Origin of the sequence: Variovorax sp. GrIS 2.14 (genome assembly GCF_046115955.1) — a bacterium.
Taxonomy (GTDB): domain Bacteria; phylum Pseudomonadota; class Gammaproteobacteria; order Burkholderiales; family Burkholderiaceae_C; genus Variovorax.
This window is the reverse complement of sequence record NZ_JBJXIA010000023.1, coordinates 1-48,382: the sequence shown is the minus strand read 5'-3', so window position 1 is coordinate 48,382 and position 48,382 is coordinate 1. Positions and strand designations below refer to the sequence as shown.

Here is a 48,382-nt window from a genome sequence, read left to right as displayed (position 1 = left end):
GCGACTCTGAATGGCAGGCCTCGAAAGACTCTGGGCTGGAGAACGCCAGCCGAGGCGCTGAGTGAACTAATATCCACCGCTCAACAGACCGGTGTTGCGACGACTCCTTGAACCCAAGCTGGCTGCCCCTGTCGCTGTGGAAGAGCAGCCCGGCCTGCTTGCCCGGATGACGCTTGAACCACGCCATGCGCAATGCATCGATCACGATGTCTCGCGTCATGTCGCTTCGCAGCGACCAACCGATCACCTGGCGGCTGAACAGATCGATCACCACCGCCAGGAACAGCCATCCCTCGTCGGTGGCGATGTAGGTGATGTCGCCCGCCCAGACCCGGTCGGGCCCGCTCACGGCGAACTCGCGGTTCAGCACGTTGGGCGAGATCGGCAGATCGTGGCGACTGTCGGTGGTGACCTTGAAGCGGCGCTTGCCCCTGGCGCGAATGCCGTGACGCTGCATGAGCTTTTGCACCCGCTGCTTGCCTACGCGGATGCCGCGCGCGAGCAACTCCTTCCAGATGCGCGGCCAGCCGTAGCCACCGCGTGTCTCGGCATGAACGGCCTTGATGTGCACCAGCAGTGCGTCATCGCTCAGATGACGGCGCTGCCCGTCCCTGTGGCTCTGGCTGGCTTTGCGCACGAAGTGCTCGTGGTATCCCGCCAAACTGATTCGCAGCACCCGGCATTGCACCGAGATCGGCCACACGCGTCGGTGGCGTTGGACAAAGGCGTACTTCACCGCTGCGCTTTCGCGAAGTACGCCGTCGCTTTTTCCAGGATGTCGCGCTCCATCTTCACGCGCGCCAGCTCGGCACGCAACCGGCTGATCTCCATTTGCTCGGCGCTCACGGCCTTGCTGTCAGCTCCGCTGAGCTTGCCTTCCCGCTTGGCCTTGACCCAGTTGAACAGGGTCTGCTCGACCAGGCCCAAAGTGCGCGCCGCCGCCGCGATGCTCTGGCCACCATCGACCAGCCGCACCGCCTCCTGCTTGAATTCGAGCGTGTAGCGCGCTCTCGTCGTCTTCGTCATCTGCGTTCTCCTTGTCTGAATTGAAACACTCAGCAAGGGGTACGTTTTTCGGGGGCAAGGTCACATCTCAAGTCGGCGGGCAAAGGTGAGTCGGGCATGCTTATGGGTGTTCATCCGGTTGAGCCTCCTGAGTGGATTGGGTGTTCGGCGACTTCCAGTCTCTCAAACCCGATCCGGATGAACACCGGATACAACCTATTGGAGCTTTACCACTAGTCTGCGCCGTCAGCAAGGTCTGGGCGATGCCGACAAGATCGAATCGGCCCTGTCAGCTAGGCTCCTTTAACTGTCTCCTCGCTAACCGGGTAGGTGCAGGCCAGCGATCCCTGATTCCCCGCCGCAGTACAAGGAATTGCCTTGCCACGAGCGAGGTTGCAATTCAAACGCAATCGGCGCTGAATGGCCATGGCGGGTGCACAAGCGGCCGCGTCCTAGCGGAACACTTTTGCTTTCGCGACAAATGCAGAACGGCCGTGCTGCGCACGTCGCCAAGTCAGTCTCCTTGCGCTGCAGCGCCTGCGTTTGCCGGATCACAGCGGACAAGACCGTCGTGACATAACAGTTGTGTCCAGCGACATCACCACACCAAAGCATTCAGAAAGATCAAAACCATGAGCATCGTGAAAGACATTGCTATCGAGCAACTCCAAGTCGGCGACCGGGTGTACACGGGTACCACCCGTCACCAGATCGAAGAGTGGCAAAGGGTTCGCTCAGTGAAGGAACCCTCTGCCGGATCGGCAAACTATGGCGTCGCCTTTGGCGGGCTGACGATTGAGCGACAAATGGGCACCAAAATGCGCGTTCAGATCGAAGAAGACCGTTGAGGCTGTAACGATGCGATCTGCTTGTCGCGATTATTTGAAGGAATACGTTGCACGTATTTCCGGCGCTGAATCGCCCAATTGATTGACGCCAGAACAGCCTTCTTACATGCGATGGCCAGCCCTCCTTGTCGAATATGGCATACGCGTCAATGCGATCGGCCCCGGCACGATCCTCACCGAACTTGCAAAGAACGCCGCAATGGGAGATGAAGCCGCCCGACGGCGTGTCCTCTCCCGCACACCAACCCGATGCACCGGTGAGCCCGAAGAGGTAGCAGGAATCGCGGTGTTTCTTGCCTCTGATGATGCTTCACACATCACTGGCCAGACCATCTATTGCGACGTAGGCCGGATAGGGCTAAATTGCACCGTACCGGTTGCAGATTGATGGTGACCGCCAGTCATCTGGGTCGCTCCGACCGCTTCCGAACGCTGCCGCTTGTCGGGCGTGCTGCCCACGTGTAAATCGCGGGACGCACTGGTGGCCGCGTCGCTGCAAGCTGGTGCAGACGCTATGCCATGACGCGACCAATATTGCCGCTCGTCACGCTAAGGAGACGCTGATTTATTTATCGATCCCGGTACGCCTCATGCATGCACAAGAAGACCAGATTCCAAAGGGCGCCCGACATGAACCAACGCAGCTTTGCCAGCGCCGAGTACGCATTGAAGAAGAAGCGAACGCGCCGCGAGAAGTTTCTGGCCGAGATGGAACGCGTCGTGCCCTGGGCCCGCCTGATCGCCGTGATCGAGCCGCTGTACCCCACCCGTGGGCATGTGGGCGTGTGGGCCGTCAGCCGATCGGAGTTGCCCGGATGCTGCGCATGTACTGCCTGCAGTAGTGGTATGGCCTGGCAGACGAGGCGCTGGGGGCAAAGAGCAGCTACGGCGGTACTTGCAGCCAAATGGCGCATTCAGCAGCTGTCCGTTTAGCCTAAAGGGTGGCATCGGCGAGTGCGATGCCTTCGTAGGGACCGATGCAATCGGTCGCACAACTGCGACATCACGATGTGACCTGGTAGTCCGTTCGTGTGAGCGGATTTGTTGGATTTATTTCTTACGGCTCCGCACACCCTAACAAAACGGGAGGCGCAGTTGAAGGGCAACTCGACAACAATCGATGTTCAGATCGTCCGCGCCGGATCCAAGTTACTGCTCAAAGGCCAAGCACATGTTTGGCGATGATGTTTCGCTGGATCTCGTTGCTGCCGCCGTAGATCGACATCGCCCGGCGCCAAAAGTAATTGGCCGGCGCGCCGCGCACGCTGGCGTTAATACCTGTAAGGTCACCGTCCCCCTGCATGAGCGCTGGGTCCAGCTGCTGACCCTCAGGCCCCGCCGCCTCGAGAAGCAGTTCTGTGATGCGTTGTCCGATTTCGGTTCCCCGTATCTTGAGCGACGACGCGATGCCCGCGCCCGGCGAGCTGCCGCCGCTGCCCATGCTGGACAGCGCTCGCAGCGTGTTCATCTCGAGCGCCTTGAGTTGCGCCTTGACTGTCGACACCTTCGCGCTGAACAGTGGGTCTTCGATGAGCGGCTTGCCGTGGCACATCACTTCGGACGCGATGCGGTGCAGCCTGCGCATCGCGAAGGTCGAGAAGCCGATGTTCGAGTTCTCGACCCGCTCGTGTTCGAGCAGGAACTTGGCGTAGTTCCAGCCGCGGCCTTCTTCGCCGACGAGGTTCGACTTGGGCACCTGCACGTCGGTCAGAAACACCGCGTTGAAGGAATGCGTTCCTTCCAGCATCGGGATTGGCTGCACCACGATGCCGGGCGACTTCATGTCGATGAGCAGAAAGGAAATGCCGCTTTGCGGGCGAGCTTCGCGGCCGGTGCGCACGAGGCAGAACATCCAGTCGGCGAAGTGCGCATACGAGGTCCAGATCTTCTGGCCGGTCACGACGTAGTGGTCGCCATGGTCCTCCGCACGCGTGGCGAGCGAGGCGAGATCGGAACCCGACTGCGGCTCCGAGTAGCCTTGGCACCACCATACGGTCGAGTCGCGGATGCCGGGCAGGTGCTGCGCTTTCTGGGCCTCGGTGCCGAAGTTGTAGATCACCGGGCCGACCATGCGCGGACCGAAGGGCTGGATGGTCGGGCAGTTCATCTCGCCGCTCACCACCTCGAAGATAAAGCGCTGCGTGGCGCTCCAGCCCGGGCCGCCTTGCGATACGGGCCAGGTGTAGGCGTGCCAGCCCTTCTGCGCCAGGATCTGCTGCCAGCGCATCGAGTCGTCGCGCTGCATGTGGAGGTCGTGTTCCACGCGTTCGGAGATGTCGCGCGGAAGGTTCTCTTCAATGAAGCTGCGCACCTCGTCGGCAAACGCGCGCTCCTCGGGGGAAAAAGCCAGTTCCATGGTGTGTGTCAGTTCGGTTGGGTGCGGGATGCGAGTTCGAAGCGCACGCCGCACACGGTCACGCTGTCGACGTCGGAAGGGAGGGCGCGCGCTTGCGCGGCACGGCGAATGGCATCGGCGTCGCGCACCTGCAACTTCACGGCGGTCAGGCCTTCGCCGCGCCCGTCGGTGGCCTTGACGAAGCGCAGCGTTGCGTTGTCGACGTCGAGCTCCCAGTCGGCCGCCTGTGCGACCGGACGCTGCAGGATGCGGCCCCATTGCCTCGCAAGGGCCGCAGGGTCGGCGCTCTGAAGCACGGCGCCGGCGATGCCTTCGGCGCGCTCGGTCGACACGTGGTCGCGCCAGTGCGGTCCGGCTGGCCAATACGTGCCTTGCTCAAGGTCGGCTCCACCGAGCGTGGTGTTGATCTCCAGCAACGCGCCGCCGGTGTCGCGCGGATGCAGCTGCATGCCTTCGTAGTCGCCGAGCGTGAGCGGCGCAGCGATGCGCACCCCGATCTCCGCGACGTGCGTGCGCCAGCGCGGCAGCTCCTCGCTGTCGAGGATGACCATGTAGCCGCCGTCGCCTTGCCGCCGCTCCAAGTAGCGGCCGGCGGTGGTGCCGCCCCGGGTCGGCGCGACCACTTCGATGAAGCTGGTGCCAAAGGGCATCAGGGCGTTATGCAGGCCGAACTGGCCCACCTCGGGATCGCGGTGGCACACCTTGACGCCAAACACGGCGCACAGGTCATCGACCACCGGTTCCAGTTCACGGGCCACCAGACAGATCTGTCGCAGTCGCAGATAGCGTGAGGTTTCGGTCACCTTGTCTCCTTCGTTTTTCAGAGTCTCTATTTGGAATATGATATAACAAACGACACCAGCAAAGAGGTAAAGGCCGGAACAATGACATCGCTCGAGGGACTGCGCGTCCTGGACCTTTCGCGTTTCATCGCAGGACCGTACTGCGCCATGATGCTCGGCGACATGGGCGCCGAGGTGGTCAAGATCGAGCCGCCGGGCGAGGGCGAATACGCCCGTCGCGCGATGCCGGCCGTCGAGGGGCAGAGCCTCTACACCTTCATCGTCAATCGCAACAAGAAGAGCCTGGCGATCGACCTACGCAACCAGAGCGGTCTGGCTGTGTTGAAGGAACTCATTACGAAGGCCGACGTGCTGGTGGAAAACTTCCGCCCCGGCACCATGGAAAAGATGGGCCTCGGCTGGGACGCCATCCACAAGCTCAATCCGCGCTTGGTCATGGCGCGGATCTCGGGCTTCGGGCAGGACGGGCCACTCGCCGAAAAGCAGTGCTTCGACGGTGTCGCGCAAGCGATGAGCGGGCTCATGGACCTCACCGGCCAGATCGATGGCCCGCCGACCATGATCGGCTCGTTCATGTGCGACTACACGACCGGCATGTATGCGGCGCTGGGCATCCTCGCGGCGCTGCATGCGCGGCACGCGAGCGGCAAGGGCCAGATGGTCGACGTGTCGCTGCTCGAGAGCGCCGCCTCGATGCTGATGACTGCCATTCCGCAGCAAATGATGTTCGGCACGACCATGACGCGCGTCGGCAGCCGCGATCGCTTCGTTGCGCCATCCAATACCTTCGCGACCGGCGACGGCCGCCACGTACTCATCGTGGGCGGCGACGACAACATGTTCCCGCGCGTGCTGCGCGCCATGCAACGCCCGACGCTGATCGACGACCCGCGCTTCGCCACGATGGCGAGCCGGCTCGAGCACCGCGATGCGGTCGAAGGCATCGTGGCCGACTGGATGGCCGCCAATGAGGCGGACGACCTGGTCGCGAAGCTCGAGGCCGAGGGCGTGCCGTGCGCCAAGATCGCCCGCATCGACGAAGTGGTCGGGAACGAGCAACTTCACCACCGCAACGGCATCGTCGACATCCCGTTCGCCGGCACGTCTGTGCCGATGCAGGGCGTGACGATCCATCTTTCCGACACGCCGCTCACCATCCGCAAGCCGCTGCCGCGAGTAGGCGAGCACAACGCCGACGTGCTGACCGGCTGGCTCGGCTACGCCGCCGGCCAGGTCGAGACGCTCAAGGCCTGTGGCGCGATCTGATCGCAACAAACACCCAGGAGACACCATTGACAACTGAACTGATCGAACATCTCGAGTCCGGCGTGCTGACGCTGACGCTGAACCGGCCCGAGCGCCTGAACGCGCTCACGGTCCCGATGACGGACGCGCTGCTCGACGCATTGCGCCGCGCAGCCGTCGACACGAAGGTGCGCGCCGTGCTTCTGGCCGGTGCGGGACGCGGCTTCTGTGCGGGCGGTGACGTCAAGGCGATGGCCGACGACGAGGATGCGATCCGCACGCTCGAGTCGCGCACGCTGCAGCTGCGCGAGCACATGGAATGTTCGCGACTGCTGCGCGAGATGCCCAAGCCGACCATCGCGGTCGCGCGCGGTGCGGTGGCCGGCGCAGGCTTGTCGCTTGCGCTGGCGTGCGACCTTCTCATCGCGAGCGACACCGTCAAGCTCACATCGGCCTTCGTCAAGGTCGGCCTCTCGGGCGATTTCGGCAGCACATGGTTCCTGACCCAGCTCCTGGGGCCGCGGGCGCGCGCGTTCGCGTTGCTGTCGCCCGTCGTCAAGGCCGAAGAGGCGATGGCGATGGGACTGGTCACGCGGGTGGTGCCGGATGCGGAACTCGACGCCGAAGGCCTGGCGCTGGCGGTGCGACTCGCGGCGGGTCCCTCGATCACGCTCGGCCACATCAAGGCCAACCTCAACGTGGCCGAGCAGGGCGCCACGCTGGCCGAGGCACTCGACCACGAAGCCATCCGCCACATCCGTTGCGGCATGACCGAAGACCACCTTGAAGCGGCGCACGCCTTCGTCGAGAAGCGCGCACCGAAGTTCGTCAATCGCTGAAGGAATCACCAATGGACAGCCTCTCCCTCAAAGGTAGAACCGCCATCGTCACCGGCTCGTCGCGTGGCATCGGCCGCGCCATCGCCGTCGCCTACGCACGGGCCGGCGCAAACGTTGTCATCACCAGCCGCAAAGCCGACGCCTGCGCGGCCGTCGTCGAGCAGCTGCGCAGCGAGGGGCTCGAAGCGATGGCGGTCGCCTGCAACATCTCGCGCAAGGAAGAGATCGCGTCGCTGGTCGACCAGACCGAGAAGGCCTACGGCCCGGTCGACGTGCTGGTATGCAACGCGGCGGTCAACCCGTACTATGGCCCGCTCTCGGGCATCACCGACGAAGCCTTCAGCAAGGTGATGGACGTCAACATCCGCTCCAACCTCTGGCTGGTGAACCGAGTGGCGCCGGGCATGGTGGAAAAGGGCAAGGGCTCGATCGTCATCATCAGCTCGATCGCCGGCACGACCGGTTCGCGCACGCTTGGCGCCTATGGCATCTCCAAGGCGGCCGACATGTCGCTGGTCCGCAGCCTCGCGCTGGAATGGGGCAAGCAGGGCATTCGCGCCAACTGCATCGCGCCCGGCCTCATCAAGACGGACTTTGCGAAGGCGCTCTGGGACAACCCCGACACGCTGGCAGGCGCACTCAGGTCGAGTCCGCTGAACATGATCGGCGAGCCGGAAGACATTGCGGGCGCGGCGCTGCTGCTCGGCTCCGATGCCGGCCGCTTCATCACGGGCACGACGATCGTGATCGACGGCGGCGCCACCATCGGAGGCGAATGATGAGCTACCAGGACATCACCGTCGCAACGAACGAGCGTGTCTGTACGATCACGCTGAACCGCCCGGACCGGCTCAATGCGTGGACCGCGCGAATGGAAACGGAATTTCGCCAGGCCGTGGAGGCTGCCGAGGGCGACGACGCGGTGCGCGCCATCGTCGTGACGGGCGCCGGACGCGGCTTCTGCGCGGGTGCGGACATGGACATCCTCGAAGCCGGCGCGGCCTCGGGCGGCGAAGGCACGGCCGATGCGAGCGTGCTGAAGCCGACGGCGGAGGGCATCGAGCGCAACTATGCGTGGCGCTTCAGCTATCTGCTGCGCGTGCGCAAGCCCGTGTTCGCGGCCATCAACGGGCCGATCGCCGGCATCGGCCTGTGCATGGCCCTGTTTTGCGATTTCCGCTACATGGCCGAGGGGCAGAAGCTCACCACGGCCTTTGCCAAGCGCGGGCTCATCGCCGAACACGGCGCCTCGTGGATGCTGCCGCGCCTGGTGGGGCTCACGAACGCGCTCGACCTCCTGATGTCGGCGCGCACGCTTGTGACGGACGAGGCGGCGGCGCTCGGCCTCGTCAAGGCGCTGCCGGCCGATGGCTTCCTGGCAGCCGTGGAGCAGACGGCGCGCGAGCTGACCTTCCACGCATCGCCGCGCTCGATCGGCGTCATCAAGCGGCAGGTCTACGATAGCCTGTTCCAGAACCTCGACGAAGCATGGACGTGCGCCGACGAAGAAATGCAGGCGTCGTTCACGAGCGACGATTTTCGCGAAGGCGTGACGCATTTCCTCGAAAAGCGCACACCGGCGTTCACTGGCCGTTGAGAAACCCTCACAACGCCATACGATATAAACAATAGCAAATCCGGGCTGTGCCACGCAGTCCATCCATGCCATGGACGACACTCCTCTCACCCGCGAAAGCCTGAACGGCCAGGCCTACAACCGCCTGTGCCGCGACCTCAAGGCCGGGCGTTTCGCGCCGGGCGAAAAGCTCAAGCTGCGCGACCTCGCGGCCGAGATGGGCATCAGCCCGACGCCGGTGCGCGAAGCGCTGGCGCGGCTGATCTCGGAGCAGGCGCTGGAGCAGGTGGGCCATCACTCGGTGCGTGTGCCGCTCATGAGCGAGGAGCGGTTCGCCGAAGTCCGTGCGCTGCGTCTGATGCTCGAAGGCCGCGCCGCCGCGCTGGCCGCCGAGCATGCCGAGCCAGCCGACATCCGCCGGCTCGAAGCGATTCATGAGCGCATGGCCGCGCGGCACGACGCGCGCGACACCGCCGGCGAGTTGCTGGAGGCAGAGCGCTTTCACATGGCGGTCTACGCGTTGGCGCGAATGCCCGTGTTGCAGCGCATGGTCGAAGGCCTCTGGCTGCAGTGCGGCCCGCTCATGAGGGCGCTGCAGACGCATCCGCTGGCCCAGCCGAGAAAGCAGCATCCTCACCACCTCGTGCTGCGCGGCCTGCGCAAGCATGACGGCGAGGTGGCACGTCGTGGCGTGGAAGAAGAGATCGAGCGCACCAGCGCGCCGATTCTGGCCTACCTGCGCGAACGCGGCGCAGCCGCGGCGAGCCCGGCGCGCAAGACGGCGCGGGTCGCGGCCTAGCGCCCGTTCCCAGCACGGCGCGGCACGCGCCCCATGCAGCAGGGCGATATACCTGCATGCCCAATATTCATCCGCCCCGGTTGCCGTTGGCGGGGCTTGCCGTCATCATCGTGGACACAAGCGGGATGCCGACTGCCAAGGCAAACCCGCACCGGCACGACCGATACGGAGACAAGCCAGGATGATCGATTATCGCCACGGCCACAGGCCGCTGCACGACTACCTGCGCCATCACGCGCGCGAGACGCCCGACAAGACGGCTGTGGTCTGGTACGGCCGGCGCATCAGCTACGCCGAGCTCGACGACCTGAGCGACCGCTTCGCGCAAAGCCTGCGCGAGCGCGGCATCGGGCAGGGCGATGTGGTAGCCCTGTTTCTCGAGAACTGTCCGCACTACCTCATCGCGCATTTCGGCGCACAGAAGCTCGGCGCGATCGTCAGCCCGTGCAATCCGCATGCGCAGACCTATGAGCTCGAGCACCAGCTGGCCGATCTCGACGCGCGGGCGATCGTCGCAGGCGAGGAGCTGCTCAAGGTGGTGCTCGCATCACGGGCGAGGGCCACCATCGACCATGTGTACGCGGTGCGCTCCGGCGACATGCTGCCCGGGGTGCTGGCGATCGACGTGCCGAGTTCGATGCGGCTGCCGCACGAGTCGGCGCCGCCATTGCCGGCGGGCGTCATCGACTTCACCGAGGCGCTGGCGCAAGCCGGCGACTTCCAGCCCCCTGAAACCATCGCCATGGACGACGTGGCCCTGATGGCCTATACCTCGGGCAGCACGGGCCTTCCCAAGGGCGCGATGATCAGCTACGACTGCGCGCTCTACAAGACCGCGATCAGTGCCGACGGCTTTCGCCTCGGAGCCGACGACGTCATGTTGGCCGACGTCGCCTTGTTCCATATCTCGGGGATGATGACCGGGCTCGCGCTGCCGATCTACTGCGGCGCCACCGTGGTGCTGCTGCAGCGTTTCGATGCCACAGCGGTTCTGCAGGCCATCGAGAGCTGCAAGGTGACATGGTGGTATTCGATGGCGCCCTCGCTGCCGTCGGCCATGGCTGCCGATGGTGCGGCCACCTACGATCTTTCATCCCTCAAGACGACGGTCGGCACCAGCTTCGGCGTCCGCCTGACCGAGAAGCTGGCCGGTCAGTGGAGCCGCTTCGCCAACGGCTGCCTGGTGTATGAAGCCGGCTACGGTCTCAGCGAAACGCACACCTGCGACACGCTCATGCCGGCCGACGCGATCAAGTGGGGCACCAATGGCAAGCCGGTGCCGGGGGTCGAGGTCCGCATCGTCGATCCGGCCACCGGAATCGACACACTCGCGGGCGTGCGCGGCGAGATCCTCCTGCGCAGCCCTGTCGCCTACAAGGGGTACTGGCTGCGGCCCGAGGCGACGCAAGCCCTCTTCGTCGATGGCTGGGTGCGCACCGGCGACGTCGGCGTTCTGGACGACGAGGGCTACCTCACGTTCCTCGGCCGCACAAAAGAAATGATCAAGGTGTGGAGCTACAGCGTCTTTCCGGAAGAGGTCGAGGCCATCCTCGCGACGCACCCGGACGTGCGCCAGGCCGCCGTGGTCGGTCTGCCCGACCCCGACCGGGGCGAGTCGCTGCAGGCCTACGTGGTGTTGAAGTCGGAGGCGGCGGCCCGACTGCACTTCGACCGCGCCGGTCAGGTGAGGGACCGCTCCGACCAGAAGATCATCGAGTGGTGCGTGAAGAACATGTCGCACTACAAGGTGCCGCGCACAGTGATCTTCCGCAGCGGCCTGCCGGCTTCAGAAAGCGGCAAGCTCCTGCGCCGCATGCTGCACGACCCGGTGGCTTCGCTGCCGTCGCTGTCGGCCTACTGATCGGCCGACCGAGTCGCGCTACGCGCTCAACGCGTGCTGGCTGCCACCGGTGCGCGGTAGATCGCAAGCTCGTGCTTGGCGATCGCGTTGCGGTGCACCTCGTCCGGGCCGTCGGCCACGCGCAGATGTCGGGCATAGGCATAGAACGAGACGAGCAGGGTGTCCTGGCTCAGGCCCATGGCACCGAAGGCCTGCATCGCGTCGTCGATCACCTGCACACAGTTGTTCGGTGCCAGCACCTTGATCATCGCGATCTCCTTGGCCGCGACCTTGTTGCCGACCGTGTCCATGCGCCAGGCGGTGTGCAGCACCATCCATCGGGTCTGGTCGATGAGCATACGGGCCTTGGCGATGCGCTCGCGCCAGACGCCTTGTTCCGACAGCGGCTTATGGAAAGCGACGCGCGACACGACGCGCTGGCACATCAACTCAAGCGCAGCCTCGGTCATGCCGATCATGCGCATGCAGTGGTGGATGCGTCCGGGGCCGAGGCGGCCTTGCGCGATCTCGAAGCCGCGGCCTTCGCCCAGCAGGATGCTCGATGCCGGCACGCGCACGTTGTCGAAGCGCACTTCCGGGTGGCCGTACGGCGGGTCGTACACGCCCATGAGCGCCATGTCGCGCACCACCGTCACGCCGGGGGTGTCGCGCGGTATGACGATCATCGATTGCTGGCGATGGCGGTCGGCGTTGTCCGGGTCGGTCTTGCCCATCAGGATGAACACCTTGCAGCGCTCGTTCATCGCGCCGGTGACGTACCACTTGCGGCCGTTGATGACGTGGTCGTCGCCGTCACGCTGGATGGCGCACTCGATGTTGGTCGCGTCGGAAGAAGCCACGGCGGGTTCGGTCATCGCGAACGACGAGCGGATCTCGCCTGCGAGCAGTGGCTTGAGCCAGCGTTCCTGATGCTCCGGCGTGCCGTAACGCTCGAACACCTCCATGTTGCCGGTGTCGGGTGCGCTGCAGTTGAAGACCTCGGCGCTCCACAGGCGGCGTCCCATGATTTCGCAGAGCGGCGCGTATTCGAGGTTGGAAAGGCCGTCGGGCACATGCGTTGATTTCGGCAGGAACATGTTCCAGAGGCCCGCAGCGCGCGCCTTGTCCTTGAGGCCCTGCATCATCGGCAACGTGGTGTAGCTGCCGCCGCCTTCGGCATCGCGTGCCGACTTCTTCGCCTCGCGTTCGTGTTGCTCTTCGTTCGGGTAGATGTGCTCGTCCATGAAGGCGAGGAGACGCTTGCGCAGGTCGTGGACCTTGGGGGTGAATTCGAATTCCATGGGTGGTTTCGTGCTTTAGTCGAAGGGGTCGCGGACGATCAGTCCCAAGAGAAGAGGCCGAGCGAGACGGCGACCAGCGCCGGCTTCTCCTGGCCCTCGATCTCGACGGAGTTTTCGGTTTTCACCAGCGTCCAGCCGTCGTCGCGCTGGTCGGCCGCAAGCAGCCTGATGTGGTTGCGCACGCGCGAGCCTGCGGGCACCGGCGACATGAAGCGCAGCTTGTCGAGGCCGTAATTGACCGACTTGGTGGCCTTGAGGCCGCCCAGCAGTTCGTAGGAACTGATCGGCAGCAGGGACAGGGTGAGGAAGCCGTGCGCGATGGGCGCGTGGAACGGACTTTCGCGCTTGGCGCGCTCGACGTCGATGTGGATCCACTGGCGGTCTTCGGTGCACTCGGCGAAGGCATCGATGCGCGACTGCGGCACCTCGATCCACGACGACGTGCCGATCGGTGGGCCGACGGATTGCTGCAGGTTGTCTCGGGTCAGCATGGGCATGGCAATGAGGCGAAAAGTGACGATGCGGCAATGGTGCCTCGCCTCGTCGGCGTCCGACGCGCGTGGGCATGAAGCCTTTTCATCGGCCGCATGCGGGTTGTTGATGCGCTCGCACGGCGGCTGGCCGAACATGACCCGGCATTCACACTGAAAGGACACCCTTGACCGCGCGCTACGACGTACAGGACGGCATTGCCGTCGTCACCATGGACACCCCGCCCGTCAACAGCCTGGGCATTGCGAATCGGCGCTTCATCGCGGAATCGATCGTCCGCGCCAGCGACGACCCGGCGGTCAGGGCGATCGTGCTCACCGGCCACGGCCGAGCGTTTTGCGGCGGCGCCGACATCCGCGAATTCAACCTGCCGGAAGCCACCATGGCACCGGACCTGATCGACGTGATCAACATGGTCGAACGCTGCGACAAGCCCGTCGTCGCCGCGATCCATAGCATCGTGATGGGTGGCGGGCTCGAGCTCGCGATGGGGTGCCACTACCGCGCGGTTCAGCGCGGAACGATGGTGTCGTTGCCCGAAGTGCGCATCGGCATCCTGCCCGGTGCGAGCGGCACGCAGCGGCTGCCGCGGCTGCTGGGTCTGGAGATGGCGCTCAACATGATCGTCACCGGCGACACCGTGATGAGCGAAGTGCTCGCGGCGCTGCCCGGGCAGAAGCTGTTCGACAGGTTCGTGGAGCGCGACGTAGTCGCTGAGGCCGTGACCTTCGCGCGTGGCATCGCCGAACGCAGGCCACTGCCACGCGTGCGCGACCTTCGCGTCGAGCATCCGGACCCGGAGGCGTACTTGCAGTTCGCACGCAACATGGTGGCGGCGAGTTCGAAGAACTATCCGGCACCGCTGCGCTGCCTGGACTGCGTGGCGCAGTCGACGCGCATGGGCTTCGACGCTGCGCTCGCCTATGAACGCCAAGCCGTGACCGAACTGGTGTGGACGAAAGAGAGCGCGGCGCTGCGCCATGCATTCTTCGCGGAGCGCGCCGCCAGCAAGATGCCCGACGTGGCCGACGACACTCCCAAGCGCGAGATCAAGTCGGTCGGCGTCATCGGTGCCGGCACCATGGGCGGCGGCATCTCGATGAACTTCTTGAACGCGGGCGTGCCGGTCAAGATCCTCGAAATGAAGCAGGACGCACTCGACCGCGGCATCGCCACCATCAAGAAGAACTACGAATCGCAGGTCAAGAAGGGCAAGCTTAAGCAAGACAAGTACGACCAGCGCATGGCGATGCTCAGCACCACCTTGAGCTACGACGACCTGAAAGACTGCGACCTCATCATCGAAGCCGTGTTCGAAGAACTCGGCGTGAAAGAGGCGGTGTTCAAGGAACTCGATCGCGTCGCGAAGCCCGGCGCCATCCTCGCGTCGAACACCTCCACGCTCGACGTCGACAAGATCGCAGCCTTCACCAAGCGCCCGCAGGACGTGGTCGGCATGCACTTCTTCAGCCCGGCCAACGTGATGAAGCTGCTCGAAGTCGTGCGCGGCAAGGACACTGCCAAAGACGTACTCGCTACGGTGATGGGCGTCGCCAAGAAGATCAAGAAGACCGCAGTGGTGTCCGGCGTCTGCGACGGCTTCATCGGCAACCGCATGATCGAGCAGTACAGCCGCCAGGCCGGCTTCCTGATCGACGAAGGCGCGACGCCGCAACAGGTCGACAAGGCGGTCGAGAAGTTCGGCTTTGCCATGGGCCCGTTCCGCATGGGCGACCTGGCCGGCAACGACATCGGCTGGGCGATCCGCAAGCGCCGCGCCACCGAGCGGGCCGACATGAAGTACAGCCGCACGGCCGACAAGCTGTGCGAGCTCGGCCGCTTCGGCCAGAAGACCGGGGCAGGGTGGTACGACTACCAGGCCGGCAAGCGCGATGCCATTCCGAGCAAGCTCGTGCTGGACATGATCGAGCAACACCGCAAGGACGAAGGCATCACACCTCGCAAGATCTCGGACGACGAGATCGTGCAGCGCCTGGTTTATGCGCTGGTGAATGAAGGTGCGCACATTCTCGAGGACGGCATCGCCAGCAAGTCCGGTGACATCGACATGGTCTACCTCACCGGCTATGGCTTCCCGATCTTCCGCGGTGGCCCGATGCACTACGCCAGCCAGGTCGGCCTGTTCAACGTGTCGGAATCGATGAAGCGTTTTGCCAAGAACCCGCGCGACGACGCGAGCTTCTGGCAGCCGGCGCCGTTGATTCAGAAGCTGATGGCTGAAGGCAAGAGCTTCGACTAACGGGCGCTGGCCGGCGCGTTCGCCAGGCTGATCGTCAGCCCGGCGATCGCGATCGCGTCACCGTCGACAGTCGCGCCACTGGCGATCGCGCGGTCGCGCACGGCGCCCGCATCGTCCAGCGCGAGCGTGATGCGGCCGATTCCGCCCGCGCGCTCATCGGCGAAAACGAACTGCACGCTGAGGCGGTCGAGCACCAGACGCGGAACGCCGGTTGCGTGACGCTCGACGGACACCTGGAAGATCTGTGCCCAGTGCGCTGCCGCGCGTTCGGGCGCACGCGTGTGCAGGACGACGCCTGTGATGCCGGACGAAGAGGGCAGGTCGCCGCCGATGGGCGCCGCTTCGGCATCCCATTGCAATGCGCACGCGCCAGTTTCGGCAGCGACGACGCGGACCGGCGGCACGGGGTCCAGCTCCGACTCGTCCTGCGAATCGAATCCGAGCTGCGTAAGCAAGGTGCGCTGGCGTCGCAGGTCGCTGCATCGCCAGTGCAGCGTTGCCAGATGGTTCGACGACAGCGTGGGCAGGATCTCGGCGGATTGCCGCTCGAACGCGAGCCAGTGCGCGCCGAGGCGAAAGCGAGCGATGTCCTGCGTGTCCGCCGCTTCGGACGACGCGCGCTCCAGCCCCAGGACTTGACGGGCGAAACCGACGGCCGCAGCAAGATCCGGAACTGCCAGTCGAACCCCCTGGAAGGCAGACCTGTCGAGGGCTGGCCACATGCAATTCAGTCCTGCGCGACCTGTGCCCAACCGAGCTCGGCCAGTTCGCGCGCCTGCTGGCCGGCTTCGAGCGCATGGGCGTTGGACGCGTTGCCTGCGAGGGCGCGCCCCATGATTCCCTGCGCGATCGCTGCGGCGCGAAAGAGGTTGAATGCCATGTACGCGCGCCAGTGCACCGGGTCGACCGGCGGCAACCGGCGCCGTCGCGCATACGCTGCGACATACGCCTCTTCTGTCGGCAGGCCCAGCTCAGCCACCGCGCCGGCATCGAGATCGGCCAGGCCGCGAAACGGCGGCGCGAGGTGCCACGCCATGCAGTGGTACGCGAAGTCGGCCATCGGGTCGCCGAGCGTCGACAGTTCCCAGTCGAGCACGGCGACCACGCGCGGCGCATCGTGCGCGAACACGAGGTTGTCGAGCCGATAGTCACCGTGCACGATGGTCGTCGTCGCCTGGGGCGGCAGGTGCGCCGGCAGCCACTGGATCAGTCGCTCCATCGCGTCGATCGGCTCGGTCTCGCTGGCCCGGTACTGCTTGCTCCAGCGGTCGACCTGCCGACCCATGTAATTGCCGGGGCGCCCGTAATCGCTGAGACCCACTGCCTCCGGGTCGATATTGTGGAGTGCGGCGAGCACGCGGTTCATCTCGTCGCAGATCGCAGCGCGCTCATCGGCGCTCGCGCCGGGGAGGTGCGGGTCCCAGAGCACGCGGCCATCGACGAAGGCCATCACGTAGAAGGTTGTTCCGATGACCGAAGGGTCTTCGCACAGCGCGTGCACTTCGGGGACCGGTACATCGGTATCGCGCAGCGCCCTCATGACGCGGAACTCCCGCTCCACGGCATGCGCCGAAGGCAGCAGCACGCCGGCGGGTTTGCGCCTCACCACGTAGCGGGCCAGCGCCGTCTCTGCCAGGAAGGTCGGGTTGGATTGCCCGCCCTTGAATTGCGAGATGCGGAACGATCGCGCCGCGCTTTCATCGACCTGCTGTGTGAACCAGCGCCCGAGCGTCGCTTCGTCGAAGCGCTGGCGTTCCTGGACTTCGATGGTGCCGCTGAACCGCTCGCTCATGCGGAAACAGTCGGGTGGGATTCGGCCATGGCGGTTGTCTCCTCGGTGGATGCGCGTGCAGAAGTTATCGCGCATGATGTCGCGCCTTCGATGCACCAAGCCTAAGGGCGGCGCCCGGTGTGCCAATGAATGCTTGGAATGGATTTGGATACAGCACATGCATATCTCGCGAGTCGATCTGAACCTGCTGGTCGTGCTCGACACGATTTATACGGAAGGTGGCATCACCAAGGCCGCCGAGAAACTACATCTCACCCAGCCGGCTATCAGCCATGCGCTGGCGCGCCTTCGCGACCTCTTCAACGATCCGCTGTTTGAACGCCAGGGCCACAAGATGGTGCCGACGCCGCTCACCAAGCGGTTGATCGATCCGCTGCGCGGTTCGCTGCAGTCGATCGGCTCGTTGCTCAACGACACGCAGAGCTTCGAGCCGGCGACTGCCAAGAAGCGCTTCGTCATTGGTCTGCGCGACTTCATGGAATCGACCGTGATGCCACCGCTGATGCGCGCGCTCGCCACCGAATCGCCCGACATCGAAGTCTCCAGTGTGCGTGCCAACCGCGGCAGTCTGGAGAGCGAGCTCGCCGCCGGCACGCTTGACCTGGCGCTGGACGTGTTGCTGCCGCTCTCGGATGCGGTGAAGGTCAAGCGCATCAGCGTCGACGGGCTGGCCGTGGTCGCGCGCAAGGACCATCCGGCGATTCGCGGTGAAGTCGACCTCGAAACCTACCTGGCGCTGCGCCACGTGTTGGTGACATCGCGCCGGCAGGGGCCGGGCTTCGAGGACATCGAGCTCAGGCGGCTTGGCGTGCAACGGCAGATCGCGTTGCGTTGCCAGTTCTACTTCGCGGCCTGCCGCACGGTGTCGCAGACCGACCTGGTGCTGACGATGCCGGAGAGCTATGCGCACATGGCCAACAAGCAGTTTGGCAACCAGGTGCTGGCGATGCCGGCTCCGCTGTCGTCGCTGGACGCGTACCTCTATTGGCATGCCAGCACGGACAACGACCCGGCCAATCGCTGGCTGCGCTCGGTCATGTTGCGCTGCTGCGGGTACTGAGCCCGATCGCCCGCCGCGCTTTGGCCGTCGCGCATGCGGGTTTGTGCCAATGACAAGCGCAGCCTCGACCCCCAATATCGCAAATCTGTTATAACAAATACGGCCTTGCGAAAGCGATGCGCCCTAGGAGACGATGTCCATGAAAAGACGCACATTTCTTCGAGCCACCGCGGCGGCCGGCGTGATGGGCTTGCCTGGCGTGCGTTCCGCCTACGCGCAGACCGCGCCGATCCGTATCGGCGTCATGTTGCCGCTGAGCGGCATCGGCGCCGAAGCCGGCGCCGCCTGGCTGGCCGGTGCCAAGATCGGCGTTGCGCAGTGGAACGAGAAGGGCGGGGTGCTCAAGCGGCAAATCGAGCTCGTCGCGCGCGACGACAAGTTCAGCAGTGCCGGCGCCGTCGCTGCGGCGCGCGACCTGGCGGGCAGCGGAGTGAACCTGCTCATCGGTGGCTCGCAGTCGCCGATGGCGCTCGCCACCGCACCGCTCCTTCCCGAGCTCAAGGCCGTGATGGTCGCCCCGTGTCCGACGGTGATGACGCTTACGCACGAAGGCTTCCAACGCAACTTCTTCCGCCTCTCGTGGAACGCGTACATCGCATTCGCCGGCATCGGCAACATGCTAACGAGCCGGTTCATGGATGTGGAGGCCTGGTCTTGCATCGTGCCCGACAGCGAGAACGGGCGCGACATGGCGCGCTATTTCACGGTCGGCGTGCAGCGTGCCGCGGCCAAGGCCGGGCGCAAGGTCAAAGTGCTCGACCCGGTGTTCGCGAGCCTCAACAAGTCCGACTACAAGGTCGAGATCAACGGCCTGATGAATGCGCCGTCGCAAGGCCTCTTCGTCGGCCTGACCGCCGCTCCGTGCATCAGCCTCCTGCAGCAGGGCCGTGCCGTCGGCATGGACAAAAAGTTCAAGGTCATCGGCGATGCCGGCACCGAATTGATGATAGCCAAGGCGATGCAGAAATCGACGCCGGCCAATCTGTGGAGCATCAGCTACTGGGCGCCGGGTACGGAAGCCGGCAAGCGCAACGCGCTCAGCACGCCGCTCTACGACGCCTATGTGAAGCTCACCAACGACAAGAGCCCGCCGAGCATCGTGCAGTCGAGCCACCGCTGCGCGCTCGCGCTGTTCAACGCGATCCAGAAGGCGGGCGACACCGAGACCGATGCGGTCATCACCGCCCTCGAGGGGCTCGATTTCGACACGGCAGTCGGCAAGTACCACATCCGCAAGGAAGATCACCAGGGCCTCGGCACGGCCTACATCGCGAACGTGGGCGTGCGCGACGCGGACCCGGGCTACGGAATCATCGACGCGATTCCCTACAGCGAAGCGGAGGTCGCAGAACCCCCGTCCCCCGGCAAACCGATCGAACTCTAAGAGGACGCGACCATGAACTTCAAACGACGCGATCTTCTGAAGGGTGCTGCGGGATCGGCCGCATTGGGTCTTGGCGCGACGCACATCGTGCGCGCACAGCCGGCCCCGATCAAAGTGGGCGTGATGCTGCCGATGAGCGGCATCGGTGCCGAGGTGGGGACCGCCTGGCTGTCCGGCATCAAGGCGGCACAGCTGCAATGGAACGAATCCGGCGGCGTACTCGGCCGGCAGATCGAGCTGGTGGTGCGTGACGACAAATTCACCAGCGCCGGTGCGGTGGCCGCAGCGCGAGAGCTGGCAGGCGAGGGCGTGACCGTGTCGATCGGTGCCGGGCAATCGCCGATGGGCCTGGCGATCGCGCCGATACTGGCGGAACTCAAGACGGTCGTGGTCGCGCCCGCGCCCACGGCGATGTCGCTCACGCACGAGAACTTCAGCAAGTATTTCTTTCGAGCGTCCTCGAACGCGCTGATCCTCTACGGCGGTATCGGCAACATCCTCGCCACACGCTTTTCCGATGTGAAGAGCTGGGCCGTGATCGCGCCCGACAGCGAGAACGGACGCGACGTCGTGCGCTACTTCAAGTTCGGCGTGGAGCGCGCGGCGGCCAAGACCGGCAAGCCGACCAAGGTGATCGAGCCGATCTATGCGTCGCTCAACAAGCCTGACTACAAGGTCGAGATCAACAACCTGATGAATTCGGGCGCCGAGGGCCTCTTCATCGGCCTCACCGCTGCACCATGCGTGAGCCTGTTGCAACAGGGTCGGGCGGTCGGGCTGGACAAGAAGTTCCAGGTGATCGGCGAGGCCGGAACCGAACTCCTGATCGCCAAGGCAATGCAGAAGTCCACGCCCAGCAACCTCTGGGGTACCACCTTCTGGGCGCCGGAGCTCGAACCCTTCAAGAGCAAATATCCGGAGAGCGCCAAGCTCATGGAGAACATTGTGAAGGTGACGGGCGACAGGCACCCCGCCGGCATCGTGCAGGCCACGCATCGCTCCGCGCTCGCCATCTTCAATGCGTTGAAGAAAGCGGGATCGCCGGACCCCGAAGCGCTCATTGCGGCCCTCGAAGGCCTGCAGTTCGACACCGCCTCCGGCCCATATCGCCTCCGCAAGGAAGACCACCAGGGCATCGGCACCGCCTACTTCGCCAAGATCGGCGCGCGTGATGCAGCGCCGGGCTACGGGCTGGAGGAGGTCGTGCTGATCAACGAAACCGAGATCGTCGAGCCGCCGACGCCGGGCAAGAAGTACGAGGGCTGAGCGTGGTCAATGAATTGATGTTCGCGGTGTTCAACGCCGCTGCATTCGGCATGGCGATCTTCGTGGTCGCCGCCGGCCTGACGCTGATCTTCGGGCTCATGCGCCTGCTCAACATGGCGCAGGGCGGCTTCTTCATGATCGGCGCCTACACGGCGTACTCGGTGATGGGACGCGACGTGCAGTCGCTGGGCATGTTTCTTTTCGCGTCGCTGGTGGGCGGCGTGGTGGTCGCGCTGCTCGGGCTCGTGACCGACCGGCTTGTGTTGAAGCGCCTGCGCAACGTCGATCCGCACTATGTGCTCATCGCGACCTTCGCGCTGATGATGGTGTGCACCGGCGTGACCAAGCTGATCTGGGGCGTCGACTTCTTCTCGGTGAATCCGCCGCCCGGCCTCGACCAGCCACTCAACCCTTTCGGTCTCTTCTTCTCGGCCTACCAGCTCTTCGTGATCGGCGCCGGCCTCGTGGTTTACCTCGTCCTCGAGGTGGCGATCCATCGCCTGTGGTTCGGCAAGCTGATGCAGGCACTCGCCGCCGACCCGTGGATGTCCGGCGTCCTGGGGCTTAACGTGTCGTTCGGCATTGCGCTGAGCGTGATGGCGAGCTTCTTCCTGGCCGGCCTCGCAGGCGGCATGCTGCTGCCCAACCAGAGCCTTTCTACCGGGCTGGGCGATTCCTATCTGATGTACGCCTTCTTCGCCGTCATCATCGGCGGCCTCGGCAACATCCGCGGTGCCTTCATCGGATCGCTGGTGCTCGGGTTCGTGCAGAGCCTGAACACGGTGCTCTTGCCGGCGGTGCCGGGCCTCGCGATCTACGTGGTGCTCGCGGGCTTCCTGCTCTGGAAGCCGAACGGGCTCTTCCCGGCGGTCGGGGTGCAAGCCGAATCGGGCGGGGAAGGCCATGGCTCGGGCGGCCTGCATCGCCCGCGCATTTCACGCCAGGCCTGGCAGCTGCTGGGCACGGCCACGGTCGTGCTGCTCGCCTCGCTGCCGCTGTGGGTCAACGCGGGTCCGCTCTACGTCGTCGGCACGGTGTTGATCCAGATCGTCTTTGCCCTGTCCTGGAACATCCTCTTCGGCTATACGGGCCTGGTGTCGTTCGGCCATGCCGGCTTCTTCGCGATCGGCGCCTATCTCACCGCGCTGGCGTTGCGCCACATTGCCGGCGTGCCGTTTCTCGGTGTGCTGGCCTGTGCCGCGCTCTTCGGTGCGCTGGCGGCCTGGGGCATAGGCGCGCTGGCGCTGCGCCGCATGACGGGCGTTTTCCTCGCGGTGCTCACGGTGGCGCTGGCCGAAGCGTTGCGGCTCGTGATCGGTTTCTCGACCTTCCTCGGGCGCGAAGACGGCATCACCGATATTCCGCGGCCCGCGCTCGACTTCGGTCTGTTTCGCATCGACCTCACGAGCTCCAACGCGTACTACTGGTTCCTGCTCGTGACGACCGTGCTGATCACCGGGTTCCTGTGGTGGCTGCTGCACAGCCGCTTCGGGCGCACCTTGCAGACCATCCGGCAGGACTCGGAGCGCGCTGCGTTCATGGGGACCAACGTCGCGCGCTACCGTTTGGCCGCCTTCGTCATCTCGGGCGCAATGGCGGCGGTCGCCGGCGCGATGTATGCACCGTGGTCGCGCATCGTGACGGTGGAAGAGGTCAACTGGCTCGCCTCCGCACAGCCGATGCTCAACACCCTTCTGGGCGGCGTGAGTTCATTCTGGGGGCCGGTGGTCGGTGCCGGCCTGTTCGCCGCGATCACCTACGCCACGCGGACCATGATGGGCCTCTCGGAACTGATCGTCGGCACCGGCTTGCTGGCGATCATCCTGCTTGCGCCGAACGGGGCGGTCGGGGTCTGGCGCAACATCGAGGAGCGCATCTGGGGTCGGCGTCCCCTGCCGCCCGGCGCGAAACAGACCGCGTCGCCGGTCGGCGAACTCGGGATCGGGGGTGCACGATGAACGCTACGACCGACCTGCTGCGCGTCGATGCGGTCAAGAAAAGCTACGGCCCGATCCAGGTGCTGCACGGCGTGAGCATGTCGGTTGCGCGCGGCGAGGTCTTCGCGATCATCGGGCCCAACGGCGCCGGCAAGACGACCATGTTCAAGGTCATGACCGGCGAGGTCGCCTCGAACGGCGGCACCATCCATTTCGACGGCAGGGACGTGACCCGCATGCCAGCCTACGAGCGCGTGCGCCAGGGCTTCGGCCGCACCTTTCAGGTGGCGCGCGTGTTCCGCGACTTCACCGTACTGGACAACGTGATCGTCGCGGTGGAAGCACGCCGCCGTCACACCGGTGAGGCGGTGGGATCGTGGCGGAACTGCGCCCCGTCGGCCGACATCCGCGACGAGGCGATGTCGCTGCTCGCAGACGTGAAGCTCGATGCGCTGGCCGACGGCGCCGCGCGCTTCCTGTCGCACGGCGACAAGAAGCGGCTCGAATTCGTCATCGCGCTGGCCGGCCGTCCAAGCATCCTGATGCTCGACGAGCCGACCGCAGGCATGTCGCCAAGCGACCGCTCGGACATTGCGAAGCTCGTGTCGCGTACCCGCAAGGAGCGCGGCATCACGGTCGTCATGACCGAACACGACATGGACGTGGTGTTCGGCTTGGCCGATCGCATCATGGTCATGAACTATGGCGAGGTCGTGTCGACGGGCACTGTCGACGAAGTGCGCAACGATCCGAAGGTGCGCGAGGTTTACCTCGGCAAGGAGATGGTCAGTGCTTGAAGTCCGCGATGTCGACGCCTATTACGGCGACAGCCACATCCTGCTCGGCCTGCAGCTCTCGGTGAAGGCCGGGCAGCGCGTCGCGCTGCTGGGGCGCAACGGCGCCGGCAAGTCCACCTTGCTGAAAAGCGTGATGAACGCAGGCCCTCGGGTCCACGGGATCGTGCGCTTCAACGGCCAGGACCTGCGCGACCTGCCGACGCACAAACGCACGCGCCTGGGTCTCTCGCTGGTGCCGGAAGACCGGCGCATCTTTACCCATATCACGGTGGCGGAGAACATCGCGATGGCGCGCTACGGTGCCGCGGTCGACCGGCCCGCAGTGCCGGTCGCAGACATCGTTGCACGGTTCCCGATGCTTGCGCCGCTGCAGGAGCGCTACGGCGGCCAGCTCAGCGGTGGTCAGCAACAGCTGCTCGCGGTTGCCCGCGCGATGGCGGCCAATCCGTCGCTCTTGCTGCTCGACGAACCGACCGAAGGGCTCGCGCCGATCATCGTGGAGGAGATGGCGCACGACGTGGTGCACACCTGCTCCGACAAGAACGTGGCCTTGCTGCTGTGCGAGCAGAACATCTGGTTCGCCCGCCGCTGCACGCACTACGTCTATGTGATCGACACCGGCCGCATCGTCTTCGAAGGCGACTGGGACGCCTTCGACCGCGCCCCCCATGTCCAGCAGCGCTACCTCGCGCTCTGACACGTTTTCTCATTCTTTCAATTCAGTTTCAGGCCCCTCGCCATGGATTTGCAATACACCCCCGAACAGAACCAGTTGCGCGAAAGCGTGGAGCGCTTCGTGCGCGAGGAATACGACTTCAGCCGCCGCCGCAAGCTGGTGACCAGCGATGCCGGCCATGACGAAAGCTGCTGGCGGCAATATGCCGACTTCGGCTGGCTCGCGATTCCGTTCAGCGAAGCGGAAGGAGGCATCGGCGGCGACGCAACCGACACCGGCATCGTGATGGAAGGCGTCGGCCGCGGTCTCTTGCTGGAGCCTTATCTTGCCAACGTGGTGCTGGCCGGTGGCGTGCTGAGCGCGCTGGGCAACGCCGGCCAGAAAGCCGAATGGCTGCAGCCGATGATGCTTGGACAGCGCAAGCTCGCATTGGCCCACAGCGAGCCCGGCGCACGCTACGAGATCAGCACCTGCGCGACAACTGCGCGTCGCGAAGGCATGCGCTGGGTCATCGACGGGCGCAAGTCGCTGGTCTACGGCGGCAGCACGGCCGACACCTTCGTGGTGATCGCGCGCACCGCCGGCAGCGTCGATGACCGCGACGGTCTCTCCGCATTCGTCGTCGATGCCGCGACGCCCGGCGTGAGCGTGACGCCTTATGCGCTGCACGACGGCCAACGCGCCGCCGACGTGACGTTCAGCGGCGTCAAGGTGGACGCACAACGCCTCCTGGGCGCCGAAGGCCAGGCGCTCGCGCCGCTCGAACGGGTGATCGACCAGGCGATCGCGGCCGTCGCGTCGGAAGCCGTCGGCGCGATGGCGACGCTGGTCGACATGACGCTGGAATACCTCAAGACGCGCCAGCAGTTCGGCCGGCCCATCGGCACCAACCAGGCGTTGCAGCACCGCATGGTCGACATGTACATCGCGCTCGACGAAGCGCGCTCGATGGCGCTCTACGGCGCGCTGATGCTGGCCGAGCCCGACGCAGCCGCACGCCGCAAGGCGCTCTCCGCAACCAAGATCGAGATCGATCGCACGGCGTGCCTCGTCGGGCAGGAAGCCGTGCAGCTGCACGGCGCGATGGGCGTCACCGAGGAGCTCGCGGTCGGTCATTACTTCAAGCGCCTGTCGATGATCGGGGTGAGCTTCGGCGACCGCGACTGGCACCTGCGCCGCTACGCCGAGGCTTGAGCCCCCATGGAACTCACCCTTTCCCCTGAAGAGCAGCGCTTCGAAGGCGAGGTGCGCGCCTTCATCGCCGCCAACCTGCCGGACGACATCCGCGAGAAGGTGCGCCTGGACAGGCACCTGGGCCGCGAAGACTTCATGCGCTGGCAGCAGATCCTCGGCAAGCGGGGCTGGTTCACCGGCGCCTGGCCCCGGAAGTTTGGCGGTCAGGAGTGGTCGGCGATGCAGACCATCATCTTCAACCGCGTCGCTGGCGAGATGCGCTGCCCGGAGCTGCAGGTCTTCGGGCCTGCGATGGTCGGGCCGGTCCTCTACACCTTCGGCACGCCCGAGCAGCAGGCGCAGCATTTGCCGGCGATCCGCGATTCGTCGATCTGGTGGTGCCAGGGCTATTCGGAGCCCGGCGCCGGGTCCGACCTGGCGGCGTTGCAGACACAAGCGGAGAACGCCGGCGACCATTACCTGGTCAACGGCCAGAAGATCTGGACCTCCTTCGCGCACCATGCCGACTGGATGTTCGGCCTCGTGCGGACCAGCCGCGAAGGCCGGAAGCAAGAGGGCATTTCATTCCTGCTCATCGACATGAAGACCCCGGGCGTCGAGGTGCAGCCGATCCGCATGATGGACGGGCGGCACTACCTTAACGCGGTCTTCTTCAACAATGTGAAGGTGCCGCGTGCGAACCTGATCGGCGAAGAAGGCCGAGGCTGGACCTACGCCAAGTTCCTCCTGGAGCACGAGCGCGTGGAGAACGCCAATCTGCGCTTCATCACGCAGGAACTGCAGAAGCTGCGCAGTGTGGCGAGCGAGGTCATGAGCCATGGCCGACCGCTCATCGAAGACCCGGCCTTCGCGGCGGCGATGAGCGCGATCGAGATCCAGTTCAAGACGCTGGAGATCGGCCTGCTGCGCACGCTGTCCGACATGCATGCCGGCGCCACCGTTGGCGCCGGCAAGTCGTCGTTCATCAAGATCCGCGGCACCGAGATTGCGCAGCGCATCACCGAGCTGCTGGTGCAGGCGAGCGGTGCCGATGCGCAGCGCTACCAGCCGGGTCCGCTGTTCGACCAGGGCCGGGCCGACGTCCTCGGCCCGGCGCATGCGCTCGGGCCGGTGGCGACCTATCTTTTCTGCCGCGCGATGACCATCTACGGCGGCAGCACCGAGGTTCAGAAAAACATCATGGCCAAGCATGCGCTCGGCCTCTAAGACATGACCGACGACGTCGACTACCTCCAGGGCGAAAAGCCACTCCACGAATACCTGCGCGAGCACGCGCGGCGCCATCCCGACAAGGCCGCCATCGTCTGGTACGGCCGCGAGATCAGCTACGGCGAGCTCGACCGCTTCAGCGACGCCTTCGCGCACGATCTCCATGCGCGCGGCGTACGCAAGGGCGACCGCGTCGCGCTCTTCATGCAGAACTGTCCGCAGTACCACGTGGCGCACTTCGGCATCCAGAAGCTCGGCGCGATCGTGAGCCCCTGCAGTCCGATGTTCAAGGCGCACGAATTTGCCTACCAGGTGGGCGACCTCGGCGCCAAGGCGCTGGTGGTGGCCGATCACTTGGTGCCCATCGTCCAATCGGTGCGGGACCGCGTCGATGTGCCGCACGTCTTCAGCGTGCGCTACGCCGACCTGCTGCCGCCGGAGCCGACGATCCGCGTGCCCGACGACGTGGCCGCGCGCCGACCCCTGCCCGAAGGCACGATCGATTTCCACGCCACCATTACCGCGCCCGATGCGCCCGCGCCGAAGATCGACCTCTCGATGGACGACGTCGCACTCATGACGTACACGTCCGGCACCACCGGCATGCCCAAGGGCGCGATGCTGAGTTACCGGAACGCGCTGTACAAGACGGCTGTCGGCGAAGAGATGTTCTGCATCCGCAACGAGGAAGTGATGCTCGCCGTGGCGCCGATCTATCACATCGCCGGCATGATCTGCGGCGTCACCATGCTCGCCTACACCGGCGCCACCGTGGTGCTGCTCAACCGCATGGACGCGCTCGCGGTGCTGCAGGCGATCGACCGCCACAAGGTCACCTGGTGGTACGCGATGGCGCCGATGCTCGTGGCCGCCATGAGCGAGCCCGACGCGAAGCGGTTCGACCTGTCGTCGCTCCAGACCACGATGGGCACGAGTTTTGGCATCAAGCTGACGGAAGAGCTGGCGGCCAATTGGAGCGAGTTCGCCAACGGTTGCCTAGTCTACGAAGCGGGCTACGGCCTCTCGGAGACGCACACAAACGACGTGCTGATGCCGCGCGACGGCGTGCGCTGGGGCACCAACGGAGTGCCGGGCAGGGGCGTGGACCTGAAGATCATCGACCTCGACGGGCAAGCGGTGCCGAACGGCCAGACCGGCGAAATTGTGGTTCGCAGCCGCGGCGTTTTCCATGGCTACTGGAACAAGCCCGAGGCCACCGCGGAGGTGCTGCGCGACGGCTGGGTGCACACCGGCGACATCGGCAAGATCGACGACGCGGGCTACCTGACCTTCATTGGGCGCATCAAGGAAATGATCAAGGTCTCCGGCTTCAGCGTGTTTCCGGAGGAGGTCGAGTCGATCCTGATCCTGCACCCTGATGTTGGACAAGTTGCGGTCATCGGCGTACCGGACGCGGACAAGGGCGAGGTGGTCAAGGCATTCGTCGTGCCGAGCCGCGACGCGGCCAAGCCGTTTGACTGCGCCACTTTGCTTGTGTGGGCACGCGCGAATATGTCGCACTACAAGGTGCCCCGGCAGTTGGAGCTTCGCGATTCGCTGCCTGCGACCGGTACTGGAAAGGTGCTGCGGAGGCTGTTGAAGGGAGCTTAAGCCGATCACGGACAGCAGACTCGACCTGAGAAAATCGGGGGACCGCAGCTCCCATCTGCACTGGCACAGGTGTTGAAGGATGCCCGCTGAATAACCCTGGGACGGATGCTGCAGTGACGGTCAAAAAAAGTTCTAGCCGCAGGCGCAAGTGTCCGATGGCGTTTTTTGCTTTCTTGGCTGATCCGGATGTCCTTGCAGTCAACGCACAAATGACGCGATCGCGCGGGCATCGTTGCGCCGGGCCAGATGCACGCGTGCCGCTTGGTCGCGAAGATCGTGGTTCCCCTAGAGAAAGTAGCCTGTCATCAGAGTACGTGAACGAAGAGGTATCGGGCGCGCTGACTGGTTGGGCAATGCGTCGATCGCTTACGGCCGGCGGCTGCGAGTCGCATGGTTGACTGCGCCGCGCGATGGCTAATGCTCCACTCCGCGTTGCCCAAGCCACCCTAGTGCAGAGACCAAGAGAAATTTGATGCTCAACAGCGACCATCCCTGGACCCATGTCTACGCACCCGGTGCCACCTGGAGCGCGCCGCTGCATGCGATGCCTGTGCCGCAACTGCTCACCAATACTGCCGCACGGTGGCCGGACCAGGCCGCGCTGCGCTTCGAGGGCCGCACCTTCAGCTATGCAGAGCTTGACGCGCTGACAGACCGCATGGCGCAGGGCCTGCGCCGCATCGGCGTGCACCAATGCACGCATGTCGGGCTCTATCTGCCCAATACGCCGCATTACTTCATAGCCTTCTTCGCCATCCTCAAGGCGGGCGCGGTGGTGGTGAACTACTCGCCGCTCGACGCGGCCGCGGTGCTGGCACACAAGATCGACGACAGCCGCACCGATGTGATCGTCACGCTCGATACGCCCGAGCTCTTCTCAAAGATAAACGGCTACCTCGACAGCATGCGACTGAAGACTCTGATCATCGGTTCGGCGGGCGAATTCGAGGTCGGGGCGAAATTGGCTGACCGCGGCATTTCCTGGGACCACCGGCGCGTGCGTTTCTCCGATGTGTCCGCGCAGCGCGACACGCCATTTCTGCCTGCCGCCACCGACCTGTCGGCCATTGCGGTGCTGCAATACACGGGTGGCACCACCGGCCACCCCAAGGGCGCGATGCTCACGCACTCGAACCTCAGCATGGCAGTGTCGCAAATCGAGGAGATGTTGATCGGCCCCGGAACGCTGCAGCGCGGGGCCGAGCGATTCCTGGTGGTGCTGCCGATGTTCCACGTCTACTCGATGGTGTTGAACATGATCTTCGGCTTTGCCATCGGCGCCGAGCTCGTGGTGCACCAGCGCTTCGACCTGTCGGCGGCGTTGCTGGAAATCGAAGAAAGCAAAATCACCGTCTTCCTTGGCGTGCCGACGATGTACGTCGGCTTCATCGGCCACCCCGACATCGAGCGCACCGACCTGTCGTCGCTCAAGTGGTGCAACTCCGGCGGCGCGCCAATCGCTGGCGAGGTCTTCAGTAATTTCGTACGCATGGCGCGCTGCCGACTGCTCGAAGGCTGGGGCATGACCGAGATCTGTGGGGTCGGTACCCTTACGACCGGCGCCGGCTCGCCTGCGCCCGGGACCTGCGGCGCGCCGGTGCCGGGTGCTGAGGTCAAGGTGATCGATCTCGCGACGCTCACCGATCTCCCGCTGGGCGAGTGCGGCGAAATCTGCATCCGCGGTCCGCAGGTCATGAAAGGCTACTGGAACAATCCTTTTGCCACCGCCGAGGTGATGACCGCCGACGGGTTCATGCGGACCGGCGATGTGGGCTACATGTCGGACGACGGCTTTGTCTACCTGGTCGACCGTACCAAGGACATGATCATCTGCAGCGGCTTCAATGTCTACCCACGCAACATCGAAGAAGCGATCTACCGCCATCCGTCGGTCGAGGAAGTGAGCGTGATCGGCGTGCCGGACGCCTACCGTGGCGAATCACCCAAGGCTTTCATCAAGTTCAGGCCGGGCACCGAGCCGCTCACGCTCGATGCACTGCGCGACTTTCTGAAGGACTACCTCGGCAAGCACGAGTTGCCGCTCGCGATGGAGGCGCGCGCCGAACTGCCGAAAACCGCCGTCGGCAAGCTGTCGAAGATAGAGCTCTACGCGGAAGCCGCGGCCGAAGTCTCAGGCAAGTCGCCGAAGTGATCGTTACGCGCTGACAGTGCTCATCACACTCCCCGGCAACCAAAAAAGGAGACAACCAAATGAAGAAATCAGTTACGACTTTCGCGCTCGCTTCGCTGCTCGCGGGTTCTGCTTTTGCCCAGAAGGATGAAACCGTTCGCATTGCATTCATCGACCCCCTCTCGGGCGCGTTCGCCAACGTCGGCGCCAACCAGCTCAAGAGCTGGCAGTACGTCGCCGAACAAATGAGCGGCGTCAAAAACCCAGCCGGCGTCAAGTTCGAGGTCGCCGGTTTCGACAACAAGGGGTCACCTCAAGAAAGCGTGAACGCCCTGCGCGCAGCGATAGACCAGGGCTTTCGCTACGTGACGCAGGGCAACGGCTCGGGCGCAGCACTCGCTATCAGCGAGGCCGTGGCCAAGCACAACGAGCGCAACCCCGGCAAGGAGATCGTGTACCTCAGCTATTCGGCCAAGGACCCGTCGCTCACCAACGAGAAGTGCAATTACTGGCACTTCCGGCTAGACGCCGACACGACTGTGCGCATGGAAGCGGTCACCGCCTTCATGAAGGACCAGCCGAAGATCAAGAAGGTCTTTCTCATCAACCAGAACTACTCGCATGGCCAGCAAACCGTGCGCTTCTTTAAGGAAGGCATCGCGCGCCAGCGGCCCGACGTGCAGATCGTCGGCGAGGAGTTGATCCCGATCGGCACGGTGAAGGATTTCGCGCCTTACGTGGCGAAGATCAAGATGTCTGGCGCCGACACCATCGTCACCAGCAACTGGGGCAGCGACCTTACGCTGCTGGTCAAGGCTATGAACGATGCCGGTCTCAAGATCGGCATGTACACCAACGATGCCAACGTGTCGGGCACGCCCACCGCGCTGGCTGCGGGCGGCGACAGCGAGGTCTATATCGTCTCGCCGAACCACAACAACCACACCGGTGAACTCGGTGCTCTCTCGGCCGGCTTCAAGAAGAAGTACAACGACGATTACTACATGTACACGTCGTACAACGGCATCGTGCTGCTGAGCGATGCCATGGCCAAGACCCGATCGACCGACCCCGCGAAAGTGGCTGCGGCGATGGAAGGCATGACCATCAAGAGCTTCGCTGGCGAGGCGACGATGCGCAAGTCCGACCACCAGATGCAGCAGGCGATGTTTATCTCCAAGTGGCAGAAGGTCGACAAGACTAATCCTTACAGCGTGGAGAACACCGGCTACACCTTCGCGCCCGTCAAGCGACTCGAGCCCTACGTGGCGAGCACGCCGACCAGTTGCGTGATGAAGCGGCCGTCCTGATGCGGTAAAGCCTTGCAGGAACTGGCCTGGCGCCGGGCGGCTGGCGTTCGCACTGCAGCCGCAGCTGACCCACTCCCAAGTTTGAACGACTGACCTTTAGGGAGGCGCTGAACATTGAGCATCGCAGCGCAAGTTGACAACATCACAACGAGATGCGCCCTCAAGGGTGCCCGACTTCACGATTTAGAGCCTTCACGGCGAGCGTTTTGACCTCTTTCGAGGCCGCTTTCCGCATTCAAGACGCACCTCGGGCATAACAGTCCAACAGCGACCTCTTGGCGATGACCAGATTGGCCAAGCCGAACAGACTGAACAGCTGTGCGGTGTTCTTGGCCAGCCCCTTGTAGCGCGTCTTCCTGTGACCAAACAGGTTCTTGACCACATGGAACGGATGCTCGACCTTGGCGCGGATGCTCGCCTTCATCTTCTCCGCCCGCTCGGCCAGGAACTGAGGCTCGATGAATTCATTGAGCTTGCGTCGCGTGCCCCGACGCATGGCCACGTGCCAGATCGGTCCTTGCGCTTCAGCTCGCTTGTGCACGCCCTGGTAGCCAGCGTCGCCGAAGGCCGCGTGCTCTTCACCATGCAGCAGTGCGCCAGCAACGTTGATGTCGCTCACATTGGCGGCCGTGCCCACCACCGTATGTACGAGGCCCGACTGCGCGTCCACGCCGATGTGCGCCTTCATTCCAAAGTGCCATTGATTGCCCTTCTTGGTCTGATGCATCTCCGGGTCGCGCGTGTTGTCTGCGTTCTTGGTCGAGCTTGGAGCCGCGATGATGGTCGCGTCCACGATGGTGCCGGCACGCATCAAAAGGCCCTGCTCGGCGAGGTGGGCGTTGATCTCTTCGAACATCGCCTTGGTGAGGTCGTTGTCCAGCAGCAGGCGCCTGAACTTGAGCAACGTGGTGGCATCAGGCACCGATTCGCGCGACAGGTCGATGCCCACGAAGTCGCGCAGTGCTTGGCTGTCGTACAGGGCGTCTTCCAGCGCCTCGTCTGCCAGGCCGTACCACTGCTGCAGGCAATACATGCGCAGCATCCGGGGCACACCAATCGGCTGACGGCCCACGCGTCCACTGGTGGGATACAGCGGCTCGATCACGGCAACTAAGCGGCTCCAAGGCACGACACGCTCCATCTCGGCAAGAAACTTCTCGCGGCGCGTTCGCTTCTTCTTCAATGCGTACTCGGCGCTGGCAAAGCTGCGTTGGTTCATGTCCGTTGCCCTCGAAATTTGATGCTCTCGGTGCATGCATGAGGCGTGCCCGGATCGATCAATTGATCAGCGTCTCCTTAGATTGTGGCTAACTTCTTGCGGTAGTCTGTCGCAGCGTTTGAGATTGTTGGCTCGGTAAGCACTGCGCCTTCGATCGGCTGGACTATCAGCCAATGGATGACTGGACGTTCTAACGGAGAGGCCGAAAATCCTTGTCTTTAAGCCGGCGTTCATCGCACCGCCGCAGCCGCCAGCGGCTCAGCGGGTTCTGTCGCGGTAAGGCCGGCGCAGCTAAGCTGAGGCGAGACTGACAACGGGATGAAGGCGATGATCAAGGCGTTGCGCAAGGTAATCAAGCGGGCGCACTATCCGCTTGAAATCATGCTGACCTGTGTGTGCTGGTACGCGGCTTACCCGCTGAGCTTGCGCCACATTGAGGAGATCATGGCCGAACGAGATGCGCCAGTCGAAGCATCTCAACAACATCGTCGAACAAGACCATCGGGCCGTCAAACGCATCGTGCGGCCGATGCTCGGCTTCAAGTCTTTTCGCTGCGCACGAGCACTCATCGCCGGCATCGAGACCATGCACATGATCAAGAAGGGGCAGCTCGACGGCTCTCATGGCCAAGCCTCGTCCGCAGCAGCGAAGTTCTACTCGCTGGCTTTCTGAGCGACACGCGCGCCGCACATTTGCTCGTGCCGGCGCTGTTATTGCGACAGAACCCAATTCAGCCACGTGGGAAAAAAAAGTCGGGACACTGCAGAAGCTTCGACGTCGAAACGTTCTCAGCTTATTTGGAGTTTCGAACGAGTCGATGGTCGAACTGGCACAGCAGTTAGGCCGGCATCTCGCGGTCCAAGTCCATGCCGCAAAAATTGAATATAAGTTTTGATCACGGAATCCGGTATGGCCTTGTCATCCTTCGGGTTGCTAAGGTGTCTGATGTAGAGGTAGTCGCGCGCAGCGATCAGAAGATAGACCAAGGTCCCCAGTTCCTCCTCGGCATAGGACGACAGCTCCCCTTCCGCGTAAGCCCGTTTCAGAAATTTCAGATACCTGTCTTTCACCTGAAAGTGATGCCTTGCCCAGGCTGAGGGCGCCTCAACCTCCGCTTCATTCAGGACACGCCAGAACCAAGGGTTTTCGAACAGATAGGCGAAGACGGCGCGCACGCCGATCTCCTCAACCTCGAAGAATCCCTCGGCTCCGTGTGCGCACTCACGTACTCGTTCGAGCATATGAAGCCCAAAGTGCGGCAGCAGTTCGTCGAACAACGCCTGGCGCGACTCGAAGTAAAGATAGAAGGTGCCCTGCGCCATGCCGGCGGCAGCGGTAATGCGCTGGATAGAGGCGTCGCGGTAGCCATGTTCTCCGACGACTCGCGCCGCCGACACCATAAGCTGATCTCGGGTGCGCGCAGCACGTTCATTACGCATCAACTGCACGCTGTCAGATACCTTGCGTGGTGTTCTTGGGGTTTTCGAAACCGTGGCCAATCCATTCCTTTCGGGCGTCTGACGAACCCTAAAGCCGGGCGCCAACGATGTTTTTTTCAGTCTAGCGGATCATCCCGACGGGACGGTCTTGCGCGTTTACACCTAGTTCAAAACCGACGAAAGTGGATAAGACTGAGTAATGAATCATCACTCAGTATATTGATGATGTTTCCACTCATTGCTCACTGTCTAGATCGCTCACGTGAAATGAATCCTGGCCATCTGCCCGTCGCCCCTGCTGCTCAAGGCAATCGCGCTGCTGAGCACAACTTCCGCCGTCAAGTGCGGAACTACTGCGAGACAGAGTTGCCGCCGGATGTGCGCGAAAAGGTTCTTGGCAACCTGTTTCTCACCAAGGAAGACAACCTGAGATTCCTGCGTTCGCTGGCCGCGCGTGGATGGGTGGCAGGCCACTGGCCGCGTGAATACGGCGGCGCCGAGTGGACGCCATTGCAGCGTTTCGTTTTTGAAGAAGAAAGCATGCGCTGCGGCGCGCCCTGGCTCATCCCGTTCGGCGTCAACTACGTGGGCCCGGTGATCTACACCTTCGGCTCGACAGCGCAAAAGGCGCGCTTTTTGCCGCCGATCCTCGCGTCCGAAGAGTGGTGGGCTCAAGGTTATTCCGAGCCCGGCGCCGGCTCTGACCTGGCCGGCCTGAAGACGCGCGCGGTCCGTCGAGGTGACCACTACTTCGTGACGGGCCAAAAGATCTGGACCAGCTATGTGCAATGGGCCGATTGGATGTTCTGCCTGGTTCGCACAAGCGACGAATCGCGGCCACAACAGGGCATCAGCTTCCTCTTGATCGACATGCGTACGCCGGGCGTGACGGTGCGTCAGATCAAGACGATGGACGGCTGCCATCACGTCAACGAAGTTTTTCTGGACGAGGTCAAGGTGCCGGTCGAGAACATCGTCGGCGAAGAGGGCCGAGGCTGGAGCTATGCGAAGTTCCTGCTCAGCAACGAGCGAATCCTTTCTGCCGAAACCGGGCGGTCCATGCGCCAACTCGGACATTTGAAGGCGCTGATAGTTCGCACGCCGAGCGACGGCGTGGCGGACCGTGCTGGCTTCGAGCGTCGCATCGGACATATGGAATTGAGGCTGCATGCGCTGCGCGCCTTCTGCCTGGCCTATGCGCGCAGCATGGACCCGGGCCAGCCGCCCGGCCCTGAGGCCTCGATCATGAAGATCCGCGGCTCCGAGCTTCAGCAGCAGATTTCCGAGGCCACGCTCGACTGGCTGGGCAGCAGCGCGATCGTCTACGAGCCGGCCGATGTGAATGGCACCACTGTCGTGTCGCCAGTCGGGCCTGCGGACACCAGCGGCTCGATCCGCGAGTACCTGCACGGACGGGCCTCGACTATCTACGGCGGGTCCAACGAGATCCAGCGCAACATCATCAGCAAAGCGGAGTTGGGCCTGTGAAGAACAAGATCTGGGCCGACGAGACCGATGCCGCGCTCGACGATGCGGCCACGCGCTACCTGGCGGAGAGATACCGGTTCGAAGTGCGGCAACTCATGACGCGCGATGCACGGCGCTTCAACTCCACCGTGTGGAAAGACTTGGCGGACATGGGCTGGCTAAGCGTCGCCTCGTCCGAGGCGCATGGCGGCCTCGGCCTGCGCGTGGCGTCGATCTGTCTTCTGGCCGAAGCGGCCGGCCGCTCGCTCGTTACCGAGCCACTCACGTCGAGCGGCGTGCTTGCGACCCATCTCATTGCCTCTCATGGCAGCGACGCGCAACGCGATGCGCGGTTGCCGCGCCTGCATGCAGGCGAACTGATCGTGGCCTGTGTGATGTCCGAGCACGCGGTGCGAGTCGAAGCGGGACTTTTGCACGGTCATCAAGACGTCGTGATCGATGCCGACATCGCCGAGCAGTTGCTGGTGCGAAGCGGTAACACGCTCTGGCTGCTCGATGCGAACGCACCGGGCGTGACCCGGCAAACCTATCCGCTGTTGGATGGTCGAGGAGGGGCCACGGTGTCCTTCGACGCCGCCCAAGCAACGCCGCTCGGCGGCACTGAGCCTACCGACCTGCAATACGCGCTTTGGCTTGCAGCATTGGCCACCGCCGCTGATTCACACGGCGCCATGTCGGCGGCCTTCGACCTCACGCTCGACTACCTCAAGACCCGGCGCCAGTTCGGTCACCCGCTTGGCACCTACCAAGCGCTGCAGCACCGGGCGGTCGACATGTACGTCGCACTCGGCGAAAGCCGCGCGGTGCTGGACCAGGCCATCGAATCGCTTCAGGCCGGTGCGCCCGATGCGGGGCGTGACGTGCATGCGGCCAAGGCGCTCGTCAGTGAAAGTGCCCGGCGCGTGACGCAGGAAGCGGTGCAACTGCACGGTGGCATCGGCGTGACCGAGGAATACGCGGCCAGTCACTACCTGCGTCGGGCGCGCGTCAACGAGCAGCTCTGGGGCTCCGCCGAGCAGCACTTCATGGCGTTCGCGGCTTCCGCGCCTGCCACCATCTGACAAAGGATCCTCCGTGGATTTCGCTTCCTACCAGTGCATCGAGTTCCATCGCGACGGTCGCATCCTGACCGTGACGCTAAACCGCCCGGACCAGCGCAACGCGGTCAATGCGCGGTTGCACCACGAGTTGTCTCGCGTCTTCACGGACGTGCAGCGTGATCCGGATTCCGACGTGGTGGTCCTTACCGGCAACGGCACGGCCTTTTGCGCTGGCGGAGACATCGACTGGATGCAGCTGTCGATCGACGAGCCCGAAGAGTTCGAAAAGACGGCGCGTGAGGCCAAGGACATCGTCTATTCGCAGCTGGACCTGGAGAAGCCGCTGATCTGCAAACTCAACGGGCACGCGACAGGTCTGGGTGCGAGTCTTGCATTGCTGTGCGACATCATCGTCGCCTCGGACGAGGCCAAGATCGGCGATCCCCACGTGAGTGTCGGACTGGTGGCCGGGGACGGCGGCGCGTTGATCTGGCCGCAACTCGTCGGCTACGCCAAGGCCAAGAAATACCTCCTGACCGGCGAGCTCATGCTCGCCGCGGAGGCCGAGCGGATCGGCCTCATCACCGACGTCGTGCCACGCACCGAACTCGACGCCACAGTCCGGGCCTTGGCCCAGCTACTTGTCTCAGGCGCAACCAAGGCCATTCGCTGGAGCAAGGTCACTACCAACCTGCCGCTGCGTCAGCTGTTCCACAGCTACTTTGATGCGGGTGTGGCATACGAGTGCATGTCGAACCTCACGGCCGATCATGCGGAGGCAGTGAAGGCTTTTCGCGAGCGCCGCAAGCCCGTTTTCACCGGCCGATAGTTCTTCGGCACACACCCGCAGCCTTCCAACGACCAGGAGACAAAAAAATGAAAAGCATCGATCGCAGAAGCATCCTCAAGTACTCCGCAGCCGCTGCTGCCATTTCTAGCGTGCCCGGCCTGGTGCGCGCGCAAAGCGGCCCGCTCAAGATCGGATTGATCACGCCGCTCAGCGGTCCTCAGGAGTTCATCGGCTCGTACGTGAAGAACGGCGCTGAGATCGCGGTGGAACAGATCAACAAGGCTGGCGGCATCATGGGCCGTCAGGTCGCCCTGGAGATTCGGGACGACAAGGCCAATCCGGCCGCCGCGCTGGCAGCGGCGCGCGAGTTGCTCGGGTCAGGCATCAACCTGCATATCGGCGGCATCTCAAGCGCTGTCGTGCTGGCACTCGGGCCCGTGATGCAGCAGGAGAACGGCGTGTTCGTCACCTGCGGCGCAGGCACCGAGAAGATGAACCACGAGAACTACTCGCCCAACCTGTTCCGGCCGGGCGATTCGCCCGATGCCCGCACCCGCGCGCAGGCCAAGCTCATGGCGCAGAAGTACCCGGACATCACGCGCTGGACTGGACTGGTGCCGGACCACGAATATGGTCGCACTACTTGGGGCATTTTCGTGGACGGGCTGCTCGAGTTTTACCCCTCGATCGCCAAGAAGAAGCCGGAGATCCTAGAGCCCATCCTCATGCCGTATGGCGTGGCCGACTACCGCAACCCGATCACGCAGGCCTTGCGTCAGCAGGCCGATGGTTGCTTCAACTGCACTTATGGCGGTGATGCGATCACGATGTTCCAGCAGGCGCGCGGCTTCGGCCTGATGCAACGCTACAAGGTTATCTGTGATGCGGCCAATGAGTTCCTGGTGGCGCGCGGCCTGAAGGAGCAGTTCCCGGCGCAATGGACCGGCATGCACTACTACGCGGAGGCCAACAAGGGCAATCCGCTGAGCGACAAGTTTGTTGCCGACTACCTTGCCAAGACCAAGGACGCCGAGCCGCTCGGCTGGGCGGCCGAAGCACACGCCAGCATCTACGCGCTGCAAAAGGCGGTTGAGAAAGGCAAGTCGACCGACACGGCTGCAGTCATTGCAAACTTGAAGGGCTTGACCTGGGACACAGTGACCGGTCCACGGACGATGCGTGCTGAGGATAATCAGGCGATCAAGGACGTCGAACTGGTCTACATCGAACCGACGACGACCGGCAAGGGATACAAGGTCTCGCAGTACGTGAAGATCGATGGCAAGTCGGTCATTTTTCCACCGACCCCCGGCAAGAAGCTTGTCCTGCGCACGGCCTGATTTCGGACTGCCTCCCGGACTGCCGAATCGATGCATGCCGCCGACATCGCGACCTTGCTTGTCAACAGCCTGACATGGGCCATGGCGACCTTCCTGGTGGCCGCCGGACTCACGCTGGTGTTCGGGACATTGCACATCCTTAACTTCTCGCACGGCGGCTTCTTCATGATTGGCGCCTACCTGGCCTATTCGCTGGCGCAGGCGATCGGGGGTGCGCCTTCTGTCGGGGTCTACCTTTTCGGCTCGCTGGCGGCCGGCGTGCTGGTCGCGTTGCTCGGACTCGTGGTCGACCGGCTGATCCTGCGGCGACTGGCCGGCGTGGACGACGCGTATGTGCTCATTGCGACCTATGCCTTGCTGCTGGTTTGCGAAGGTTCGACCAAGCTGATCTGGGGGCTCAACTATCACAGCGTCATGCCGCCATCGGTGCTCGACGGTGCATGGTTGATCGGCAATGCGGTGCTACCCAAGCTGTCGCTCTTCATCATCGCCGCCGGCGTCGTGGTGTTCTCGGCACTCGAATACTTCCTGAACCGCACCAAGCCGGGCCAGCTCGTGAAGGCCATCGCCGCCGACCCGTGGATGGCGCGCCTGCTTGGTGTCAACGTGCGCCTTGTGTACACGGCCACGGTCGCATTGGGTTTTGCACTAGCCGGCCTGGCAGGCGGCTTGCTGGTGTCCAACCAGAGCCTGTCGCCCACGCTGGCGAGTGCCTTTGTCATCCAAGCGTTCGGCGTAATCATCGTGGGCGGAATGGGCAGCATCAGCGGGGCGTTCCTTGGCGCGATTCTGCTGGGCTTCATCGATGCGGTCGGCCAGTGGGTGCTGCCCGGACTCCCCGGGTTGCCCTTCTTTCTGGCCATGACCTTGATCCTGCTGCTGCGCCCGCAAGGCCTGATGGGCAAGGCGAAGCACTGATGAACGCCGCATCCAGTTTCATCGGTGGCAACCGCCGCCGCGACAGCCTCGTCCTGCTGGTCGTGGCTGTGCTCGCATGCTGCGTTCCGATTTTTTTCAATCGGGGCTTGGTGTTTATCGCCGGCATGATCTGCATCAACGCGGTGTTCGGGCTGTCCTTCAATCTGCTGTTCGGACTCTCGGGTGTGCTGAGCTTCGGGCAAGCTATGTTCTTTGCGGCGGGCGCTTACGCCACCGCTGTGCTCACGAAGCAAATGGGACTGCCGTTTCTGCTGGCGTTGCCGGTGTCGGCCGTGGTCGGCGGCGTCATTGCCGGGCTGGTGGGCATCGTGTCCTTGCGGCGCAGCGAAGGCGTCTATTTCGCCATCCTGACGCTGGCGTTCGCGGAGCTGGTCCATTTGCTGATTGTCAACACGGCGATATTGGGTCGCAACGACGGCCTCAGCGGACTGAGTCGCCCGCTGCTGCAGCTGGCCGGCTGGCGACTCGACCTCGGGTCCGGCGACAACTTCTACTACATCATCGTGCTGGTCTGCGCACTGCTGGTGTGGTTCATTCGATGGATCATCGACACGCCGTTCGGCCGGGCCTTGCAGGCGGTCAAGCAGGATCCCGAGCGCGCTGAGTTCCTGGGCATTCCGGTGCGCCAGCACCGCCTGGTGATCTTCGTGCTGGCGGGCGCCACCAGTGCCGCTGCCGGCGCGCTGGTCGCTCCCTGGGCACAGATCGTCACGCCTGACCTGGCCCATTGGTCCAACTCAACCAGCCCCATCCTCTTCACGTTGCTCGGTGGCAGTGCGTATTTCTGGGGGCCGGCGCTGGGCTCCCTGGTTCTGTCGACGGTGTTCTACCTCACGCGCACGCTGGTCGGCATGTCGGACCTGGTCACGGGTCTGCTCTTGCTGGTCGTGGTGGTCGCATTGCCCGGCGGCATCCTCGGGATGCTGGCGCGCTGGACCCGACGAAAGGATCCGCCATGAACGCGATGGTCTTGGAGGCGACTTCCTTAGACAAGTCCTACGGTCGCATCGGTGTGTTGCGCGACGTGAGTCTGACCATCGGCGCGGGCGAGTCGCACGTGGTGATCGGCCCCAACGGGGCCGGCAAGACAACGCTCTTTAAGGTGCTGACGGGCGAGCTCTATGCCGATCGGGGTGCGGTACATTTTCAGGGACGCGATGTCACTCGCGTACCCGCGCACAAGCGCGTGCACCTGGGCTTCGGACGCACCTTCCAAGTGGCTAAAGTGTTCTCGAAACTCAGCGTGCAGGACAACCTGCTCATTGCGCTGGAGGCTCGGGTGCGACGCCAGAATCCGTTGGCGCGCGTGCCGCGTGCGGTGGCCGCAGGCTTCGCTGTCGCCATTGACCAGTTGCTGGCCGACACCGGCTTCGCAGCGCAACGCGATGCGATTTCCGGCACGCTGGCCTATGGCGACCGCAAGCGTCTCGAACTGGCCATGGTGCTGGCACTGGAGCCTGCCGTGCTGTTCCTGGACGAGCCGACGGCCGGCATGTCGGCGGCGGAGCGTCATGCCACTGTCGAGTTGCTCAAGGCGGTGAAGCGCAAGCGCAGCCTGTCCATGCTCATGACCGAACACGACATGGACGTGGTGTTCGGCCTGGCCGATCGCATCTCGGTGCTGCACTACGGCCAGCTCATCGCATCGGGCACGCCCGCGGAGATACGCGCCAACGACAAGGTCAAAGAGGTGTACCTCGGGGACGAGGAAGATGCCCATGCTTGAAGTCCGCAACCTGCATGCACGGTATGGCGACAGCCAGGCGCTCTTCGACGTGGACCTCGACGTCGCGGCGCAGGGCGGCGTGGCCCTGCTGGGACGCAACGGCGCGGGCAAGTCGACGCTGCTCAAGTCGCTGCTCGATGCCGGCCCGCAGACCACTGGCGACATGCGGCTCGACGGCAAGTCGCTGACGGGCCTGACCACCGAAGCCCGCGCCCGGCTCGGCCTGGCGCTGGTTCCTGAAGACCGGCGCATCTTCACCACGCTCACGGTTCGGCAGAACCTCGAACTGGCATGGCATGCCGTGGTCAAGGGCCAGACCGCGATGACGGTCGATCACGTGTGCTCGCTCTTTCCGCTGCTGAAGGATCTGTTGGACCGGCTTGGTTACCAGCTCTCCGGTGGCCAGCAGCAGCTGGTGGCGGTCGCGCGCGGCCTCATGGCCTCGCCGACATTGCTGCTGCTCGACGAACCAGCCGAGGGCCTCGCGCCCAAGGTGGCGCAGGATCTCGCGCGGCAGGTGCGCGCCGCACGCGACAAGCTGCGCCTCACCGTGCTGGTCGCGGAACAGAACACAGCCTACGCACGCCAGTGCACGGAATACGTCTATCTGCTCGACAGCGGCGTCCTGGTATTTCATGGTGACTGGGCCGCCTTCGATGCGCAGCCCGAACTCAAGACACGCTACCTCGCTGTCTGAAGCAAAGGAGATCGACTTGAGACACGACATCAGTGGCTGGAACCTGCAATGGAATGAAGCACAAGCCGCGCGCTGGGTGGCTGGCGGACAGTGGCTCGACAGCACTGTCGCCGACAAGGCCCGCGAAGCAGCGGCCACAAATCCGCACCGCGTGACCCAGGTCTGCGGCGAACGGGAGGTCACCGCCGGCGAAGTCTGGGACAAGGCCTCGCACCTGGCCTCCGCGCTCTGGCAGCGCGGCTTTCGGGCTGGCGACGTGGTGGCCTTCCAGATGCCGAACTGGCACGAGGCCGCGTTCATCGACATCGCAGCCTGCATGCTCGGGGTGGTGGTGTGTCCCATCGTCACGATCTACCGGGACCGTGAAGTCGAACTTATCCTCTCGGACAGCCGCGCCAAGGGAATCTTCATCGCCGAGAAATTTCGCGGCTACGACTTCGCCGCGATGCTGGTGCGCCTGCGGCCAGGCTTGCCGTTGCTGCAGCACGTGTGGACCGTGCGGTCTGCACGCGGCACACATGACGACCTCGCCGACCTGATCGCCGACGCGCCAGCGCTTGCCGAACTGCCGACGTTCGCCCGGGTGTCACCCGACGCCGTCAAGCTGGTGCTCTACACCTCGGGCACGACAGGCCGGCCCAAGGCCGTCCTCCATACGCATAACACGCTGATCCGCGCGACGCTGATGTGTGCGAGCCACTGGGGCATCGCGCCGGGCGACACCACGCTCATGCCTTCTCCCGTGACGCACGTCACCGGTTTCAGCCACGGCCTGGAGATGCCGTTCTACGGCGGCACGCGCTGCGTGCTCATGGAGAAGTGGGACGCGGGCGAGGCCGCCGACATCATCGACCGCGAGCAGGTGTCGTTCACCATCGGCGCCACGCCCTTTCTGCAGGAGCTGATGGATGTGGCCGAGGCCTCCGGTCGGACCCTGCCGTCGCTGCGGCTCTTCCCATGTGGCGGCGCCGCGGTGGCGCCGGAGATCATCTACCGCGTGGCGCGCGTGCTGGCCAACTGCCGGTCGTTTCGTGTCTACGGTTCGAGCGAAGCGCCGATGATCACGCTCGGCTTTTGCGCCCCGGGCCAGGAGCGACTCGCGGCGGAGACCGACGGCGAGATCGTGGACTACGAGGTCCGCGTCGTTGACCTCGACGGCAAGACGCTGGGCGCCGGTCAGGAAGGCGAGATCTGCGCGCGCGGGCCTTCGCTCTTTCTGGGCTATGCCGACCCGGTGCACTCCGCCGAGGCCTTCGATGCCGAAGGTTTCTTTCACACCGGAGACATCGGTTTCGTCACGGCGGACAACGCCGTTGTCTTCACCGGTCGCATCAAGGATTTGATCAACCGGGGCGGCGAGAAGATCAGCGCCAAGGAAGTGGAAGACCTGCTACACCAGCACCCCGGCGTGATGAATGCGGCGGTGGTCGCCATGCCGCACGCGCGGCTCGGAGAGACTGTGTGTGCCTACGTCATCGCGAAGCCTGGCAGCGTCGTCACGGCGGCCGAGATCACCGCGTTGCTCGATGCAGCCGGCGTCGCGAAGCAGAAGTATCCCGAGCGCTTCATCTTCGTGGACGACTTTCCCAAGACGGCGTCCGGCAAGGTAAAAAAAGACCTGCTGCGCGCCGATGTCCGTGAACGTTTGATGAAGGCTGCAGCATGAATCTCGATGGCCAGAAGATCGTCGTCACCGGCGGTGCCCAAGGCTTGGGCTTGCGCTCGGCGCAGTTGTTCGTGGAACTGGGCGCACAAGTGTTCTTGGTGGACGTCAATGCCGAGACGCTGGCACCCGCGGCCGCTGCACTCGGCGCAGGCTTCGCAGTGGGCGACGTCACGCGCGCCGCGGATGTCGATACCTTCTTCGCCCAGGCCGCCGAGAAGCTCGGTGGTCTGAGCGGCGTGCTTAACAGCGCCGGGCTGGCACTGGTACAACCTGCGCTCGAATTGGACATTGACGGTTGGCAGCGCGTGATGGATGTCAACGTGCGAGGCACGCAATTGGTCTGCTGCGCGGCGGCACGATTGATGATCGCCCAAGGTGGCGGAGGCGCCATCGTGAACATGGGCTCGGCTGCGGGCGGCGCAGGCATGCCGCGGCGCACTGCCTACGGGAGGTCCAAGGCCGCTGTGGCCTACCAGACTCGCAGCCTGACCTCGGAGTGGGGCCACTTGGGCATCCGGGTCAACGCGGTGGCACCCGGCTACATCTACAGCTGCATGACGCGCGGCCTCGAAAGCCGCAGAAAGATCGGCCTCGACCGCATCCGTTCGGGGATCCCGCTGGCCAGGCTGGGCGACGGAGTCGACATCGCGCGCGCGGCCGCATTCCTGCTCTCCGGCTACGCCTCCTACATCACCGGCGAGCAGCTGTTCGTCGATGGGGGATGGAACGCCTACGGCGGTGCAGGCGCCGTTGAGTCCTGCTGAAGAACCACACCAAGATCCGCAACGACCGGAGACACCATGAGCAACCTCAATCGCCGAGCCGCCGTTGTGGCACTCGCTGCCACAGCCGTATCGGTCCTCGCGCCGATTCGCGCCAGCGCGCAGACTACCGACTGGCCGAAAAAACCCATACGCATGATCGTCGGGTTCACTCCGGGCGGGTCCACCGACCTGGCGGCGCGCATTCTTGCGCAAGCGCTGACCGAGCAACTCGGTCAGCCTGTCGTCGTCGAAAACAAGCCAGGTGCCAGTGGAAACATCGCGACCGACTTTGTCGCCAAGTCAGCGCCCGACGGCTACACGATCATGCTTTGCACGATCCCGACGCACGCCATCAATCCGCATCTCTTCAAGAACCTCCCGTACGACCACCTGAAGGACTTCGCGCCCGTGTCGTTGGTTGCGATGCTCCCCAACATCATTGCAGCCAACCCGGACTTCCCGGCGAACAATGTGAAGGAGCTAGTGGCGTTGCTAAAGAAGGACCCGGGCAAGTACAACTTTGCAGCAGTGCAGGGCGGCTCGCCCCACCTGACAGCCGAAGTGTTCAAGGAGACCGCGGGTGTGCAGATGCAACTGGTGTCGTACAAGGGCGCCAGTCCGGCCATCACCGATGTGATTGCCGGCCATGTGCCCATGGTGTTTGAAAACGTCGCACCGACAATGGCTTTCGTCAAGAGCGGCAAGCTCAAAGCCATTGCCGTCACATCGCCAACGCGCCTGCCCGGGCTTGAAGATGTCCCCACGGTTGCGGAGTCGGGGTATCCCAGCTTTGCAATCGAGGGCTGGAGCGGCGTGGTGGTGCCGGCCGCTACACCCGTTCCAATCGTGACCAAACTGAACGCAGAGATCCGCAAGGCTCTCGACATGCCTGCGTTGCTAGCAAAGTTCGTCCAGTTGAACCTGCGCACCCGATCCAGCACGCCACAGGAATTCGGGCTCTTCATGAAGGAGCAAACCGACTTCTGGGGAGGTGTCATCCAGCGCATTGGTCTGAAGCTTGAGTAATCGAAGAAAGCAGCAATCGACATGGCACGCATTCAACCTGTTGCCCCAGAGGCAATGTCACCCGAACTTAAAGCGCTTCTGGAGACTCGGCCCCCGTACAACATCTATCGAATTCTGGCCAACGCACCCACCGCCCTGCCAGGTTTCGTGAAACTCGCCGGCGCCTTATTGACGCAGTCCGAGCTGGATCGGCAGTTGCGGGAAATGGTCATCCTTCGCGTTGGGGCGCACTGCAGATCGACATACGAAATTCATCAGCATCTCCGGCTTGCCAGGCATGTCGGCGTAAGCGAAGAGCGCATTAGGAAATCTATGGACCTCGACCTTGCGCTTGATGGAGGAATCACCGCAGAAGACCGGATGCTGGCATTCACCGACAGCGTCGTGCTCTCGGTCAAGGCGCCTGCATCTCAGTTCGAAGCGCTGCGAGAGTACCTTTCGCCCCGTGGCATCACGGAGTTGCTGATGACGATCGGGACATACATGATGGTCTCTCGCTTACTAGAAAACCTTGAGGTAGAGCTTGAACAGAACGGGGTGGATATCGCGAGCAAGGCGTACTACCCGCCCTCGATTGCAGGCTGATTTGGCTTGGTCGTCGTCTGCGATTGACTGCTGGACAGGCTAGGGAGTGTCCGGAGCACTCCAGTGAGCGTCCAAAGGCTCGTCCATCATCCGCCCGACCTTGCTCCCCAGCGCACTCTCCGCCCTGAAATACCCCATCACAACAGTCACGCTCTGGTGCCCCGTCATGGCCATGGTCTCCGGCAATGACATGTTCTGACGCCCGGCCTCCGTCACAAACCCGGCTCTCAGCGAATGTGCGCTGAAATCCCCCTCGACCCCCGCCAGCGCACACCGCACCTTCACGATGTCCCGCACCGCCGCCGGCGCCAGCGGCTCTCCCAGATGGCCACCTTTGCGGATGCTTCTAAAAATCTTCCCCTCCTTGATCCCGCTGGCCTTCAGCCAATCGTGCATCGCCGTCGCCGCACTCCCGACGAGCGGCTTCACATCCTCCGGCCGAAGCTCCCCCGTCTGGTTGGTCTTCGAATGCCCCAGCGTGTACAGGTACGACCCCGCATCCACGCGCACCAGGTTCTCGACCACGGCGCCCGCCACCTCCGAGCGCCGCCGTCCACCCGAGGACCATGCGAACAGGAGGAGGGCGCGATCGCGCTTGCCTCGCAGGGTGTCGTCGCAGGTCGCCAGCACCAGCTGCAGCGGATCCTTGGTTAGGGCTCGTTGCTTCAGAGTGCGCACCCCACGCTGTGCGTACGCCCGACGGGTCCGAGCCACCAGCTCCCGCACCACCGCATCTGCGCAGGGATTGGCCACCTTGGCCAGCTGGTGCGCTTTGGACAACACCGCAAGCCGGTGGGTGAGCGTATTAAGGGCCGGTACACCCAGGCGCGCCTTGTAGCGCGCCGCCACCAGCGCCGCATCGACGTCCGCCGGCAGCTCATTGACCAGCGTGTTGCCGTCCTCACTGGTCCGGGACGCATGGTCGACGATGAACTGGATCACTACAGGCACCGGCACCGGGGTGCCGAGAGGTCCGCCGTATCGCGCCGCGTACCACGCCGCCCAATAGCGCATGGCCGAGCCATACGACATCCGCGTGTTCGCTGATTCCCCTTGCCGCAAAAGAGCCCGCGCCGCGCGTTCTGCCGTTTCCGTCAGCACTGCGGGATCCAGCACCGGCCGGCGTTCCGACAACGCCAGCAGGCTTGCCAGCGGCGGCTGATTCGTGGTGGACGGATTCATGGATTTAATCTTATGTCGCATGTATGATTTAGTACATCATACATCAATAGATCACGATAACTGACGCTTATCGAGGGTAAATAATGGGGCGGCAGGGCGGTTGAAAACTGAAAAGTACGAGGGTCTGAAATCATGGAGTTCACGAAGGCTCGACGCGGAACGCAGGAACACGAGGTCTGGGCGGCGGCCGATGCCCTGATGCAGGAAGGTCTGCGGCCCACGGTCGACCGGGTGCGACAAAGACTCGGAAGAGGCTCGCCGAACACGGTCGGTCCAATGATCGAGAGCTGGTTCAAAGCACTCGGGTCACGGCTGGCCGGCGGCGTTTCAGGGACTGCGAACCTGGCCGCGGGCAACGATGCGGACGGCGTGCCGGTGAGCGTGCGCAATGCGACGCGGCTGCTCTGGGAGACGGCGCGCAAGGAAGCCGAGCAAGTCCAGGATGCAGCACTCGAGAAAGTTCGCGTTGAATTGAAGGCCCAAGAGAACAAACTAGAGAGCAAGCAACTCGAATTGACTCAACGTGAAGAGGCGTTTGCGCAGACACGTGCCAGTCTCGACCACGCCCTTGCCTCTTCGCAGCAGGCGCGTGAGGCACTCGAACATCAGGTGACGGCGCTGGCGTCAGAAGTACTGAGGCAGCGCGCGGCGGCTGCTAGGGATGGTCTGCACAACCCGTCGCGAGGCGAAGTTCGGACACGAGTTGATGTCGATATGAAACGATTGACGCATGCGTGCCGAGTTTTGCG

Annotated in this window: 42 protein-coding genes and 3 pseudogenes; 35 read left to right on the top strand and 10 right to left on the bottom strand. The window is 64.0% G+C overall.

The annotated features are described in order from the left end of the window. Window positions 1–118 precede the first annotated feature (118 nt). A pseudogene (locus RCH10_RS23920) lies at window positions 119–1,026 on the bottom strand (IS3 family transposase); the annotation flags it as partial. A 611-nt stretch (window positions 1,027–1,637) separates the two neighbouring features. Between RCH10_RS23920 and RCH10_RS23915 the strand changes: the two are divergent. The 3 genes and pseudogenes from RCH10_RS23915 to RCH10_RS23905 all read left to right on the top strand — a co-directional run. After that, the gene (locus RCH10_RS23915) at window positions 1,638–1,853 is read left to right on the top strand and encodes a hypothetical protein (protein ID WP_323502479.1); all 216 of its coding nucleotides are present in this window, start codon (window positions 1,638–1,640) and stop codon (window positions 1,851–1,853) included. Window positions 1,854–1,959: 106 nt separating this feature from the next. Then, complete coding sequence (locus RCH10_RS23910; RefSeq protein WP_409054349.1) at window positions 1,960–2,241, top strand: SDR family NAD(P)-dependent oxidoreductase; 282 nt, start codon at window positions 1,960–1,962, stop codon at window positions 2,239–2,241. Between the two features lie 242 nt (window positions 2,242–2,483). Continuing rightward, a pseudogene (locus tag RCH10_RS23905) lies at window positions 2,484–2,692 on the top strand (IS5/IS1182 family transposase); the annotation flags it as partial. Between the two features lie 317 nt (window positions 2,693–3,009). Here RCH10_RS23905 and RCH10_RS23900 read toward each other — a convergent pair. Continuing rightward, on the bottom strand, window positions 3,010–4,209 hold the full coding sequence (locus tag RCH10_RS23900) for an acyl-CoA dehydrogenase family protein (protein WP_409054348.1): 1,200 nt from the start codon (window positions 4,207–4,209) through the stop codon (window positions 3,010–3,012). 8 nt (window positions 4,210–4,217) lie between these two features. Beyond that, window positions 4,218–5,012 carry a VOC family protein gene (locus tag RCH10_RS23895; RefSeq protein ID WP_409054347.1) on the bottom strand — a complete coding sequence of 265 codons (795 nt, stop codon included), beginning with the start codon at window positions 5,010–5,012 and terminating at the stop codon, window positions 4,218–4,220. Window positions 5,013–5,093: 81 nt separating this feature from the next. Here RCH10_RS23895 and RCH10_RS23890 point away from each other — a divergent pair, with 81 nt between their 5' ends. The 6 genes from RCH10_RS23890 to RCH10_RS23865 all read left to right on the top strand — a co-directional run bounded on the left by RCH10_RS23890 (window position 5,094) and on the right by RCH10_RS23865 (window position 11,332). Continuing rightward, on the top strand, window positions 5,094–6,278 hold the full coding sequence (locus tag RCH10_RS23890; RefSeq protein WP_409054346.1) for a CaiB/BaiF CoA transferase family protein: 1,185 nt from the start codon (window positions 5,094–5,096) through the stop codon (window positions 6,276–6,278). Between the two features lie 26 nt (window positions 6,279–6,304). Next, entirely contained in the window at window positions 6,305–7,096 is a 792-nt protein-coding gene (locus tag RCH10_RS23885) for an enoyl-CoA hydratase (RefSeq protein ID WP_323501797.1), read from the top strand. An 11-nt stretch (window positions 7,097–7,107) separates the two neighbouring features. Further along, on the top strand, window positions 7,108–7,875 hold the full coding sequence (locus RCH10_RS23880; RefSeq protein ID WP_323501796.1) for an SDR family oxidoreductase: 768 nt from the start codon (window positions 7,108–7,110) through the stop codon (window positions 7,873–7,875). Then, window positions 7,875–8,693 (top strand): enoyl-CoA hydratase, encoded by an 819-nt coding sequence (locus tag RCH10_RS23875; protein ID WP_409054345.1) that lies wholly within the window; start codon window positions 7,875–7,877, stop codon window positions 8,691–8,693. Before RCH10_RS23880 ends, RCH10_RS23875 begins: the two co-directional genes overlap by 1 nt. Before the next feature lie 70 nt (window positions 8,694–8,763). Continuing rightward, window positions 8,764–9,471, top strand: coding sequence for a GntR family transcriptional regulator (locus RCH10_RS23870; RefSeq protein ID WP_323501794.1), 708 nt, complete (start codon window positions 8,764–8,766; stop codon window positions 9,469–9,471). A 181-nt stretch (window positions 9,472–9,652) separates the two neighbouring features. Continuing rightward, the gene (locus RCH10_RS23865) at window positions 9,653–11,332 is read left to right on the top strand and encodes an AMP-binding protein (protein WP_323501793.1); all 1,680 of its coding nucleotides are present in this window, start codon (window positions 9,653–9,655) and stop codon (window positions 11,330–11,332) included. Window positions 11,333–11,358: 26 nt separating this feature from the next. Here the strand turns inward: RCH10_RS23865 and RCH10_RS23860 are convergent, their stop codons facing one another. Continuing rightward, window positions 11,359–12,612, bottom strand: coding sequence for an acyl-CoA dehydrogenase family protein (locus tag RCH10_RS23860; protein ID WP_409054344.1), 1,254 nt, complete (start codon window positions 12,610–12,612; stop codon window positions 11,359–11,361). Window positions 12,613–12,650: 38 nt separating this feature from the next. Next, a complete protein-coding gene (locus tag RCH10_RS23855; RefSeq protein ID WP_409054343.1) occupies window positions 12,651–13,241 on the bottom strand; it encodes a MaoC family dehydratase in 591 nt (196 codons plus the stop codon). 29 nt (window positions 13,242–13,270) lie between these two features. Here RCH10_RS23855 and RCH10_RS23850 point away from each other — a divergent pair, with 29 nt between their 5' ends. Then, window positions 13,271–15,364 (top strand): 3-hydroxyacyl-CoA dehydrogenase NAD-binding domain-containing protein, encoded by a 2,094-nt coding sequence (locus RCH10_RS23850; RefSeq protein WP_409054342.1) that lies wholly within the window; start codon window positions 13,271–13,273, stop codon window positions 15,362–15,364. Here RCH10_RS23850 and RCH10_RS23845 read toward each other — a convergent pair. Beyond that, window positions 15,361–16,086, bottom strand: a complete 726-nt coding sequence (locus RCH10_RS23845) for a hypothetical protein (RefSeq protein ID WP_323501790.1) — start codon at window positions 16,084–16,086, stop codon at window positions 15,361–15,363. The genes RCH10_RS23850 and RCH10_RS23845 overlap by 4 nt on opposite strands. A 5-nt stretch (window positions 16,087–16,091) precedes the next feature. Further along, entirely contained in the window at window positions 16,092–17,156 is a 1,065-nt protein-coding gene (locus tag RCH10_RS23840; protein ID WP_323501789.1) for a phosphotransferase, read from the bottom strand. A gap of 157 nt (window positions 17,157–17,313) precedes the next feature. Between RCH10_RS23840 and RCH10_RS23835 the strand changes: the two genes are divergently transcribed. The 11 genes from RCH10_RS23835 to RCH10_RS23785 all read left to right on the top strand — a co-directional run bounded on the left by RCH10_RS23835 (window position 17,314) and on the right by RCH10_RS23785 (window position 31,731). Beyond that, a complete protein-coding gene (locus RCH10_RS23835) occupies window positions 17,314–18,216 on the top strand; it encodes a LysR family transcriptional regulator (protein WP_323501788.1) in 903 nt (300 codons plus the stop codon). A gap of 139 nt (window positions 18,217–18,355) precedes the next feature. Next, entirely contained in the window at window positions 18,356–19,600 is a 1,245-nt protein-coding gene (locus tag RCH10_RS23830) for an ABC transporter substrate-binding protein (protein ID WP_409054341.1), read from the top strand. 12 nt (window positions 19,601–19,612) lie between these two features. Next, window positions 19,613–20,866 carry an ABC transporter substrate-binding protein gene (locus tag RCH10_RS23825; RefSeq protein ID WP_323499112.1) on the top strand — a complete coding sequence of 418 codons (1,254 nt, stop codon included), beginning with the start codon at window positions 19,613–19,615 and terminating at the stop codon, window positions 20,864–20,866. 2 nt (window positions 20,867–20,868) lie between these two features. Beyond that, a complete protein-coding gene (locus RCH10_RS23820; protein ID WP_409054340.1) occupies window positions 20,869–22,824 on the top strand; it encodes an ABC transporter permease in 1,956 nt (651 codons plus the stop codon). Further along, the gene (locus RCH10_RS23815; protein ID WP_409054339.1) at window positions 22,821–23,600 is read left to right on the top strand and encodes an ABC transporter ATP-binding protein; all 780 of its coding nucleotides are present in this window, start codon (window positions 22,821–22,823) and stop codon (window positions 23,598–23,600) included. The genes RCH10_RS23820 and RCH10_RS23815 overlap by 4 nt, the downstream gene beginning before the upstream one ends. Further along, window positions 23,593–24,297, top strand: coding sequence for an ABC transporter ATP-binding protein (locus RCH10_RS23810; protein WP_409054338.1), 705 nt, complete (start codon window positions 23,593–23,595; stop codon window positions 24,295–24,297). The genes RCH10_RS23815 and RCH10_RS23810 overlap by 8 nt, the downstream gene beginning before the upstream one ends. A gap of 42 nt (window positions 24,298–24,339) precedes the next feature. Next, window positions 24,340–25,470, top strand: a complete 1,131-nt coding sequence (locus tag RCH10_RS23805; protein ID WP_323501784.1) for an acyl-CoA dehydrogenase — start codon at window positions 24,340–24,342, stop codon at window positions 25,468–25,470. Window positions 25,471–25,476: 6 nt separating this feature from the next. Beyond that, window positions 25,477–26,676 (top strand): acyl-CoA dehydrogenase family protein, encoded by a 1,200-nt coding sequence (locus RCH10_RS23800; protein WP_409054337.1) that lies wholly within the window; start codon window positions 25,477–25,479, stop codon window positions 26,674–26,676. Between the two features lie 3 nt (window positions 26,677–26,679). Then, entirely contained in the window at window positions 26,680–28,290 is a 1,611-nt protein-coding gene (locus RCH10_RS23795) for an AMP-binding protein (RefSeq protein ID WP_409054336.1), read from the top strand. Window positions 28,291–28,762: 472 nt separating this feature from the next. Then, window positions 28,763–30,442, top strand: coding sequence for a long-chain-fatty-acid--CoA ligase (locus tag RCH10_RS23790; protein ID WP_409054335.1), 1,680 nt, complete (start codon window positions 28,763–28,765; stop codon window positions 30,440–30,442). A gap of 59 nt (window positions 30,443–30,501) precedes the next feature. Next, on the top strand, window positions 30,502–31,731 hold the full coding sequence (locus RCH10_RS23785; protein ID WP_409054334.1) for a branched-chain amino acid ABC transporter substrate-binding protein: 1,230 nt from the start codon (window positions 30,502–30,504) through the stop codon (window positions 31,729–31,731). A gap of 235 nt (window positions 31,732–31,966) precedes the next feature. On the opposite strand, the gene RCH10_RS23780 is transcribed toward RCH10_RS23785, so the two are convergent. Further along, entirely contained in the window at window positions 31,967–32,950 is a 984-nt protein-coding gene (locus RCH10_RS23780; protein WP_409054333.1) for an IS5 family transposase, read from the bottom strand. Window positions 32,951–33,404: 454 nt separating this feature from the next. Here RCH10_RS23780 and RCH10_RS23775 point away from each other — a divergent pair. Next, window positions 33,405–33,623 (top strand): annotated as a pseudogene (locus tag RCH10_RS23775) (DDE-type integrase/transposase/recombinase); the annotation flags it as partial. A gap of 116 nt (window positions 33,624–33,739) precedes the next feature. Here RCH10_RS23775 and RCH10_RS23770 read toward each other — a convergent pair. Next, a complete protein-coding gene (locus RCH10_RS23770) occupies window positions 33,740–34,450 on the bottom strand; it encodes a TetR/AcrR family transcriptional regulator (RefSeq protein ID WP_409054332.1) in 711 nt (236 codons plus the stop codon). 207 nt (window positions 34,451–34,657) lie between these two features. On the opposite strand from RCH10_RS23770, the gene RCH10_RS23765 reads away from it, so the two are divergent. Genes RCH10_RS23765 through RCH10_RS23710 form a run of 12 tightly spaced genes read left to right on the top strand, consistent with a single transcriptional unit; the run spans window position 34,658 to window position 46,451 of the window. Further along, entirely contained in the window at window positions 34,658–35,878 is a 1,221-nt protein-coding gene (locus RCH10_RS23765) for an acyl-CoA dehydrogenase family protein (RefSeq protein ID WP_409054331.1), read from the top strand. Beyond that, entirely contained in the window at window positions 35,875–36,939 is a 1,065-nt protein-coding gene (locus RCH10_RS23760; RefSeq protein ID WP_409054330.1) for an acyl-CoA dehydrogenase family protein, read from the top strand. Before RCH10_RS23765 ends, RCH10_RS23760 begins: the two co-directional genes overlap by 4 nt. 13 nt (window positions 36,940–36,952) lie before the next feature. Beyond that, a complete protein-coding gene (locus RCH10_RS23755; RefSeq protein WP_409054329.1) occupies window positions 36,953–37,747 on the top strand; it encodes an enoyl-CoA hydratase/isomerase family protein in 795 nt (264 codons plus the stop codon). Window positions 37,748–37,794: 47 nt separating this feature from the next. Further along, window positions 37,795–39,048 carry an ABC transporter substrate-binding protein gene (locus tag RCH10_RS23750; RefSeq protein WP_409054328.1) on the top strand — a complete coding sequence of 418 codons (1,254 nt, stop codon included), beginning with the start codon at window positions 37,795–37,797 and terminating at the stop codon, window positions 39,046–39,048. Window positions 39,049–39,078: 30 nt separating this feature from the next. Continuing rightward, window positions 39,079–39,966 (top strand): branched-chain amino acid ABC transporter permease, encoded by an 888-nt coding sequence (locus RCH10_RS23745; protein ID WP_409054327.1) that lies wholly within the window; start codon window positions 39,079–39,081, stop codon window positions 39,964–39,966. After that, window positions 39,966–40,946 carry a branched-chain amino acid ABC transporter permease gene (locus RCH10_RS23740; RefSeq protein WP_409054326.1) on the top strand — a complete coding sequence of 327 codons (981 nt, stop codon included), beginning with the start codon at window positions 39,966–39,968 and terminating at the stop codon, window positions 40,944–40,946. The genes RCH10_RS23745 and RCH10_RS23740 overlap by 1 nt, the downstream gene beginning before the upstream one ends. Next, the gene (locus RCH10_RS23735; RefSeq protein ID WP_409054325.1) at window positions 40,943–41,713 is read left to right on the top strand and encodes an ABC transporter ATP-binding protein; all 771 of its coding nucleotides are present in this window, start codon (window positions 40,943–40,945) and stop codon (window positions 41,711–41,713) included. Before RCH10_RS23740 ends, RCH10_RS23735 begins: the two co-directional genes overlap by 4 nt. After that, window positions 41,706–42,410 (top strand): ABC transporter ATP-binding protein, encoded by a 705-nt coding sequence (locus RCH10_RS23730; RefSeq protein ID WP_409054324.1) that lies wholly within the window; start codon window positions 41,706–41,708, stop codon window positions 42,408–42,410. The genes RCH10_RS23735 and RCH10_RS23730 overlap by 8 nt, the downstream gene beginning before the upstream one ends. Window positions 42,411–42,426: 16 nt before the next feature. Further along, complete coding sequence (locus RCH10_RS23725) at window positions 42,427–44,076, top strand: AMP-binding protein (protein WP_409054323.1); 1,650 nt, start codon at window positions 42,427–42,429, stop codon at window positions 44,074–44,076. Next, window positions 44,073–44,840 (top strand): SDR family NAD(P)-dependent oxidoreductase, encoded by a 768-nt coding sequence (locus tag RCH10_RS23720; protein WP_409054322.1) that lies wholly within the window; start codon window positions 44,073–44,075, stop codon window positions 44,838–44,840. The genes RCH10_RS23725 and RCH10_RS23720 overlap by 4 nt, the downstream gene beginning before the upstream one ends. Before the next feature lie 36 nt (window positions 44,841–44,876). Further along, window positions 44,877–45,866, top strand: a complete 990-nt coding sequence (locus RCH10_RS23715) for a Bug family tripartite tricarboxylate transporter substrate binding protein (RefSeq protein WP_409054321.1) — start codon at window positions 44,877–44,879, stop codon at window positions 45,864–45,866. Window positions 45,867–45,887: 21 nt separating this feature from the next. Next, window positions 45,888–46,451 carry a carboxymuconolactone decarboxylase family protein gene (locus RCH10_RS23710; protein ID WP_409054320.1) on the top strand — a complete coding sequence of 188 codons (564 nt, stop codon included), beginning with the start codon at window positions 45,888–45,890 and terminating at the stop codon, window positions 46,449–46,451. A gap of 39 nt (window positions 46,452–46,490) precedes the next feature. Here the strand turns inward: RCH10_RS23710 and RCH10_RS23705 are convergent, their stop codons facing one another. Further along, window positions 46,491–47,633 (bottom strand): site-specific integrase, encoded by a 1,143-nt coding sequence (locus RCH10_RS23705; RefSeq protein ID WP_409054319.1) that lies wholly within the window; start codon window positions 47,631–47,633, stop codon window positions 46,491–46,493. A 132-nt stretch (window positions 47,634–47,765) separates the two neighbouring features. Here RCH10_RS23705 and RCH10_RS23700 point away from each other — a divergent pair. After that, window positions 47,766–48,382 (top strand): DNA-binding protein (locus RCH10_RS23700; protein WP_409054318.1); only part of this gene is annotated, 617 nt, incomplete at its 3' end.

Coding starts and splice junctions, on each gene's coding strand:
- RCH10_RS23915 (WP_323502479.1), top strand. CDS start 1,638: ATGAGCATCGTGAAAGACATTGCTATCGAGCAACTCCAAGTCGGCGAC.
- RCH10_RS23910 (WP_409054349.1), top strand. CDS start 1,960: ATGCGATGGCCAGCCCTCCTTGTCGAATATGGCATACGCGTCAATGCG.
- RCH10_RS23900 (WP_409054348.1), bottom strand. CDS start 4,209: ATGGAACTGGCTTTTTCCCCCGAGGAGCGCGCGTTTGCCGACGAGGTG.
- RCH10_RS23890 (WP_409054346.1), top strand. CDS start 5,094: ATGACATCGCTCGAGGGACTGCGCGTCCTGGACCTTTCGCGTTTCATC.
- RCH10_RS23880 (WP_323501796.1), top strand. CDS start 7,108: ATGGACAGCCTCTCCCTCAAAGGTAGAACCGCCATCGTCACCGGCTCG.
- RCH10_RS23875 (WP_409054345.1), top strand. CDS start 7,875: ATGAGCTACCAGGACATCACCGTCGCAACGAACGAGCGTGTCTGTACG.
- RCH10_RS23870 (WP_323501794.1), top strand. CDS start 8,764: ATGGACGACACTCCTCTCACCCGCGAAAGCCTGAACGGCCAGGCCTAC.
- RCH10_RS23865 (WP_323501793.1), top strand. CDS start 9,653: ATGATCGATTATCGCCACGGCCACAGGCCGCTGCACGACTACCTGCGC.
- RCH10_RS23860 (WP_409054344.1), bottom strand. CDS start 12,612: ATGGAATTCGAATTCACCCCCAAGGTCCACGACCTGCGCAAGCGTCTC.
- RCH10_RS23855 (WP_409054343.1), bottom strand. CDS start 13,241: ATGTTCGGCCAGCCGCCGTGCGAGCGCATCAACAACCCGCATGCGGCC.
- RCH10_RS23845 (WP_323501790.1), bottom strand. CDS start 16,086: ATGTGGCCAGCCCTCGACAGGTCTGCCTTCCAGGGGGTTCGACTGGCA.
- RCH10_RS23840 (WP_323501789.1), bottom strand. CDS start 17,156: ATGAGCGAGCGGTTCAGCGGCACCATCGAAGTCCAGGAACGCCAGCGC.
- RCH10_RS23835 (WP_323501788.1), top strand. CDS start 17,314: ATGCATATCTCGCGAGTCGATCTGAACCTGCTGGTCGTGCTCGACACG.
- RCH10_RS23830 (WP_409054341.1), top strand. CDS start 18,356: ATGAAAAGACGCACATTTCTTCGAGCCACCGCGGCGGCCGGCGTGATG.
- RCH10_RS23825 (WP_323499112.1), top strand. CDS start 19,613: ATGAACTTCAAACGACGCGATCTTCTGAAGGGTGCTGCGGGATCGGCC.
- RCH10_RS23815 (WP_409054339.1), top strand. CDS start 22,821: ATGAACGCTACGACCGACCTGCTGCGCGTCGATGCGGTCAAGAAAAGC.
- RCH10_RS23805 (WP_323501784.1), top strand. CDS start 24,340: ATGGATTTGCAATACACCCCCGAACAGAACCAGTTGCGCGAAAGCGTG.
- RCH10_RS23800 (WP_409054337.1), top strand. CDS start 25,477: ATGGAACTCACCCTTTCCCCTGAAGAGCAGCGCTTCGAAGGCGAGGTG.
- RCH10_RS23795 (WP_409054336.1), top strand. CDS start 26,680: ATGACCGACGACGTCGACTACCTCCAGGGCGAAAAGCCACTCCACGAA.
- RCH10_RS23790 (WP_409054335.1), top strand. CDS start 28,763: ATGCTCAACAGCGACCATCCCTGGACCCATGTCTACGCACCCGGTGCC.
- RCH10_RS23785 (WP_409054334.1), top strand. CDS start 30,502: ATGAAGAAATCAGTTACGACTTTCGCGCTCGCTTCGCTGCTCGCGGGT.
- RCH10_RS23780 (WP_409054333.1), bottom strand. CDS start 32,950: ATGAACCAACGCAGCTTTGCCAGCGCCGAGTACGCATTGAAGAAGAAG.
- RCH10_RS23765 (WP_409054331.1), top strand. CDS start 34,658: ATGAATCCTGGCCATCTGCCCGTCGCCCCTGCTGCTCAAGGCAATCGC.
- RCH10_RS23750 (WP_409054328.1), top strand. CDS start 37,795: ATGAAAAGCATCGATCGCAGAAGCATCCTCAAGTACTCCGCAGCCGCT.
- RCH10_RS23745 (WP_409054327.1), top strand. CDS start 39,079: ATGCATGCCGCCGACATCGCGACCTTGCTTGTCAACAGCCTGACATGG.
- RCH10_RS23740 (WP_409054326.1), top strand. CDS start 39,966: ATGAACGCCGCATCCAGTTTCATCGGTGGCAACCGCCGCCGCGACAGC.
- RCH10_RS23735 (WP_409054325.1), top strand. CDS start 40,943: ATGAACGCGATGGTCTTGGAGGCGACTTCCTTAGACAAGTCCTACGGT.
- RCH10_RS23730 (WP_409054324.1), top strand. CDS start 41,706: ATGCTTGAAGTCCGCAACCTGCATGCACGGTATGGCGACAGCCAGGCG.
- RCH10_RS23720 (WP_409054322.1), top strand. CDS start 44,073: ATGAATCTCGATGGCCAGAAGATCGTCGTCACCGGCGGTGCCCAAGGC.
- RCH10_RS23715 (WP_409054321.1), top strand. CDS start 44,877: ATGAGCAACCTCAATCGCCGAGCCGCCGTTGTGGCACTCGCTGCCACA.
- RCH10_RS23710 (WP_409054320.1), top strand. CDS start 45,888: ATGGCACGCATTCAACCTGTTGCCCCAGAGGCAATGTCACCCGAACTT.
- RCH10_RS23705 (WP_409054319.1), bottom strand. CDS start 47,633: ATGAATCCGTCCACCACGAATCAGCCGCCGCTGGCAAGCCTGCTGGCG.